45 protein-coding genes (1 of these 45 running past the window's edge) are annotated in these 57,195 nt (G+C 72.9%); 17 read left to right on the plus strand and 28 right to left on the minus strand.

From position 1 onward, the window contains the following. Positions 1-1,699 (minus strand): iron chelate uptake ABC transporter family permease subunit (locus ACFTWP_RS08275; protein WP_380263441.1); only part of this gene is annotated, 1,699 nt, incomplete at its 3' end. 129 nt (positions 1,700-1,828) lie between these two features. Next, on the minus strand, positions 1,829-2,545 hold the full coding sequence (locus tag ACFTWP_RS08280) for a hypothetical protein (RefSeq protein WP_380263442.1): 717 nt from the start codon (positions 2,543-2,545) through the stop codon (positions 1,829-1,831). Between the two features lie 131 nt (positions 2,546-2,676). Between ACFTWP_RS08280 and ACFTWP_RS08285 the strand changes: the two genes are divergently transcribed. From ACFTWP_RS08285 to ACFTWP_RS08295, 3 genes are read left to right on the plus strand one after another with little or no spacing between them, the layout of a single operon-like run. Next, on the plus strand, positions 2,677-2,916 hold the full coding sequence (locus ACFTWP_RS08285; protein ID WP_380263443.1) for a hypothetical protein: 240 nt from the start codon (positions 2,677-2,679) through the stop codon (positions 2,914-2,916). Continuing rightward, positions 2,913-5,141, plus strand: a complete 2,229-nt coding sequence (locus ACFTWP_RS08290; RefSeq protein ID WP_380263444.1) for a heavy metal translocating P-type ATPase — start codon at positions 2,913-2,915, stop codon at positions 5,139-5,141. The genes ACFTWP_RS08285 and ACFTWP_RS08290 overlap by 4 nt, the downstream gene beginning before the upstream one ends. Before the next feature lie 56 nt (positions 5,142-5,197). Then, positions 5,198-5,851, plus strand: a complete 654-nt coding sequence (locus tag ACFTWP_RS08295) for a copper chaperone PCu(A)C (RefSeq protein WP_380263560.1) — start codon at positions 5,198-5,200, stop codon at positions 5,849-5,851. Here the strand turns inward: ACFTWP_RS08295 and ACFTWP_RS08300 are convergent. From ACFTWP_RS08300 to ACFTWP_RS08315, 4 genes are all read right to left on the minus strand, one after another. Continuing rightward, positions 5,769-6,278: a DUF3291 domain-containing protein gene (locus ACFTWP_RS08300; protein ID WP_380263445.1), complete on the minus strand. Its 510-nt coding sequence runs from the start codon at positions 6,276-6,278 to the stop codon at positions 5,769-5,771. The two genes, ACFTWP_RS08295 and ACFTWP_RS08300, sit on opposite strands and share 83 nt — an antisense overlap. Before the next feature lie 32 nt (positions 6,279-6,310). After that, the gene (locus tag ACFTWP_RS08305) at positions 6,311-7,039 is read right to left on the minus strand and encodes a helix-turn-helix transcriptional regulator (protein WP_380263446.1); all 729 of its coding nucleotides are present in this window, start codon (positions 7,037-7,039) and stop codon (positions 6,311-6,313) included. A gap of 117 nt (positions 7,040-7,156) precedes the next feature. Then, on the minus strand, positions 7,157-8,452 hold the full coding sequence (locus ACFTWP_RS08310) for a glycoside hydrolase family 6 protein (RefSeq protein WP_380263447.1): 1,296 nt from the start codon (positions 8,450-8,452) through the stop codon (positions 7,157-7,159). Positions 8,453-8,580: 128 nt separating this feature from the next. Continuing rightward, positions 8,581-9,543, minus strand: a complete 963-nt coding sequence (locus tag ACFTWP_RS08315; RefSeq protein WP_380263448.1) for a glycoside hydrolase family 6 protein — start codon at positions 9,541-9,543, stop codon at positions 8,581-8,583. 399 nt (positions 9,544-9,942) lie between these two features. Between ACFTWP_RS08315 and ACFTWP_RS08320 the strand changes: the two genes are divergently transcribed. Further along, the gene (locus tag ACFTWP_RS08320) at positions 9,943-10,956 is read left to right on the plus strand and encodes a LacI family DNA-binding transcriptional regulator (protein WP_380263449.1); all 1,014 of its coding nucleotides are present in this window, start codon (positions 9,943-9,945) and stop codon (positions 10,954-10,956) included. A gap of 50 nt (positions 10,957-11,006) precedes the next feature. Here ACFTWP_RS08320 and ACFTWP_RS08325 read toward each other — a convergent pair whose 3' ends face one another. Then, positions 11,007-12,125, minus strand: coding sequence for a YbdK family carboxylate-amine ligase (locus ACFTWP_RS08325; protein ID WP_380263450.1), 1,119 nt, complete (start codon positions 12,123-12,125; stop codon positions 11,007-11,009). A gap of 750 nt (positions 12,126-12,875) precedes the next feature. Next, on the minus strand, positions 12,876-13,457 hold the full coding sequence (locus ACFTWP_RS08330; RefSeq protein ID WP_380263451.1) for a CGNR zinc finger domain-containing protein: 582 nt from the start codon (positions 13,455-13,457) through the stop codon (positions 12,876-12,878). 116 nt (positions 13,458-13,573) lie between these two features. Between ACFTWP_RS08330 and ACFTWP_RS08335 the strand changes: the two genes are divergently transcribed. Beyond that, the gene (locus ACFTWP_RS08335; protein ID WP_380263452.1) at positions 13,574-14,437 is read left to right on the plus strand and encodes an SDR family NAD(P)-dependent oxidoreductase; all 864 of its coding nucleotides are present in this window, start codon (positions 13,574-13,576) and stop codon (positions 14,435-14,437) included. 167 nt (positions 14,438-14,604) lie between these two features. Here the strand turns inward: ACFTWP_RS08335 and ACFTWP_RS08340 are convergent, their stop codons facing one another. After that, the gene (locus tag ACFTWP_RS08340) at positions 14,605-15,327 is read right to left on the minus strand and encodes a TetR/AcrR family transcriptional regulator (protein WP_380263453.1); all 723 of its coding nucleotides are present in this window, start codon (positions 15,325-15,327) and stop codon (positions 14,605-14,607) included. A gap of 145 nt (positions 15,328-15,472) precedes the next feature. Between ACFTWP_RS08340 and ACFTWP_RS08345 the strand changes: the two genes are divergently transcribed. Further along, positions 15,473-17,209 carry an amidase gene (locus tag ACFTWP_RS08345; RefSeq protein ID WP_380263454.1) on the plus strand — a complete coding sequence of 579 codons (1,737 nt, stop codon included), beginning with the start codon at positions 15,473-15,475 and terminating at the stop codon, positions 17,207-17,209. Positions 17,210-17,550: 341 nt separating this feature from the next. Beyond that, positions 17,551-17,958: an NUDIX domain-containing protein gene (locus ACFTWP_RS08350; protein ID WP_380263455.1), complete on the plus strand. Its 408-nt coding sequence runs from the start codon at positions 17,551-17,553 to the stop codon at positions 17,956-17,958. A gap of 88 nt (positions 17,959-18,046) precedes the next feature. Here the strand turns inward: ACFTWP_RS08350 and ACFTWP_RS08355 are convergent, their stop codons facing one another. Together ACFTWP_RS08355 and ACFTWP_RS08360 are read right to left on the minus strand one after the other, a co-directional pair. Further along, complete coding sequence (locus tag ACFTWP_RS08355) at positions 18,047-18,487, minus strand: VOC family protein (RefSeq protein ID WP_380263456.1); 441 nt, start codon at positions 18,485-18,487, stop codon at positions 18,047-18,049. A 110-nt stretch (positions 18,488-18,597) separates the two neighbouring features. Then, the gene (locus tag ACFTWP_RS08360; RefSeq protein WP_380263457.1) at positions 18,598-20,001 is read right to left on the minus strand and encodes a short-chain fatty acyl-CoA regulator family protein; all 1,404 of its coding nucleotides are present in this window, start codon (positions 19,999-20,001) and stop codon (positions 18,598-18,600) included. A gap of 339 nt (positions 20,002-20,340) precedes the next feature. Here ACFTWP_RS08360 and aceA point away from each other — a divergent pair, with 339 nt between their 5' ends. The 3 genes from aceA (at position 20,341) to ACFTWP_RS08375 (ending at position 24,305) form a co-directional block, all read left to right on the plus strand. Then, positions 20,341-21,633, plus strand: a complete 1,293-nt coding sequence (gene aceA, locus ACFTWP_RS08365; RefSeq protein ID WP_380263458.1) for an isocitrate lyase — start codon at positions 20,341-20,343, stop codon at positions 21,631-21,633. Positions 21,634-21,773: 140 nt separating this feature from the next. Next, on the plus strand, positions 21,774-23,387 hold the full coding sequence (gene aceB, locus ACFTWP_RS08370) for a malate synthase A (protein WP_380263459.1): 1,614 nt from the start codon (positions 21,774-21,776) through the stop codon (positions 23,385-23,387). A gap of 51 nt (positions 23,388-23,438) precedes the next feature. Then, entirely contained in the window at positions 23,439-24,305 is an 867-nt protein-coding gene (locus ACFTWP_RS08375) for a 3-hydroxybutyryl-CoA dehydrogenase (RefSeq protein ID WP_380263460.1), read from the plus strand. A 110-nt stretch (positions 24,306-24,415) separates the two neighbouring features. Here ACFTWP_RS08375 and ACFTWP_RS08380 read toward each other — a convergent pair whose 3' ends face one another. The 3 genes from ACFTWP_RS08380 to ACFTWP_RS08390 all read right to left on the minus strand — a co-directional run bounded on the left by ACFTWP_RS08380 (position 24,416) and on the right by ACFTWP_RS08390 (position 30,374). After that, complete coding sequence (locus ACFTWP_RS08380) at positions 24,416-27,007, minus strand: family 78 glycoside hydrolase catalytic domain (protein WP_380263461.1); 2,592 nt, start codon at positions 27,005-27,007, stop codon at positions 24,416-24,418. A 29-nt stretch (positions 27,008-27,036) separates the two neighbouring features. Next, positions 27,037-28,830 carry a glycoside hydrolase family 3 N-terminal domain-containing protein gene (locus ACFTWP_RS08385; protein ID WP_380263462.1) on the minus strand — a complete coding sequence of 598 codons (1,794 nt, stop codon included), beginning with the start codon at positions 28,828-28,830 and terminating at the stop codon, positions 27,037-27,039. A gap of 68 nt (positions 28,831-28,898) precedes the next feature. Next, positions 28,899-30,374 (minus strand): MFS transporter, encoded by a 1,476-nt coding sequence (locus tag ACFTWP_RS08390; protein ID WP_380263463.1) that lies wholly within the window; start codon positions 30,372-30,374, stop codon positions 28,899-28,901. Positions 30,375-30,573: 199 nt separating this feature from the next. Between ACFTWP_RS08390 and ACFTWP_RS08395 the strand changes: the two genes are divergently transcribed. Beyond that, entirely contained in the window at positions 30,574-31,263 is a 690-nt protein-coding gene (locus ACFTWP_RS08395) for a TetR/AcrR family transcriptional regulator (RefSeq protein WP_380263464.1), read from the plus strand. A gap of 33 nt (positions 31,264-31,296) precedes the next feature. Here the strand turns inward: ACFTWP_RS08395 and ACFTWP_RS08400 are convergent, their stop codons facing one another. The 7 genes from ACFTWP_RS08400 to rhaI all read right to left on the minus strand — a co-directional run bounded on the left by ACFTWP_RS08400 (position 31,297) and on the right by rhaI (position 41,642). Next, a complete protein-coding gene (locus tag ACFTWP_RS08400) occupies positions 31,297-33,513 on the minus strand; it encodes a SpoIIE family protein phosphatase (protein ID WP_380263465.1) in 2,217 nt (738 codons plus the stop codon). Between the two features lie 140 nt (positions 33,514-33,653). Continuing rightward, a complete protein-coding gene (locus ACFTWP_RS08405; RefSeq protein WP_380263466.1) occupies positions 33,654-34,319 on the minus strand; it encodes a lactate utilization protein C in 666 nt (221 codons plus the stop codon). Next, complete coding sequence (locus ACFTWP_RS08410; RefSeq protein WP_380263467.1) at positions 34,316-35,752, minus strand: lactate utilization protein B; 1,437 nt, start codon at positions 35,750-35,752, stop codon at positions 34,316-34,318. The genes ACFTWP_RS08405 and ACFTWP_RS08410 overlap by 4 nt, the downstream gene beginning before the upstream one ends. Next, entirely contained in the window at positions 35,749-36,504 is a 756-nt protein-coding gene (locus tag ACFTWP_RS08415; RefSeq protein ID WP_380263561.1) for a (Fe-S)-binding protein, read from the minus strand. The genes ACFTWP_RS08410 and ACFTWP_RS08415 overlap by 4 nt, the downstream gene beginning before the upstream one ends. 59 nt (positions 36,505-36,563) lie before the next feature. Beyond that, positions 36,564-38,036 carry a rhamnulokinase family protein gene (locus ACFTWP_RS08420; RefSeq protein ID WP_380263468.1) on the minus strand — a complete coding sequence of 491 codons (1,473 nt, stop codon included), beginning with the start codon at positions 38,034-38,036 and terminating at the stop codon, positions 36,564-36,566. Positions 38,037-38,322: 286 nt separating this feature from the next. Next, entirely contained in the window at positions 38,323-40,362 is a 2,040-nt protein-coding gene (locus ACFTWP_RS08425; RefSeq protein WP_380263469.1) for a bifunctional aldolase/short-chain dehydrogenase, read from the minus strand. Positions 40,363-40,475: 113 nt separating this feature from the next. Further along, the gene (rhaI, locus tag ACFTWP_RS08430; RefSeq protein WP_380263470.1) at positions 40,476-41,642 is read right to left on the minus strand and encodes an L-rhamnose isomerase; all 1,167 of its coding nucleotides are present in this window, start codon (positions 41,640-41,642) and stop codon (positions 40,476-40,478) included. Positions 41,643-41,803: 161 nt separating this feature from the next. On the opposite strand from rhaI, the gene ACFTWP_RS08435 reads away from it, so the two are divergent. After that, positions 41,804-42,823 (plus strand): LacI family DNA-binding transcriptional regulator, encoded by a 1,020-nt coding sequence (locus tag ACFTWP_RS08435; RefSeq protein ID WP_380263471.1) that lies wholly within the window; start codon positions 41,804-41,806, stop codon positions 42,821-42,823. Between the two features lie 94 nt (positions 42,824-42,917). Here the strand turns inward: ACFTWP_RS08435 and ACFTWP_RS08440 are convergent, their stop codons facing one another. Continuing rightward, the gene (locus tag ACFTWP_RS08440) at positions 42,918-43,958 is read right to left on the minus strand and encodes a LacI family DNA-binding transcriptional regulator (RefSeq protein WP_380263472.1); all 1,041 of its coding nucleotides are present in this window, start codon (positions 43,956-43,958) and stop codon (positions 42,918-42,920) included. A 242-nt stretch (positions 43,959-44,200) separates the two neighbouring features. Here ACFTWP_RS08440 and ACFTWP_RS08445 point away from each other — a divergent pair, with 242 nt between their 5' ends. Both ACFTWP_RS08445 and ACFTWP_RS08450 read left to right on the plus strand, forming a co-directional pair. Next, entirely contained in the window at positions 44,201-45,517 is a 1,317-nt protein-coding gene (locus ACFTWP_RS08445) for an ABC transporter substrate-binding protein (protein ID WP_380263473.1), read from the plus strand. A 104-nt stretch (positions 45,518-45,621) separates the two neighbouring features. Continuing rightward, a complete protein-coding gene (locus ACFTWP_RS08450; protein WP_380263474.1) occupies positions 45,622-46,506 on the plus strand; it encodes a carbohydrate ABC transporter permease in 885 nt (294 codons plus the stop codon). Here ACFTWP_RS08450 and ACFTWP_RS08455 read toward each other — a convergent pair. Further along, a complete protein-coding gene (locus ACFTWP_RS08455; protein ID WP_380263475.1) occupies positions 46,493-46,624 on the minus strand; it encodes a hypothetical protein in 132 nt (43 codons plus the stop codon). The two genes, ACFTWP_RS08450 and ACFTWP_RS08455, sit on opposite strands and share 14 nt — an antisense overlap. On the opposite strand from ACFTWP_RS08455, the gene ACFTWP_RS08460 reads away from it, so the two are divergent. From ACFTWP_RS08460 to ACFTWP_RS08470, 3 genes are all read left to right on the plus strand, one after another. Further along, positions 46,611-47,414: a carbohydrate ABC transporter permease gene (locus ACFTWP_RS08460; protein ID WP_286158151.1), complete on the plus strand. Its 804-nt coding sequence runs from the start codon at positions 46,611-46,613 to the stop codon at positions 47,412-47,414. The genes ACFTWP_RS08455 and ACFTWP_RS08460 overlap by 14 nt on opposite strands. Positions 47,415-47,505: 91 nt before the next feature. Beyond that, on the plus strand, positions 47,506-50,079 hold the full coding sequence (locus ACFTWP_RS08465; RefSeq protein WP_380263476.1) for a family 78 glycoside hydrolase catalytic domain: 2,574 nt from the start codon (positions 47,506-47,508) through the stop codon (positions 50,077-50,079). Between the two features lie 140 nt (positions 50,080-50,219). Next, positions 50,220-52,799, plus strand: a complete 2,580-nt coding sequence (locus tag ACFTWP_RS08470) for a glycoside hydrolase family 3 protein (RefSeq protein ID WP_380263477.1) — start codon at positions 50,220-50,222, stop codon at positions 52,797-52,799. Between the two features lie 118 nt (positions 52,800-52,917). On the opposite strand, the gene ACFTWP_RS08475 is transcribed toward ACFTWP_RS08470, so the two are convergent. The 5 genes from ACFTWP_RS08475 to ACFTWP_RS08495 all read right to left on the minus strand — a co-directional run. Beyond that, positions 52,918-53,562, minus strand: coding sequence for a 3-oxoacid CoA-transferase subunit B (locus ACFTWP_RS08475; RefSeq protein WP_380263478.1), 645 nt, complete (start codon positions 53,560-53,562; stop codon positions 52,918-52,920). Further along, positions 53,562-54,347, minus strand: coding sequence for a CoA transferase subunit A (locus ACFTWP_RS08480; RefSeq protein ID WP_380263479.1), 786 nt, complete (start codon positions 54,345-54,347; stop codon positions 53,562-53,564). Before ACFTWP_RS08480 ends, ACFTWP_RS08475 begins: the two co-directional genes overlap by 1 nt. A gap of 101 nt (positions 54,348-54,448) precedes the next feature. Beyond that, positions 54,449-55,192: an SDR family NAD(P)-dependent oxidoreductase gene (locus tag ACFTWP_RS08485; protein ID WP_380263480.1), complete on the minus strand. Its 744-nt coding sequence runs from the start codon at positions 55,190-55,192 to the stop codon at positions 54,449-54,451. Positions 55,193-55,214: 22 nt separating this feature from the next. Beyond that, positions 55,215-56,177, minus strand: a complete 963-nt coding sequence (locus tag ACFTWP_RS08490; protein ID WP_380263481.1) for a fumarylacetoacetate hydrolase family protein — start codon at positions 56,175-56,177, stop codon at positions 55,215-55,217. Between the two features lie 88 nt (positions 56,178-56,265). Next, positions 56,266-57,195, minus strand: partial view of a VOC family protein gene (locus ACFTWP_RS08495; protein ID WP_380263482.1) — the 3' portion only. The gene runs 6 nt beyond the window's last position; the window shows 930 of its 936 coding nt (coding positions 7-936); its start codon lies off the right edge, out of view; the stop codon is at positions 56,266-56,268.

Raw genomic sequence — 57,195 nt, forward strand, 5'->3', positions numbered from 1 at the left:
AGGCCATGGAGGCGAGAACGGCGGCGGCACTCGCGCCGGCGCTGACGCCGATGATGTCGGGGCTGGCCAGGGGGTTGCGCAGCAGCGCCTGGAAGACGGCGCCGGACAGTCCGAAGCAGAGGCCGACCACCAGGGCCAGCAGCGCGCGGGGCAGCCGCAGTTCGTGTACGACAAAGCGGCTGCCCGGGTCGCCGCCGCCGGTGAGGACGGCCCAGACGTCGGCGACCGGCACGTCGATGTCGCCGATGGTCAGGGAGGCGAGGAACGCGGCCAGCGCGACCAGGACGTCGGCCGCGACGAAGGCCAGCAGGGTCACGCCCAGGACGGGCAGGGCCCAACCGACGGCGGCGGTCAGCGGGATGCCGACGGCGAGGGCCGGTACGGGCAACTGCCGCCAGGCACCCCGGGCGGGGGCCTTTCCGACGCGGGCGGTGCGGTCGGCGCGGGTGGGGCGGCGCTGCCACCACATCCGGTAGCCGAGGACGGTGACGAAGCCCAGGCCGACCGCGAGGGCGGCGAGGGCGAACTGGTTGGCCAGGCCGAACAGGTTGCCCATGTGGCCCTGGACGCCGAGCTTGGAGAGCTTGGCCGGCACCGGGTAGTCGGCCCAACGGGTGTGGGCGGTGACGGTGTCGGTGCCGGTGTCGACGGCGACCTGGTCGTAGTGGACCGGCCAGGTGTTGTCCTTCTGGGCGACCGTCCAGGCGGAGCCCGGACCCTCGGCCGGGGTCACCGTCACGGTTCCGCCGAGCCCGGCGGCCCGGGCGGCGGCGAGGGCCGCGTCGAAGGCGGCCGGATCAGCGTCCGCCGTCGACGCCGCGGCGGCCCCGTGGCCGGCGTGTTCGGACTGCCCGCCGGCGGCCGGGTCGGCTGCGGCGGCGCCGGGGAGGCTGGTGTCCAGCTCGGGGGCGTGCCCCTTCACCGTGTCCAGGAGCGCCCCGAACCGGTCACCGGCGTAGTGGGACCAGGTCAGGCCGGTGGCCGAGAGGAAGAACAGGCCGAGGGCCAGCCACGCGCCGGTGGCGGCGTGCCAGCTGCGGGTGCCCCGCACGCCGCGGGCCGACCGGTCGGGCAGCACCACGCCCCGGACGCCGGGAGCCCGGCGACCGCGGGCTCGGCCGAGCCACAGGATCAGGCCGCCGGCCACGACCACCCACAGCCAGCTCGCGGCGACCTCGGAGTACAGGCGCCCGAACTCGCCGAGATGGAGGTTGCGGTGCAGGTCGTCCAGCCAGGTGGTCAGCGGCGTGGAGCCGTACCACGTCGTCAGGTCGCCCTGGACCCGCGCGGTGTAGGGGTCGACGAAGACGGTGCGCTGCTTCTCCCCGAGCTCGGGCAGGGACAGCACCACGCGGGTGGTGTCCTCGGGCCCCGGCGGGGTGATCACGGACGCCAGCGTGCCCTCCGGGTGCACCCGGCGGGCGGCGGCGATCTGCTCCGCCAGCGGGCGTATCGCGCCGCCGGGGTGCTCGACGGTGAGCCAGCTCTCGTACACGAGCCGGTCGAGCTGGGGGGTGAAGGCGTAGGCGAGGCCGGTCAGGGCCGCGACGAGGAGGAAGGGTGCGACGAGGATGCCCGCGTAGAAGTGCAGGCGCACCAGCAGCGCGCGGGCGGCCGACCACGACCGCGCGGGGCGCGGCGGAGCCTGCTCGGTGTCCGGTGGGAGGGCGGGGGGAACGGGTTCCACGAGGGAGGGCATGTCTGCTCCAGGAATGGGCGCGCGGGGATGACCCACGGGCGCGGAGGTGACCGATGGGTGGCGGGCCTCGCCGCCGGGGCGAGGACGGCAGGCCGAAGCGCGCGCCCCGTACGTCGGAGCGCTCCGCTGTCAGGCCCGGGCCGCCACCGGCGGTCCCCTGCGCGGGACGCATCGGACCAGGAGCACACCGTGCGCGGGCGCGACGGGCACGCTGCGGGCGGGCACACCGCCGCGCGTCGGAAGCGGACGGTGCGACAGCGACAGCGACACGACCAGGCGGCGCACCACCAGGGCGGCGAGGCGTCGCAGCAGGCGGTCACCGTGCAGGACGCACAGGGCCGCGCCGAAGGTGGCGAGGGCGTGTGCGACCGTCATCGCCGATCCCATGCCGTGCGCCATGGGCCCGGCCAGGCCGTCCGTGGGAGTTCCCGTGGTCGGAACGGCCGGGATCACCCCGGGGCCCGGCCCCATGTCCATGCCCGCGGGCATCCGCATCGCCGCGTGCGCACCCGACAGGGCTTCGCCGCCGCCCTGGTGGCCGTCGTGCCGGGTCCCCGAGCCGACCGCCACCGTCCCCATCCGCATGGAGAGGTGCTCCAGGGCGAGGTGGAGCGCGAACTGCACGGCTGCGAGGACGGAGACGGTCACGTCGAACCGGCGCCGTCCGCGGCCGTCGAGGAGAATCGTCCCGAGGACCGCGACCGCGGCGAACAGGCCGACCAGCGCACCCGGGCCGGGGAGCGCACCGCCCCCGGCGACGTGCGCCACGACCCCCAGCAGCAGGCAGGCCGAGGCGCAGAGGAGACCTCGCGAGGTCCGCTCCGGCCAGCCGCCCGGTGTCCGCACCGGCACAACCTACCGGTAGCCGACAGGGCCGTCACAGCCGTCACCGGCAAGAACGTGCACGAATCGTGGGAGCGCCGGACGGATCCGAACGCTCCGGGAACTTGTGGCCGCCCGGCTCCGACTGCTGGGGTATGGAAGCAACGCCGCCGGGTGTCCGGCCTCATCTCGCCCTGACGGGCTTCGTGCTGCTGCTCGTCGCCGTCTTCGGCGTCGCGTTCGCGCTGGGCGGCGCCCTGGGGCCGGTCGCACCGGGACTGCGGCCGCCCGCCCTGGGCGGTCCGTCCGGCGACCCGGGTGACGGCGGCTCGGACGGCACGTCCGGCGGCGACGTGCCGGGCATGTCCGGGCATGGGGCGGGAGCGCACCGATGACCACCTCGACGGAGCAGCGGGTGACCGATCTGACGGTGGGCGGCATGACGTGCGCGGCGTGCGTGGGGCGGGTGGAGAAGCGCCTGTCGCGGATCGAGGGGGTGCGGGCGACGGTCAACCTCGCCACCGGCCGCGCCCGGGTGCTGCATCCGGCCGGTGTCACCGCAGCCGACCTGGTGGCCGCCGTGGAGCGCGCCGGCTACACCGCCGGACCGGTGCAGGCCGAGCAGGGCGCCGCCGGGCCGACCGGGAACGGCGACCGGGCGAGGCTCGCGGCGACGGTCGCGCTGTCGCTGCCGGTGCTCGCGCTGTCGATGGTGCCCGCACTGCAGTTCCCCGCCTGGCAGTGGGTGTGCCTCCTGCTGGCACTGCCGGTGGTGACCTGGGGCGCGTACGGCTTCCACCAGGCGGCCTGGCAGCGGCTGCGGCACGCGACGGCCACCATGGACACCCTGGTGAGTCTCGGGGTCCTGGCGTCCTTCGGCTGGTCGGTCTACGCGCTGTCGCTCGGCGGCGCCGGCACGGTGGGCATGCGGATGCCGTTCTCGCTCACCGCGGACGGCGGCGGCGCGGCGCACGTGTACCTGGAGGCGGCGGTGGGCGTACCGCTGTTCGTGCTGTGCGGCCGCCTGCTGGAGGCCAGGGCCCGCCGCCGGGGCGGTTCGGCGCTGCGGGCCCTGGCCGAGCTGGGCGCGAAGGACGTCTGCGTGCGCGTGGACGGAACGGAACGTCGGATCCCGATCGGGCAGTTGACGCCGGGCCGCGAGTTCGTGGTGCGGCCCGGCGAGAAGGTGGCCACGGACGGCGTCGTCGTCGAGGGCGGCTCGGCCCTGGACGCCGGCCTGCTGACCGGCGAGAGCGCGCCGGTGGAGGTCGGCCCCGGGGACGACGTCGCGGGGGCGACGATCAACCTGGGCGGCGTGCTCGTGGTGCGCGCCACGGCGGTCGGCGCGGACACCCAACTGGCCAGGATCACCGCCCTGGTGGCCGATGCGCAGGCCGGCAAGGCACGCGCGCAGCGGGTGGCGGACGCCGTGGCCGGAGTGTTCGTGCCGTGCGTGCTGGTGGTGGCCGTCTGCGTGCTGGGCTTCTGGCTGGGTGCGGGCGCCGACCCGCAGGCAGCCCTGACCGCGGCGGTGGCGGTCCTGGTGGTGGCGTGCCCGTGCGCACTCGGCTTGGCGACGCCCACCGCGCTGCTCGCCGCGACGGGCCGGGGCGCCGAACTCGGTGTCCTGGTGCGCGGGCCGGAGGTGCTGGAGAGTCTGCGACGTGTCGACACCGTGGTGCTCGACAAGACCGGCACCCTGACGACGGGCCGGATGGAGCTCAGGGAGATCACCACCGTCCACGACGTCGGCGAGGAGGAGGTGCTGCGCCTCGCCGGGGCGGTGGAGGACCGGTCCGAGCATCCGATCGGGCGGGCGGTCGCGGCAGCGGCGCGGCGCGGTGACGGGGCGGAACTCCCGGCAGCGGACGGCTTCGTGGCGACTCCGGGTCTCGGCGTGAGCGGCACGGTCGGCGGCCGGCTGGTCCGCGTGGTGCGTCCCGACCAGGTGTCCGGCGTTCCCGACGTACTGCGGGCGGCGTTGGCTCGGGCGAACGCGACCGGGCTGACCGCCGTGCTGGTGGAGCTCGACGGCCTGGTCTCGGCCGTCCTGTCGGTGGGCGATTCGGTACGTCCCGGCAGTTGGCGCACGGTGCGCCGGTTGCGCGCCCTGGGCCTGGACCTGGTCCTGCTGAGCGGCGACGGGCCCGGTGCGGTGCATGCGGTCGCCGCGCAGCTGGGCGTCACCGCGGTGCACGCCTCGGCCTCGCCCGAGCGCAAGGCCGAGGTCGTCGCGCGGTTGCAGGCCGCCGGGCGGCGCGTGGCGATGGTCGGCGACGGCGTCAACGACGCGGTGGCCCTGGCGTCGGCGGATCTGGGGATCGCCCTGGCCGGCGGGACGGACGCGGCGATCGGCGCGGCCGGCCTGACGCTGGTGCGGGGCGACATCGAGTCCCTGGTGGTGGCGGTCGGACTCGCCCGGCGCACCATGGCCACGGTCCGCACGAACCTGCTCTGGGCGTTCGGCTACAACGTCGCGCTCCTGCCGCTCGCCGCGCTCGGCCTGCTCAACCCGATGCTTGCGGCGGTCGCGATGTCGGCGAGTTCCCTGCTGGTGGTCGCCAACAGCCTGCGGCTGCGCAGCTGGCGGCCGGCGCCCTCCTCGCGGGGTGCGCGGTGAGCCGGGCGGCGGTGAGCCGGGCCGCCTTCGCGCCGCTCGCCGCGGCGGCCGGGGCGATGGCGCTCCTCTGTGGCTGGACGTCCTTCGGCGGGGCCGGGCGTGCCGAGCCGATCGAGGTGGGTGAGGGCCGGATCCTGCTCTCGGCCACGGGTGGGGTGACCGCCGCCTTCTTCGTGCTGCGCAATCCGGGCGACGTCGCCGACGAACTGACGGGCGCCACCGTGGGGCCGGGCTCGCGGGCGGTGCTGAAGCGGCACGTGCACCGTGGCGCCGCGGGCAGCTGGGAGCCGGCGGGGCAGCTAAGCGTCCCCGCTCGGGCGGAGGTGCGGATGTCCCCCGAGGGGACGGACCTGCTGGTCGTGCGCCCGCCCGCACTGCGCGCCGGGCAGTGGGTGGAGTTCACGCTGCACTTCCGGCGCGGCCCCGACCGCACGGTGCGGGCCGTGGCCGTCGCACGGTTCCGCGATCCGGCTGACGCCCCTGGGAGCGGCGCACCGACCACGGCGGCGCCGTGGTGGGTCGAACATCCGGCCGCCGGACGGCGGGCCGGTGCGGACGCTCCGGCCGTCGGGTTGCCGCCGGGCGCGCTTTCGCTCCTCGGGGGGCTGCCGTTCGGGGCACCGGCGGTCAGGGCACTGCTGGGCTCCCGGCCGGCGTCGGCCCCACGGTGCGGGCGGCTTCGTCGGCCGTGTAGGAGGAGGCGAAGGTGAACGCCCGGGGTGACGGTCCGTTCGCCCGCAGGTCGGCCAGCCGCTCCAGGGCCTCCTCGACGGTGGGGAGGTGGCCGGCGGGGACCCACCAGAGCACCAGGTGCGACTCGACGTGCCGCTCGAACCACTCGCGGCGCCGCCGCACCACCTCCAGGTGGCCGCTGCGGTAGGCGAAGTCCCACAGCGCCTCCTGGCTCTGCCACACGGACAGGTTGACGATGACGTCCTCGCCCGCCGGGCGCAGTCCGGTGGCGTCGGCCTCCCCCTCCTCCGCGAGCCGCCACACGAAGCCGGGCGCGCCGTCGGCGGCGGCGTTGACCGGATCGAGCAGCTCGACGAACGGCGCGATGCGCGGGTCGTCCAGGGGGTGCCGGAGGGTGGCGACGTTGAGCTGGGCGAGGTGGGCGGCGCGCGCGGGTGCGGTCATGCGCCTATCCCAGCACGACCCGTCTTTCTATGTCAATCATTGTTGTTTTTAGAAGGCGCGACCACCACGCAGCACTCTCCCGGCCGGGCGTCCATCGAGGCGCGGACCGGGCCGTCCGAACCCAGCAGCCCCTCCAGCAGTGCGAGGTTCATGCCGCACACGAGCGGCGGGAAGCGTTCGGCCACGGCGTGGAAGGGGCAGTTGCGCATACGGACGACGGCCCCGCTCGAACCGGGCGCCGCCCCGGGCGCCCCCTCGGGACTCTCAGCACTCTCGGGGCCCTCGGGGCTCTCGAAGCCTTCCAGGTGCGGTTCGTAGCCGCGGGCGGCCAGCACCTCCATCGCCTCCGCCAGGTCGCCGCAGGGCGCAGCCGGCCCGCGCAGCGCCTCGCCCCGGCGGCGCGCGGCCGCGTAGAGCCCGACGTCCAGCCCGGCCTCCTCCGCGGCCTCGGCCAGCAGTTCCGCGACGGTGCGGTAGTCCCGGGCGGGCAGGGACACCGCATGCTCCGTCAACGCCCGCGTGTACACCTTGGCGGGACGCCCCGCCCCCGGCCCCGAACGACCCGTCAGGCGGCGACTGCCGCTCTCCAACAGCCCTACTTCGGTCAGCTTGTCCAGATGGTGCGCGGCGAGCGTACGCGCCACCCCCGCCGCCTCGGCGGCCTCGTTGCGGCCCACCTCACGCCCCTGCGCCACCACGTACTCGTACAGGCGTCGCCGCACCGGATCCTGCAACACCGCGATCGCATCGATATCCCTCACCCGACCATTCTAGGAACAATGCAGGTTGGAGATAGAAGGCCGGGCCGTACGGGCACCCAGACTGTCGGTCGGGGGCCGGCGGCGCGGTGGTGCTGCGCCGCCGGCCCCCGACCCCGCTCAGTGCAGGTTGAGGTTGAACGTGAGGGCCGGAACGGCGTTCTGGACGAGGGACCGGGCCTGCTCGGGCCACCACGCGCTGGCGGCCGGGTCCACAATGCCGTACTCGGGGTCGACGGTGCCGCCGGGGACGCCGCGGTTGCACTGGCCGTCGGACTGGCCGACGGTCTTGATCCAGAGGTAGGCGTCCACCAGGGGGACGCCGGTGTCGGCGGTGGGCCGGGCGCCGATGCCGCGGTCGGGTGCGTTGCACCAGATCTGCGGGTCGCCGGCGTACTTGCCCGGGGGCGGGGTCCAGGCGCCGCGGCCGGCGCGGCTGGTGTCGACCACGAAGTGGGTGAGCCGGTCGGCGGGCGGGGTTCCGACGTTCTGCTGGAACCACTGGTCGGTCCAGTGCCAGGTGCTCGGGTCGTCCGGATCGACCGCGTTGCCGGGCTGTCCGTCGTTCGGGGCGGCCGGGGAGTAGTACTGGCCGGCGCACCAGTCGGCGTGTCCGTTCGCCCAGGCGGGGCCCTCGGTGGCGAACCAGAGGCAGTTCGAGACCCAGGTGCCGTAGTGGGTGTTCAGGTCGGTGGCCAGGTTGTTGGAGACGTCGAGCGAGAATCCCTGGGTACGGGTCACCCCGGCCTGCAGCAGCCGCTGGGCGATGTCGCCGACACCCTTCCAGTGGCTGTTGCCCGCGTCCAGGTACACCGAGGTGCCCGGCTGCCCTTCCAGTGCGTCGACGGCGACGTTGAGGTCGGCGATGCGGCCGGCGCTGAGGGCGCCGGTGGGATCGGACGCGGGGCCGCAGTCGGACGGCAGGTTCGCGAGGCCGTCGGGCTCCAGCACGACGACGGCCTTGCCGTTGCCGATGCCCTGGGCGAAGGCCTTGATCCACGCCTGGTACTCGGCGTCGGACTGCGCGCCGCCGGCGGAGTAGAGCGAGCAGTCGCGCAGCGGGATGTTGTAGGCCACGAGTGTCGGCACGGTACCGGTGCGCCTGGCGTCCCGCATCAGCTTGGCCACCTGGCCCTGCACCTCGGCGGGGGTGCCGCCGGTGAACCAGGTGGCCTCCGGCCAGCTCGCCAGCTTCGCCATGGCCGCGGCGCCGGCCAGGTCGTGGTTCCTCAGGTCGGTGACGGCCTGGTGGGCTGCGTCGCTGCCGGGGTCGACGTAGAAGCGGGTGCCGGCCGGCAGGGTGTGCCCGGCGGCTGTCGCCGGCGGTACGGGTGAGGCGGTCGCGGGGGCGGCGAGGGCGAGCACCAGGGCGACTGCGGCGGCGGGGAGCACGGTTCTGGGCAGGCTGTGAGTCATCGGGTTCCTCGGGTGTGGTCGGAGCTGGTGATGAGGGGGCGCGGGGCACCGGTGCGCGGGGTGCGGGGGTGCGCGGTGCGCCGGGCGGGGGCGTACGTGGTGCTGCGGCCTCCGGCCGTGGGCGGAGCTCAGTAGCCGTAGATCATCTTGTAGGCGACCTCGGGGAGGAACTGGCCGGCCGTCGAGCCGGCTCCGACGCCGCAGTTGCCGTCGGACTCGCCCGGCGCCTTGATCCACAGCAGCATCTCGGCGCCGCCGCCGAGCTGGGTGGGAGTACCGGTCCTGCGCCCGGCGGGGTTGCACCAGGCGCCGTTCGAGCCGTTCCCGTTGCGGCTGGTGTCGACGGTGAAGGGCTTGGTGTAGCCGTAGGAGGACTTGAGGGTCGAGTTGACCGAGCCGGCGTAGGTGGTGTTCTGGGCGGTGGTGTAGAAGTTGGAGACGTTCAGCGCGAAGCCGTGGGTCCGGCTGAGGCCCGCGGCGTCCAGGTGCTGGGCCATCGTGGCCGAGCTGATCCAGCCGGGGTTTCCCGCGTCCAGGTAGACCCAGGTGTTGGGTGCCTTGTTGTTGAACTGGGTGATGGCGTTGTTGAGCAGGGCGTTGCGGCTGGAGATCTGGGCGGACGTCATGCAGCTCTGGTCGCCGAGCGCGTCGGGTTCCAGGATGACGACGGCGGGACGGCTGCCGATGCCGCTCGCGAAGGCCGCGATCCAGGTGTCGTAGGCGGCGGCGGATCCCGCGCCGCCGGCGGACTGGCCGCCGCAGATGTCGCGGTCCGGGATGTTGTAGGCGACCAGGACGGGCAGCTTGCCCGAGGCCTGGGCCGCGCCGACGTAGGCACCGGTGGCGGTGCCGATGGTGCCGCTCCAGTTGCCGAACCAGCGCGCCATGGGGACGGCGGCGATGGAGGCCTTGATCGCGGCGGCTCGTCCGTCGCCCGGGTTGCCGGCCGCCCACGCGGCGGCGCTGGAGTTGGGGTCGACGTAGAAGCCGCTGGTGCTGGAGACGGGATCCGCGTGTGCGGCCGTGGGAGCCGCGAGCGCCAGCGGAAGGGCGAGCAGGATCGCCGCGGTCAGACGGGAGGGGCTACGCATGGTGGAACCTCTTCTCGGGTGGGGGTCGCCGCACGGCCGCGTGAGGACGGCGGTTCGACGAGGAGCGAGGTGCACGACGACGGGGGCGGGGCGGGGCGTCGCGGTAGGCCGGCATCCAGCTCCCGAGCTGACTGCCGAAGCGTTTCCGGTGTCCGTGGGACGGTGAATGGAAGCGCCTTTTTTGGAAGCGCTTCCAGTCACCGTCGCAGCCACCCGTCGCTGCCGGGCAATCGTGGATCCGTTCTCGTTACTGTGTCAAGGCACCTGCCGTAACTCGCCCTTCCCATCGAGGTCGACGCCACTTACAGTTCATACCCGGAAGCGCTTCCAGGTCGGGTACAAGCCACTCCCGTCCGGGAGCGCTACCCTCCTGAGGTACCGAGATCGGGGAGAGACGCCGTGACAGACGAATCGACGCGCCGGCGGCCGACCCTGGACGAGGTGGCCGAGCGCGCGGGTGTCTCCCGCACCGCGGCGTCGCGGGTGCTCAACAACGCACCCCACGTCAGCCGGGACAAGCGCGAGGCCGTGCAGCGCGCCATCAGGGAGCTGGGCTACGTACCCAACCCCACCGCCCGGGCACTGGCGACGCAGCAGGCAGGCGCGGTGGCCCTCATCGTCGCCGGCGACGACCCCGCGGTCTTCGCCGATCCCTTCTTCGGCCAGGTCGTCGCCGGCGCCACCACGGTGCTGGAGGAGACCGACCTCCATCTGATGCTCTGCCTGGCCACCTCCGCCCGCGGACAACTGCGCGTGAGGCAACTGCTGCACACCCGCGCCGTCGACGGCGTCATGCTGATGGCCCTGCGCGAGGACGACCCGCTGACCCGGCTCGCCCTGGAGTCGGACGTGCCCGCCGTCTTCGGCGGCCGACCGCTCGGCCAGGACGTCCCCTCCTTCGTCGACGTCGACAACGTCGGCGGCGCCCGGGCCGCGACCGACCACCTGATCTCACTGGGCCGCACCCGCATCGCCATGATCACCGGCCCGCTGGACACCGACGTCAGCCGCGCCCGCCACCGCGGCTACCGCGAGGCCCTCACCCTCGCCGGGCTCACCCCGCACGGCGAGGAGGCCGGCGACTTCACCGAACTCAGCGGGATCGCCGCCATGGACGCCCTCCTGGCCCGACACCCGGACACGGACGCCGTCTTCGCCGCCAACGACAACATGGCGGCGGGCGCACTCAGGACGCTGCGCCGCGCCGGACGGCCGGTGCCCGGTGACATCGCCGTCATCGGATTCGACGACCTGCCGATAGCCGAGGTGTGCGACCCGCCGCTCACCACGATCCACCAGCCCATCCAGGCCCTCGGCCGCGAGATGACGCGCATGCTCCTCGCCCTCGTCGCGGGCGAGAAGCCGAACCCCCTGCTCCTGCCCACCCGACTGGTCCGGCGCGAATCCGCCTGATCAGGCGGGTGCGCCGCCCAGTCGCGAACTCCAGCTCCTACAGCCGGCCCTCAGCCCGCCACCGTTCGTTGCGCGAGGTCGTCCACGATGTCGCCCAGCGAACCGCGGCGGCGCTGGACGGCCCGCTGGCGCTCGGCCCCCGTCCCCGAGGTCAACAGGCCGCCGAGCATCGTGCTCGCCTGCGCGAGGTCGCCCGTCGCCTCCAGCCCGGGAGCACTGTGCCGCAGCAACTGGTGCAACAGCTGGACCATCGGCCTGGGGACGCCGTCCGGACCGACCCCCGTACCTCGCAGGCCGTGCAGCGCCGCCTGCCGGTGGGCGCCCACCAGCTGCGCGTCGGTCACGACCGGTCCCGGGGATCCCCGGTCCGCCTCGTCGAGCAGCACGACGGCCAGCCCGCGGAGCAGCAGCGCGAGCAGGACGGTGTCGTCCACCTCCGCGTTGACGTCCGCCACCCGGATCTCCAGGGTCGGCAGGTGCTCGGACGGCCGGGCGTACCAGTAGAGCATCCGCCGGTCCAGGATGGTGCCGTCGGCGACCAGCCGGTCGGCCAGCACCTCGTAGCCCGGCTCGTCGAGCACCGGCGCCGGGCCCACGGTGGGCCACCGCTCGTACCGCAGGGCGCGCCAGCTGGCGCAGTTGCGGTCCTTGCCGTCGGCGAAGGGCGAGTTGACCATCAGTGCCTGGAGCACGGGCAGCCACGGCCGCAGCCGACCGCTCAGCGCCAGCGCGTCCGCCTTGTCGAGGCTGCCGAGGTGGACGTGGCAGCCGCCGAACTCGCCCGAACCGGTGGCCAGCGGGCCGACGTGGTCGGCGATCTTCCGGTAGCGGTCGCCCTCGGTGATCCGGGGCGGCCGGCGGCTGAGGATGCCGCTCGCCGAGGCCACCAGCAGGCAGTCGGCACGCAGCGCCGCCGCCGCGGTCAGTCGTCGGCCCTGCACCAGCTGCCGGCGGAGTTCCGCCGCGGTCGCCACCGGTTCCGTGCACACCTCGATCTGGGTCGCGAAGAACTCGTTCTGCACCCGCGGGCCCAGCACCGCCCCCACGTCCGCGAGGACCTGGTCCGCCCGCGAGGCCGTCATCCGGCTGCGGCGATCGGCCAGCAGGAACTCCTCCTCGACGCCGAGCGTGAGGGGTGGACGTCGGGAGGCGAAGGCGCTGCTGGTCATACGGGCTCCCTCGGGATCGTGGTCGGCCCGCCCCGGTGGACGGCGCCCCGGGAGCGCCGACCGGATCCGCGCCACCCGGGAGCAACCGGGGAGCGGTCCGGGCGGGCGGTGCCCGGCGGGGTACGTCCAACCATCTGCCCGGACGGGCGGCTCCCCATGCCGGATCCGCCCCGGCGACCGGGGTACGACGGCCGGCAGCGGGAGGATGTCGTCCACCCACCGCTGCCCGTCGGCCCGGCCCTCGCCCGACCGGATCCCAGCCGCACGTGTAACCGTCCGATCAGCGGGCACGTGCCTCACGAGGCCGGGGCTTCGGGCCGGCGGACGGGAAGGGAGCCCTCAGTGGTGGACGACATCGACTGCCCGGCATGCGGCAGCTCCGACACGGTGAGACTGCCGGCGCCCGAGGGATGGCGCTCGCACCGCTGCGTGCCGTGCGAGCGGTCCTTCGAGCCACGGACGTGCCCGCACTGCGGCTCGCGGCAGGTAGAGGGGTCTGTCGGGGTGGCCGGAGCGTTCTACAAGCAGGCACCCGCCAGCGTGGGGTGCAAGAGCTGCGGGGCACGGCTGCCGCTGCTCACCGAGGCGTACGGCCAGGGCTGAGGTCCCTCCGGGGAACCGCACGCCCCGACCGCACCCGGGGTGCTCGGCGCCGGTGACGGGACGGGGGCGGCGGGGGCGGCCGCGTACCCGTCCTGGCCCGGCCCGGCCCGGCCCGCTCGCCGAGGAGAACGGGGGCGAGCGTCTGCGCTACCCGCCCTCCTCCTTCGCCTTGCGGCTGCGGTAGCTGCGCATGGCGACCTGGGCCCCGCATCGGTTCGGGCTGCAGTAGGCGGCCGAGGAGTTGCGCGTGCGGTCGTAGAACGCGAGGTGGCACGGGGGGTTGCGGCACGCCTTCAGTCGCATCCAGGAGCCGCGCATGGCGACGTCGGATGCTGCGGCGAGCATCGTCGCCAGCGCGCCCGGCACTCCTCCCCGGGTCGGTTCGAGGCGGACGCCGGAAGCGGTGATCACCGGGGCCAGGGGGTACAGCTCCGCGCTGCGGTGCAGGTACTCCTCGGCGGCGGCCCGGCCCGGGAGGTCCCCCTCGCCGGCGTGCGCGAGCAGGACCCGCACGAGGGCGTCGCGCAGTTCGCGGGCGGCCGCGGCGTCGGCATCGGTGACCAGTGCGGCGGTGTCGGTCAGGTTCTGCAGGCGCAGCCACTGCGCGAAGGCGGCGCCGTCGAGGAACTCCTCCCGCGTGCCGTCGATCGCCCGGGTGTTGACGAAGGCCAGCACGGTCTCGGCCGCCGCCGAGGGGGTGAGCGTCGTACGGGTCTGATCCGTGGCCATGGGGCAACTGTACCCGAGCCGCGTCCGAGCCAGGAGAGGTGCTACCGATCCGGTGCATAGACAGGGCGCCACCAGGAGAGTTGTTCGTTATGAGCTAAACACCTATGGTCATAACCATGACGAAGAACAACAAGACCGTGGACGCTGTCCGCACCTGGTTCATCACCGGCTCCTCCCAGGGCCTCGGCCGCGCCATCGCGGTCGCCGCCCTCGACCGCGGCGACCACGTCGCCCTCACCGCCCGACGGACGGAGTCGGTCGCCGACCTCGTCGCCCGCTACCCGGACCGGGCCACCGCCGTCCAACTCGACGTCCGCGACGAGGAGTCCGCACGGAAGGCCGCCGACCAGGCCCTCGCCGCCTTCGGACGCATCGACGTGGTCGCCAACATCGCCGGATACGGACTGTTCGGCGCCGTCGAGGAGGCCACCGACGCACAGGCTCGGGCCGTCTTCGACACCAATGTCTTCGGCCCGCTCAACGTCCTGCGCGCGACGCTGCCCGTGCTGCGGAAGCAACGCGCGGGCCACATCCTCCAGGGCTCCTCGCTGTACGGACAGACCGCACACCCCGGCGTCGGGCTGCTCGCCGCCGGCAAGTACGCACTTGAAGGACTCTCGGAGGCCCTCGCGGCCGAACTCGCTCCACTCGGGATCGGACTCACCGTGCTCCAGCCGGGCTACCTGGCCACGGAATTCCTCTCCCACCTCGCCTTCGCGGAGCCCGACCCCGACTACGACGGGACGGTGCGCGCCGTCCAGGCCTCGCTCGGCGAGTTGCCCCCCGCAGCGTTCGCCGACCCCGCCCGCGCCGCCGCGGCCGTCCTGCTCGCCGTCGACGCCGAGCAGCCGCCCCTGCACCTCGCCCTCGGCCGTGCGGCGCAGGACGGCCTCCGGAGTGCGCTCACGGCGCGCCTGCGTGAACTCGACGCCTGGAGCGAGCTGACCCGCGCCGTGGACGACAGTCCCGAGGTCTCCTGACCGGCTGCGCCGAAACCCGCACCCCCGCGCCGTCCGTGAACCGACGGCCGGCGGGCCCGCCCCGAGCCCTCCGCATGCCCATCGCCGTTCCTCCCGCCGTGTCGGCGACGGCGGGAGGAACGGCGCACCCGGGTCAGGCCGACTCCAGGTGGGCCGCCCTGCGTCAGTCAGGCCCGACCGGTCGGCCGCAGTTCGCGTTCGAGGGCGGACAGGGCGAACGAGTGCGCGGACGCGTTCTGCCAGCGCGCCCGCCCGAACATCACGTCTCCGGAGAGCCCGTTGAGCATGGCCACCGCCCTGATGACGAACTCGGAGGGGTCCACCTCGGCGAACTCCCCCAGGGCCAGCCCCTCGAGGACGATGGATTCCAGCCGCTCCTCCCAGACGTCGGACAGCGCGGTGAGGAGTTGCCGGCCGGCGTCGTCGTGATGCTGGGCCAGCACCTGCGTCCACAGCGCGTAGCGCTCGTCGCCCCGGTGGCGGGGCAGGTAGCAGCGGACGAACAGCGCCAGCTTCTCGGCCGGGGACGCGGCCTCGTCCGCGGCCCGCTGGAACCGGGCTCCGAGGTCCGCTTCACTCCAGGCGAGGACTTCGAGCAGGAGGCGGTCCTTCTTGCCGAAGTGGTAGAGGATGTGGCCGGTGCTCATGCCGGCCCGTGCGGCGATGTCCGACATCCGCACGGCTGCGGCCCCCTTCTCGGCGATGGCGCTGATGGCGGCCCGCATCGCCCTCCCCCGCGCCTCGTCGCCGCTGGGCTGACGCTTTCTGCCGGCCGGGGCCCGGGCGGGCCGGGGAGCGGCACCCGACTCGGCGTACGCCGCGGGCCCGATCGCGCCGTCCGACGAGAGGAGGCCCTGCGGCCGCGCGGGCTCGGACTCTGGCGTCGACATGGCGGCCTCATCTCGATTCTTGGGATCTAGATCCGTAGTCTAGACTGAAAATCTAGTCAGTGCACTGGAAGCGCGGCAGCCACGCGCGTCCGTTTCGACGACCAGCGGTTCACCCGTCCGACCCGACCACCCAGGAGACACCCGTATGACGCGCCGATTCGACGTTGTGGAGACCGGTATCGCCGACCTGCGCGCGGCGCTGGAGAAGGGCGAGACCACCGCGGTCGCCCTGCTCGACGCCTACCTCGCGCGCATCGACGCGTACGACCGGCCCGGGACCACCACCGCGCTCAACGCGATGGTCGTGATGAACCCGGACGCCCGCGCCGAGGCGGAGGCCTCCGACGCACGCCGCGCGCGCGGCGAGACGCTCGGCCCGCTGGACGGCATCCCGTACACCGCGAAGGACAGCTACCTCGCGAAGGGGCTGACGGCCGCGGCCGGCTCGCCCGCGTTCGAGCACCTCGTCGCCCAGCGCGACGCCTTCGCCGTCGAGCGGCTGCGCGCGGGCGGGGCCGTCCTCATCGGCCTCACCAACATGCCCCCGATGGCGAACGGCGGCATGCAGCGGGGCGTGTACGGCCGCGCGGAGAGCCCGTACAGCGCCGACTGGCTCACCAGCGCCTACGGCTCCGGCTCCTCCAACGGCTCCGGCACCGCGACGGCGGCCTCGTTCGGCGCGTTCGGCCTCGGCGAGGAGACCTGGTCGTCGGGCCGGGCGCCCGCGTCGAACAACGCGCTGTGCGCCTACACGCCCAGCCGCGGCGTGATCTCGGTCCGCGGCAACTGGCCGCTCGTGCCGACCATGGACGTCGTCGTCCCGCACACCCGCACCATGGCCGACCTGTTCGAACTGCTCGACGTCATCGTCGCCGACGATCCGGAGACGCGCGGCGACCTGTGGCGCGCACAGCCGTGGGTGCCCCTGCCCCCGGCGTCGCAGGTACGCCCCGCCTCGTACCCGGCGCTCGCCCCCGCCGACGCCCGGACGGCGCACGCCGCACTCGCCGGCAAGCGCGTCGGCGTACCCAGGATGTACATCAACGCCGACCCCGGCGCCGGCACCAACCCCGACGGCGGCATCGGCGGCCAGACCGGCCGGCGGATCGACACGCGCCCCTCGGTGCTGGCCCTCTGGGAAGCCGCACGCCGCGACCTGGAGGCCGCCGGCGCCGAGGTGGTCGAGGTCGACTTCCCCGTGGTTTCGAACTACGAGTCCGACCGCCCCGACGCACCCTCGCTGCTCACCCGCGGCCTGGTCGGCCGCGACTTCCTCGCCGTCGAGATCGAGGACCTGTCCGCCTGGGCGTGGGACGACTTCCTGCGCGCCAACGGCGACCCGGCGCTCGCCACCCTGGCCGAGGTCGACGGTGACCGCATCTGGCCCAAGCAGCAGGGCGAACTCCCCGACCGCTACACCGGCTTCGACGACACGATCGGCGACTACCCGCGTCTGGTGCGCGAGCGCCCGTACGCGTCCTTCACCGACATGCCGCACCTCGAAGAGGGGCTGCGCGGGCTTGAGGAGACCCGCCGGGTCGACCTGGAGCTGTGGATGGACGAACTGGGTCTGGACGCGGTGGTCTTCCCCGCGGTCGCCGACGTGGGGCCCGCGGACATGGACGTCTCCGAGGCGTCCGCCGACCTCGGCTGGCGCAACGGCGTCTGGGTCGCGAACGGCAACCTGGTGCCCCGTCACCTCGGCATCCCGACGGTGACCGTGCCCATGGGCGCCATGGCGGACACCGGGATGCCCGTCGGGCTGACCTTCGCGGGCCGTGCCTACGACGACAACGCGCTTCTCACCCTCGGTGCGGCCTTCGAGGCGACGGGCAGCCGGCGCACCGTGCCGGCGCGCACACCGCGACTGTCGACGGACTGACGGGACGGCGCGGTGATGTGACGGCTGCACCGTTGTGACGGCTGATCCGATGTGCCGGTGCCGCGACGGTCGGGCGCAGACGCACAGGCCGTCCGGCGGCGCGACGCGCGGGGTCACGAGGTGGCGGGGCAGGGCTCTTCCTGCCCCGCTGCCGGCCCCGCCGGGACGGCGGGCGGACGCCGCCGCGGGACACCGCTTCGGCCGGCGACCGGGACGCTCCGGTGGTGCGGGCGCCGAGGATCCGATCCGGCTCGTCCGGCCCGGTGAACGATGCCCGTGGTTCGGCGCCGGAACCGTGCGCTCCTGCTGTTATGTCACGGTGCGGTGGGTAGGGTCCGAGCATGGCGACGGTCGAGATCGTTCCGGAGAAGGTGGCCTGGGTCCTGGTGCGCGACGGGCGGGTGCTGGTGGCGCGCAACCGTGGCCGGGATGTCTTCTACTTCCCGGGCGGGAAGAGGGAGCCGGGTGAATCCGATGCCGAGACCCTGGCGCGCGAGATCACCGAGGAACTCCGGTCCCGGGTCGACACGACCACGATGGTGCACGTCGGCACCTTCGAGACGCGGAGGAGTTCCGACGGACGCACCGAGTTCCGAATGATCTGCTACACCGCCGAGCACACCGGTCCGCTGGTGGCCTCGGGGGAGATCGCAGAGACGGACTGGTTCGGCTACGACGATCGCGCGCGGGTCTCGCCCGTGGACCAGATGGTGTTCGACATGCTTCATTCCACTGGCCGACTGCCCTGAGGAGCAGGCTCACGGTGCGAGGCGACGAGGTCCCGCCTCGCCGTCCGACGGATGGTCAGATCATCGGGCCCGGGCGGACCCCCGGCTCTCAGCTCAGCTGCTCGGCCAGCGCGAGGATGATTCCGCTCGGCCCGCGGAGATAGCAGAGCAGGTAGCTGTCCTCGTAGCGCGTCACCTCGCCGACGAGCTCGGCGCCGTGCGGCCGGAGACGGGCGAGGGTGTCCTCGACGTCGTCCACGGCGAACATGACGCGGTGCAGGCCCAGCGTGTTCGCCGGGGTGATCTCCGGCTGGGGGGTGATCGCCTTCGGGCTGTGGTACTTCGCCAGTTCGAGCCGGCCCGGGGCGTCCGGGATCCGCATCATCGCGATCTCGCTGCGCATGTCGTCGAGCCCCACGACCCCGCCCGCCCAGCTTCCTTCGATCGGCATCCTGCCTTCCAGCTCCATGCCGAGTTCGGTGAAGAAGGCGACGGCGGCGTCGAGGTCGTCGACGACGATGCCGACGTTGTCCATCCGCTGAATCGTCATGCCCCCGAGGATAGGGGCCGCCTCCGACACCGCCGGTTCGACCGGCCGTCGCGCCGGTCACCACTCCCTCGCGCGGTTGAACGGATGGATCGGCCGCGGGGCGGGTGGCCCTACCCTTCCGGATCGGCGCGGACGGAGTACGGGACGAAGGTGCTGGTGTGCTCGTCGACGGCCAGCGTCCGGCCGATCGCCGGGGCGGAGCGCTGCGGGCAGGCGGGACGTTCGCAGACCTTGCAGCCGAGGCCGATCGGTGTGGCGGCGGCCTCGTCGCCCAGGTCCAGGCCGGCCGCGTACACCAGTCGGCCGGCGTGGCGGATCTCGCAGCCGAGACCGAGCGCGAAGGTCTTGCCGGGGCGCCCCCAGCCGCCGGGTGAGCGGGTGACGGCGCGGGCGGTCCACAGGTAGCGGCGACCGTCCGGCATGGCGGCGACCTGGACGTGGACCCGGCCGGGTGCGGCGAAGGCGTCGTAGACGTTCCACAGGGGGCAGGTGCCGCCCGTGCGGGAGAAGTGGAAGGCGGTGGCGGACTGCCGCTTCGAGACGTTCCCCGCGCGGTCGACGCGCACGAAGGAGAACGGCACTCCGCGTCGGCCGGCGCGCTGGAGGGTGCTGAGCCGGTGGCAGACGGTCTCGTAGCCGACGCCGAAGTGGTCGGCGAGGTGCTCGATGTCGTAGCGGGCCGACTCCGCCGCGTCGTGGAAGACCCGGTAGGGCAGGACGAGGGCGGCGGCGAAGTAGTTCGCGAGGCCGATCCGGGTGAGCGAGAAGGCGGCGGATCCCTCGGGGGCGTCCTGGGAGGCGAGTTCGGACAGCAGGGCGTCGTGTTCCAGGTAGGCCAGCTGGGTGGCCATCCGGAACGCCTGCTGGCCGGGTCGCAATCGGTCGGACAGGTGCAGGATCCGCGTCCGGCCGTCGTACCGGTGCAGGTCCCCGCCGCCGGCGACGATCTGGACCCGGTGCCCGGCGGCCAGCCGTTCGGCCAGGGCCTCCCGCACGCCGCCGCGCCGCAGTTTGACGGCCGCGGCCAACTCCTCTGCCGCGATGTCGAGTTCGTGGACGTAGTTCTGACGGCGGTAGAAGAACTCCCGGACCTGCTCGTGCGGGGTGCGGGCGCCGGCCTCGGGGCCGCGGTCACCGGCGAGGACGGCGAGTTGCTCGGCCGCGTCCCGACGGCCGCGGGCCAGGTCGGTGAGCAGCCGGGCCACCGCGGGAGTGCGGGTGGCGACCTCGTCGAGGTCGCCCGGGGTGATCCGGCCGGCCGCGAGCTCCTCGCCGAGGGAGTCGCGCAGCTCGGCGGTGAGCCGGGCACTGTCGGACGGCGCGAAGTACCCGGCCTCGACACCGAACGCCTCGGTGAGCCGCAGCAGGACCGGCACGGTGAGCGGGCGGGCGTCGTGTTCCATCTGGTTGAGGTAACTGGGCGAGAGTTCGAGCAGCCGTGCCAGGGCGGCCTGGCTGAGTCCGCGATCCTCGCGGAGGCGGCGCAGCCGGGCGCCTGCGAATGCCTTGGCCATGGTGTCTCTCCCCGGTCCGTTCGAGCCCGTCCGGTGGAGCAGCCTAGCCCGGCGACCGCCGGCCCGCCCTTCGCAGTCTTCGCAGAACCGGTGACGATGCTTCACAGAACGTGGCACGGATCCATCGGTGACGGCGGGGATCGCCGGTGGCAGAGTCGGCGGTGCGGCCGGAAGGCGCCCTCGGAAGCCGAGAGATACCAGGTCAGTCCCCCTGGTTCGGCTGCCTGGGCGACCACGTCCCGCGGTCTCGTACCGCCGCCCGGCGCCGACCGGCCGCCCACGCACCCCCACGGTGAGGTGCGTCACACCCTTCGCAACGGCACTCTCGGGAGCAGACCCATGACGCAGTCGGTTCGGCAGCAGCAGGAGCAGCAGGCGGCGGAGCTGGCCGCCCGGTGGGCATCCGACCCGCGCTGGGCGGGCATCGAGCGCAGCTACACCGCCGCCGACGTGGTGCGCCTGTCCGGCACCGTGCGCGAGGAGCACACGCTGGCCCGGCGCGGCGCCGAGCGGCTCTGGTCGCAGCTGCACGAGCGGGACTACATCCACGCTCTGGGCGCACTCACCGGCGGCCAGGCGGTGCAGATGGTGAAGGCCGGCCTGCAGGCGATCTACCTCTCGGGCTGGCAGGTCGCCGCCGACGCCAACCAGGCCGGGCAGACCTACCCGGACCAGAGCCTGTACCCGGCCAACTCGGTTCCGCAGGTGGTGCGTCGGATCAACAACGCGCTGCTGCGCGCCGACGGGATCGACGCGGCCGAGGGCACCGCGGGGCCGGACTGGCTGGTGCCGATCGTCGCCGACGCGGAGGCCGGGTTCGGCGGCCCGCTGAACGCCTTCGAGTTGACCAAGGGCATGATCGCGGCCGGCGCGGCGGGCATCCACTACGAGGACCAGCTCGCCTCCGAGAAGAAGTGCGGCCACCTCGGCGGCAAGGTGCTGGTGCCCACCGCCCAGCACATCCGCACCCTCAACGCGGCCCGCCTGGCGGCGGACATCGCCGACGTGCCCACCGTCGTCGTCGCCCGTACCGACGCCCTGGCCGCCAACCTCCTGACCACGGACGTGGACGAGCGCGACGCCCGCTTCTGCACCGGGGAACGCACCGCCGAGGGCTTCTACCGCGTCGAGCCGGGCATGGCCCCGGTGATCTCCCGCGGCCTGGCCTTCGCCCCGTACGCGGACCTGCTCTGGGTCGAGACCGGCACCCCGGACCTCGCGCAGGCCCGGGAGTTCGCGGAGGCCGTCAAGGCCCGGTACCCGGACAAGATGCTGGCCTACAACTGCTCGCCCTCGTTCAACTGGAAGGCGGCCCTGGACGACGACCAGATCGCCAAGTTCCAGCGGGAGTTGGGGGCGATGGGGTACCGATTCCAGTTCATCACGCTGGCGGGCTTCCACGCACTGAACCACTCGATGTTCCAGCTCGCCAGGGGCTACGCCGAGAGCGGCATGACGGCCTACGTCGACCTCCAGGAGGCCGAGTTCGCGGCCGTCCCGGACGGCTACACGGCCGTCAAGCACCAACGCGAGGTCGGCACCGGCTACTTCGACCAGGTCTCCACCGCGCTGAACCCGAACGCCGAGACCCTCGCCCTGACCGGCTCCACCGAGGCCGAGCAGTTCCACTGACCGGGCCCGGCCGGCTCCACCGAGGCCGGCCGACTCCGATCCACGCCGCGGGACCCGTTGAGGGACGGGCCCCGCTGGCCTCCCACGCCCGGGGCCGCGCCCGACAACGCGGCCTCGGGCCCACCTTCCTGGAGAGCCGGATGACCCTGACCAGCCGTATCGAGATCCTCGGCGAGCCCGAGGAGCGCTTCGAGGAGATCCTCACCGCCGAAGCCCTGCAGTTCGTGGCGAGCCTGCACGACGCCTTCGCCGGCCGCCGCACCGAGCTGCTCGCCGAGCGCGGCCGGCGCGCCGCCGTCCTGGCCCGGACCGGTACCCTCGACTTCCTCCCGGAGACCCGCGCCGTCCGGGAGGACCGCAGCTGGCGGGTGGCCGGGGCCGGACCCGGACTCGCCGACCGCCGGGTGGAGATCACCGGCCCGCCGGAGCGCCGGATGGCCGTCAACGCCCTCAACTCCGGCGCCAGGGTCTGGCTCGCCGACTTCGAGGACGCGACCGCCCCCACCTGGCACAACCTGATCTCCGGCCAGCTCAACCTGCTGGACGCGGTCGAACGCCGGATCGACGACACCACCCCCGAGGGCAGGCGCTACCGGGTCGGCGACTCCCCCGCCACCATCGTGGTCCGCCCGCGCGGCTGGCACCTGGACGAGGCCCACCTGCTGATCGACGGCCACCCGGCCGTCGGCGCGCTGGTCGACTTCGGCCTCTACCTCTTCCACTGCGCGCGGCCGCAGATCGCGAACGGCAGCGGCCCGTACTTCTACCTCCCCAAGCTGGAGAACCACCTCGAAGCCCGCCTGTGGAACGAGGTCTTCACCTTCGCGCAGGTCCACCTGGGCATCCCGCACGGCACGATCCGCGCCACCGTGCTGATCGAGACCATCACCGCCGCGTTCGAGATGGACGAGATCCTCTACGAGTTGCGCGAGCACGCCGCGGGCCTCAACGCCGGGCGCTGGGACTACCTGTTCAGCCTGATCAAGAACTTCGCGGGCCACGGCCCCCGCTTCGTGCTGCCCGACCGCTCCTCGCTGACGATGACGCAGCCGTTCCTGCGCGCCTACACCGACCTGCTGGTGCGCACCTGCCACCGGCGCGGCGCCCACGCCATCGGCGGGATGGCCGCCGCCGTCCCCAGCAGGGACCCGGCCGCCAACGAGGCCGCCCTCGCCAAGGTCGGGCTCGACAAGGAACGCGAGGCCGGCGACGGCTTCGACGGCTCCTGGGTCGCCCACCCCGGCCTGGTGGACACCTGCCGCGCCGCCTTCGACGCCGTCCTCGGCGACCGGCCGAACCAGCTCGACCGGACCAGGGAGGACGTCGAGGTCACCGCCGCCGACCTGCTCGCCGTGCACCGGCTCACCGTCGGCCTGCCGACCGAGCAGGGCCTGCGCTCCAACGTCGCCGTCGCCCTGCGCTACCTCACCGCCTGGCTCGGCGGCACGGGGGCCGTCGCCGTCTTCGGACTGATGGAGGACGTCGCCACCGCCGAGATCTCCCGCTGCCAGATCTGGCAGTGGCAGCACCACTGCACCCGGCTCGGCGGCGGCACGCTGGCCACCCCCGGCACCGTGCGGCGGCTGATCGACACCGAGCGGGGCGTCCTGCTCGCCGAGGGCGCCGACCCGGCCCTGGTCGACGACGCGGTGCGGATCCTGGAGGAGACCGCGCTCGGCGCCGACCTGCCCGCCTTCCTCACCACCGAGGCGTACGCCCGCCACCTCGTGCGCACCACGGCACCGGCCGCCTGAGTGTCCCCGTCCAGCCCCCATCGACCCGCATCGAATCCAGGAGGCAACCGCATGAACGACCTTCGCCGTGTCGCCGTCGTCGGCGCCGGGCAGATGGGCTCCGGCATCGCCGAGGTCTTCGCCCGTGCCGGCCTCGACACCATCGTCTGCGAGAAGGATCCGGTCGCACTACGGGCCGCCCGCGCCCGGATCGACCGCTCCCTGCACCACGCCGCCGACCGCGGACGGCTCAGCGAGCAGCAACGCACCGACGCCTGGGCCCACTTGCTCTTCGCCGACGACCTGGAGGCACTCGCCGACCGTCAGCTCGTCGTCGAGGCCGTCGTCGAGGACGAGACCGTCAAGACCGAGATCCTCACCGCCCTGGACAAGGTGCTGACCGACGAGCAGGCCGTCCTCGCCACCAACACCTCCGCCATCCCGGTCACCCGGCTCGGCATCGCCACCACCCGTGCCTCGCACGTGCTCGGCCTGCACTTCTTCAACCCCGCGCCGGTGATGCCGCTGGTCGAGCTGGTCGCCTCGCTGCACACCGACCCGACCGTGCTCGACCGGGTCGAGGGCTTCGCCGAGGACATCCTCGGCAAGCACGTCATCCGCTCCCGCGACCGGGCCGGATTCGTGGTCAACGCCCTGCTCGTCCCCTACCTGCTCTCCGCGATCAGGATGGCCGAGGCCGGCCACGCCACCGCCGCCGACATCGACGCCGGCATGGTGCACGGCTGCGCCCACCCCATGGGGCCGCTCCAACTCGCCGACCTGATCGGCCTGGACACCGTGCAGGCGATCGCCGAGTCGCTGTACGACGAGTACAGGGAACCGCTGTACGCCCCGCCGCCCCTGCTCGCCCGGATGGTCGAGGCCGGACTCCTCGGCCGCAAGAGCGGAAGGGGATTCCACCCCCACCGGGCGGTGTGACCGAGCGTGCCCCGCCGGCGCCCCGGCCTCCGTCGCGGAGGGCCGGACCCCGGCGGGGCACGGTCACGGCCGGCCGCACCGCCGATCGGGCCGACAGCACCACGTGGGTGTCAGGTGCGGTGGACGTGGTGGCCGGGGCCCAGGTGGAGGGTTTCGGCACCCGGGAGGTCGAGGATCGCGGTCGTCGCCGGCGGGATCCGCACCTCCACCACGAGGTGCCCGTCGTCCTCCTGACGCCAGTGGACCTCGACTCGGCCGTACGGGGTGCGGTGGGCGGCGCGTGCCCAGGTGATGCCACCGCCGGGGCGGGGCCTGATCACGAGGGCGCGGTAGCCGGGCTCGGCGGGGGCGATTCCTCCGACGGTGCGGTGGATCCAGTCGGCGACGGCGCCGAGCGCGTAGTGGTTGAAGGACGTCATCTCGCCCGGGTTGACGCTGCCGTCGGGAAGCAGGCTGTCCCAGCGCTCCCAGGTGGTCGTGGCTCCCATCTCGACCTGGTACAGCCAGGAGGGCGGCCGACGCTGGAGGAGCAGCTGGTAGGCAGTGTCGAGGTGGCCGTTGGCGGAGAGGGCGTCGCAGACGAGGGGGGTGCCGAGGAACCCCGTGGAGATGACGTGTCCGGCGTCGGCGACGAGGCGGGCGAGTCGGTCGGCGCTCGCGGCGCGGTGCTGCCCGTCGGGGAGGAGGTCGAACTGCAGGGCGAGCGCGTGGGCGGTCTGGGTGTCCGCGGTGAGCTGCCCGGGAGCGGTGACGAACGCCTGGACGAACGCCTTGCGGATGTCGTCGGCCAGGGACCGGAAGTACGCACTGTCCTCGGTGCGGCCGAGCAGCTCGGCGGTCTCGGCGACGAGGGTGGTGCTGTGGGCGAAGTAGGCGGTGGCCACCAGTGCGTCGGGGGTGCTGCTCTGCCACGCGGCGTCCGGCGGGGCGGTGGGGTCGAGCCAGTCCCCGAACTGGAACTCGCCCGTCCAGAGGTGCTCGGGGCCGGCTGCCTCGTGGACGGTCTCGACCCAGTTCCGCATGTCGTCGTACTGCCGGCGGAGGATGTCGAGGTCTCCGTAGCGTTGGAAGAGGGTCCAGGGGACGATGACGGCGGCGTCGCCCCAGCCTGCCATCGGTTGGTTCCCCTCGGGCACCGGGAACGGCACGATGACGGGGATCTGCGGGCTGAAGATGGGCGTGACCCTGCCGGCGTCCCGTGCGGTGTCGGCGGAGAGGTCGCACAGCCAGGAGGAGAGCATGCCGGCGCAGTCGTGGAGGTACGCGGCGGTGGGGGCGAACACCTGGATGTCGCCGGTCCAGCCGAGCCGTTCGTCACGCTGGGGGCAGTCGGTGGGGATGTCCAGGAAGTTGCCGCGCATGCTCCACACGACGTTCTCGTGCAGACGGTTGAGCGCGGAGTCGGAGCACTCGAACCAGCCGGTGCGCTCCAGGTCGGTGTGCAGAACGACGGCGGTGACGTCGGTGGGGTCGAACTCACCCGGCCAGCCGGAGAGTTCGGCGTAGCGGAAGCCGTGGTAGGTGAAGCGGGGCTCCCACTGTTCGCCGTCGGTGGCACCGCGCAGGGTGTAGTGGTCGGTGGCGGTGGCGCCGCGCAGCGGGCGGGTGCAGAGTTCGCCGTTCTCCAGGATCTCGGCGTGGCGCAGGGTCACGGTGTGCCCGGCCTCGCCGCGGACGCGGATGCGCAGTCGCCCGACGAGGTTCTGGCCGAAGTCGAGCAGGACGGTGCCGTCCGGCCGGCGCCGTGAGTCGACGGGGGCGCGTTCCTCGATGCGGCGCACCGGGGGCCCGGTCGGGGCCGTCAGCACCCCGGCGTCGAGGGCGATCTCGCGCACACCGTGCCAGTCGGCGTCGTCGAAGCCCGGCTCGGACCACCCGGCGCGCTCCAGCCGGGCGTCGTGGGTCTCTCCGACGAGCAGGCAGGTGGCCGTGACCGGCCCGGAGGCCGAACGCCAATTCGGGCCGGTGCCGAAGGTGGCGGTGGTGCCGTCGGCGTAGCGGACCTCCAGCTGGGCCAGCAGGGCGGTGCGGTCGCCGTAGATGTCGCGGATGCCGCCGTTGAAGGCGAGGCGTCCGCGGTACCAGCCGTCGGCGAGGTGGGCGCCGATCGCGTTGGTGCCCGGGTGCACGAGGTGGGTGACGTCGTGGGTGCGGTAGCGCAGCCGGTCGCGGTAGCTCGTCCAGCCGGGGGCGAGGACGTCGTCGTCGGTGCGGCTGCCGTTGATCTCGATCTCGTGGACGCCGAGTGCGGTGCTGTACAGGCGGGCCGATGCGACGGGGCCGGTGAGTTCGAACTCGGTGCGCAGGAGGTGCGCGGGCCGGGGGTCGTCGGCCGCCGGGTCGTCGCTGCCGGGTGAGACGGCGGTACCGGTCCAGTCCTCGGGGGTCAGGAGGCCGGCTTCGACGGGGTGGAAGTCGCTCCAGGGGCCCGGTTGTGCGTTGCCGTCGGTCCAGAGCCGCACCCTCACCTCGCGGCGTTCGCGTGCGGACAGGGGTGCTCCGGGCCAGGGGACGAGGACGCTCTCGGTGGAGTGGACGAGGTGGGTGCGGCCGGCTCCGTGCCGGTCGCGGATCTCGATCTCGTAGGCGTCCTGGTGCCGGTGCGTCCCGGTGCCGGTCCAGGACAGGCGCGGTTCGGACTCCCCGATACCGAGGGCGTCACTGGCACCGTGGTGCTCGAAGCGGAGGCGGGTGACCTTCATGGGTGCGGCTCTCTCGTGCTCGGTGGGGCTCAGGCGCCGTAGGTCAGGCCGTGGCCGAAGGGGTGGACCGGGTCGGTGCTCTCCTGCGGGACGTCGGGGTGGCCGTTCCCGACCTCCTCCATCGACCGCGGCAGCTGGAACGGGAGCCTGCCCTCCGGCGCGGCCCGGCCGAACAGCACGTCCAGGAGTGCTTCGTCGCTCGCACCGTAGACGGCGAGCAGGGCATGGGCGCGCTCGGCGATCTCGGGGATGACGGCCGGGCGGTCCAGCTGGATCGCGACCACGGTGGGGACCAGGTCCATCAGGTGGAGGATCTCCGCGAGACGGCCGGGTTCGACGTCGAGGCGGCCGGCACGGAAGAACGACTCGAAGAGCCCGGGGCGCGGCTCGAACGGGGTGTCCAGCCGGAGGACGGCCAGGTCGGCGTCCTCCGGCCGGTCGACGGGGCTGCCGTAGGCGGCGGCCGTCCGCGGGTCGACGCCCTGGAGATGGAGGCGCAGTCGCTCGGGCAGCGGCAGGAGGCCGTCGGTGTTCTTGAGCAGGGTGACCGACCTGCGCTGTGCAACCGCGCCGCGGGCCCGGAACTCGGCGTGCCCGACCACGGCCTCGGCCTGGTCCGGGTCGACGTAGCGGCGGTCGTCGAACAGGCCGAGACGGAACTTCTCGGTGAGCAGACGGCCCACGGAGACGTCGATCCGGGACTCGGGCAGCCTGCCGTCGCGGACGAGGTCGACGACGAGTTCGGGGCACGTCTCCCCGCCGAACTGGTCGACCCCGGCGTCCAGGGCCCTGAGGATCCGCTCGTGCCGCGAGAGGTGCTCGACCCCCCAGGCGCGGGCGGCGTGGGGCTCGCCCATGATGTCGCTGTCGCTGATGATCCCCCAGTCGCTGAGGACGATGCCGTCGAAGCCGAGTTCCTCACGGAGCAGGCCGGTGACGATGCCGCGGTTGAAACCGAACGCGACCTCCTCGTAGGGGGTGCCGACGGGCTTGCCGTAGTACGGCATCATCTGGGTGGCCCCCGCGGCCAGCGCCGCCCGGAAGGGGGCGAGGTGGTAGTCGAAGCGGCCGCCCGGGTAGACCTGCTCCGTGCCGTAGGGGAAGTGCGGGTCCTCGCCGTCCTTCTGCGGTCCCCCGCCGGGGAAGTGCTTGACGACGGCGGACACGCTGTCCGGTCCGAGTTCCTCCCCGGGGCCGCGCAGGCCGTGCAGGTACGGGACGACGAGCCGGGCAGTGAGGTCGGCGTCCTCGCCGAAGGTGTTGCAGATGCGGGACCAGCGCGGTTCCGTCGCCAGGTCGATCTGCGGGTGGAGGGCGAGGCGCAGGCCGACGGCGAGGTACTCCTGGCGGACGGTGTCGGCGTACTGCCGCACCAGGTCCGGGTCGCCGATCGCGGCGAGCCCGAGGGACTCGGGCCACTCGGAGAACGGACCTGCCGCCATGCCGGTGCCGGGGTTGTCGGTGAAGGCGTGCCGGGGGTCGGTGGAGAGGGTGACCGGGATGCCGAGTCGGGTCGCGGCCGCGAGTTCCTGGACGCGGTTGTGCCACTCGGCCATCTCCCGGGCCGTGGCGGCGCCGATCAGGTTGAAGTGCGTCATGCCCTTCCCGGTCACCAGCTGCCGGACGGTGTGCCCGCCGAACGCCCGCTGCGGGTCGTCGGCGAGCGCTCCCCCGTCCCCGAGCGTGGTCATGGCGTGGAAGAGCTGGCCGGCCTTCTCCTCCAGGGTCATCCGCCCCAGCAGGTCGCGCACGCGCTCGTCGACGGGCCTGGCGGGGTCCTGGTACGGGTGGATGGCCGGGCTGGCCGACGTGATGACCGTCATGCGGGATGTCCTTCGATGGTGCGGGAGGGGTGCGCCGCGGATAGGTGCGGCGCACCCCGCAGGGCGGGTCAGACGGGGAGGGTCACGGTGCCGGACTCGATCTGGTCCGACCGCAGGACCTTGGGAATGAACGCCGAGAGGAGCAGCGCGAAGGCCATACAGGCCGCGAGTGCGAAGTAGGCGCTGCGCAGGGCCCCGTCGAGGTAGAAGCTGGTGCCGTTGAGCACTCGGCTGTCACCGTTGAGCGCGGAGAACATGATCTGGGCCGCCAGCGTGCTCATGAGGTTCGTGAGCATGACGGACATGCCGCTGGCGACGCCCTGCTCCCTTGGCGAGACGACGCCGAGCAGGAGGATGCCCGCGCAGGCCAGGACGAGGCCGGCACCGAGGTTCGTCAGGCAGCCGAAGAGGATGACCTGGGTCTCGTCGTGGTGGTAGAGCCCTTGCCCCACGAGACCGACCGTGGTGATCGCCAGTCCGATGCGCCAGGGGATGCGGGGGTCGATCCTGCGGGTGAGCACCCCTGCGGCGAGGCCCACGAGGATGATCAGGACGCCGGAGGGCATGCCGACCAGGGCATTGTGGGTCCCGCTCCAGCCGAGGCCGTCGGAGACTCCGGGGATGTGCGGGAAGAGCGCGACGAAGACGATCATGCCGCCGGCGGCGAAGAAGGTGCCTTGGCCGATGGCCGTGCCCACCAGGACGCTGCAAACCTCGCGGCGGGCCAGCATCCGGACGTCGAGGAGCGGTTCGGCCGCACGGAGCTCGGCGAGAACGAAGAGGGTCGCGAGAACGACCGACAGGCCGAGGAGGCCCAACAGACGGAGGTCGGTCCAGCCCCAGGCGCCGCCCTGCCCGATGGCGTAGATCATCGCCGTGGCGCTGGCGCCCAGCAGGAGCCCGCCCCACCAGTCGAAGGACACGTTGGTCTCGGTCGGCGGGATCTTCGGGACGAAGCACAGCACCAGGACGAACCCGAGGGCAACGCCGACGACCAACGCCCAGAGGGCGCCCCGGAAGCCGTAGTGGTCCAGCAGCCAGCCTCCGAGGAGCGGGCAGGTGACCAGGACGATGCCGGCCGAGCTGCCGATGGCGCCGGTCGCGAGACCTACGTGGCGGGGCGGGAAGACGTCGCGGGCGGAGGCGTACACGAGGGCGGCCATCGGGCCGTAGAGACCTGCGAGCCCGCGGCCCAGCAGCATCACCTCGTAGTTCGGGGCCATGGCCACCAGGAGGTCGCCGACGAGACCGGCCGCGAGGATGACGAGCATGATCCTTCGACGTCCGAAGAGGTCTCCGGCGCGGGCGACGAAGGGCGTCACGCAGGTCACGACCAGCGAGTACACCAGGGTGAACCAGGCGATCTGGGTGGTGTGGAAGTGCTGGGCGACGGATGCCTGGGTGAGCGCGGTGAAGACGCCTGCGACGGTGAGCATCTGGGCGGGCCAGAGCATGGCGAGCAGTACCAGCGCGAGCCGTCCGCCGAGGTGTCGGTCGGCGTCGGCGGCGGGGGCCGCGGGCGTGGGGGGCGCGGAGGTGGACATCGGTGTCCCTTCGGGCATCGGCGACACGAAAGCGGTCGGCCGCCGGACCGCGGAAGCGGCGGGGGTGGGGTGGGGTGGTGCCACCGTAGAGTAAAAACCAGTAGGTACATAGGTTTTTAGTAATGTAACCTGGATCACATTCGGCCGTAACCCCTGCATGACGGGTTCCGCCCGCCCCCACCGCTCTAAGCTGCTGACCATGCCCGATGCCGAACCGACCACTCCCACCGCGAGCGACCGGGAGAAGCCGGCCCGCACCCGCCGGCGATCCGGCACCTACGCCGCGGCCGACGAGCGCCGCCGACGGATCGTCGAGACGGCCATGGGCCACTTCGCCGAGCGCGGCTACCTCAACGCCTCGATGCAGAAGATCGCGGCCGACGTGGGCATCTCGTACGCGGGGCTGCTGCACCACTTCGGGAACAAGCGCGAGCTGTTGCGGACCGTCCTGGAGGTCCGGGAGTCGCAGGCCGTCGAGCTGTTCTACCGTCGGCTCGACCTGGATCAACCGGACCTGGTGCAGCTCTTCGGCCTGATCGCCGAGCACACCCGCTTCAACCTGACCCAGCCCGGCCTCATGCAGATGTACACCCTGCTGTCGGCCGAGGCGACGGCCGAGGAGCACCCGGCCCACGCCTACTTCGCCGAGCGCTACGCGCGGATCAGGGCCCTCGTCGGACAGGCCGTCGCACTCGGCGTCGACTCGGGGAAGCTGCGCACGGACACCGACGGCGACACCGTCGCCCGGGAGCTGCTCGCCGTCGCCGACGGCTTCCAGATCCAGTGGGGACTCAGCGACGGGGCCTGGGACATGTCCGGCGCGTACCGCGACTACCTCGACCGGCTGTGCCGTCGGCTCACCGTGGACGGGAGCGGCCTCGACGGGTAGCCGGGATCCGGACGGCACGGCCACGGGACGACCTCACGACGTGGAGCCGTCGAGACTCTGCACGGTCCAGATCGTCTTTCCCGAGGCCGTGTACCTGCTCCCCCACTGCTCGGTCAGCTGGTGCACCAGGAACAGCCCGCGCCCGCCCTCGTCCGTCAGGCGGGCGTGACGCAGGTGGGGCTGGGTCTGACTCGGGTCGGACACCTCACAGATCAGGGAGCGGTCCCTGATCAGGCGCAGCCCGACCGGGCCACCGGCGTAGCGGACGGCGTTGGTCACCAGCTCGCTCACGACGAGCTCGGTGACGAAGGCCAGGTGCTGGAGCCCCCACTCCAGCAGGGTGTCCGCCACGGCCTTGCGGGCCTGCGCGACGACGGACGGGTCCGCCGGGAACTGCCAGTCCGCGGTGGCTCCGGGGGAAAGCCTCCTCACCCGGACGGCCAAGGCCACTCCCCTCGCCCACCCGTCGTCGAGGGCCCCGCGCAACAGGTCGGCCGTTCCCGGATCACCGGTGATCCGCCCGACGGACGAGTCCGCGCCCTCCGATCGGATCCGGGAGGCCGCGCCCTCCGATCGGATCGGGCCGCCGGCCGAGAGAACGAGGACACTGCCCGGCGCGAGAGCCGACTCCACCGTCTCGAACGGCATGCTCCCCTGGCCGAGGGGCGGTCCCGGTTTCAGGGCGATCGGGGCCGGTTCGCCTCCCTCGGGTGCGATCAGCCGAGCGGCGTCGTGGCCCGCCGTCGCCGTGGCACAGAGGCCGGCGACCGGGTCGTACACGGCGTACAGGCAGGTCGCACCCACCTCACCCGCGCCTTCCGGCATCGCATCGGATTCCCCACCGGACTCCTGGGCGGGCGGCAGACGTCGTACCAGTTCGTCGACGTGGGTCAGTAGTTCCTCGGGAGCGAGATCGAGGTCGGACAGCGTCCGGATCGCCGTCCGCAGCCGTCCGGCGGCGGCCGCGGCGGCGATGCCGCGTCCGGTGGCCCGGCCGGCGACGAAGGCCACCCTGGCCGACGAGAGCGGGACGACGTCCACCCAGGCCCCGGAGTCGGCGCCGCCCGCACCGACCTCTGCATGGAGCAGCGCGATGTCCGCCGCGGTGATCTCCTGCGGCTCGGACGGCAGGAGACTCCGGCGGAGCAGCTCGGCGCTGCGCCGCTCGCGGACGAAACGTCGGGCGTTGTCGATGCTCAGCGCCGTACGGGAGGCGATCTCCTCCGCCGTGCCCTCGTCGAAGGAATCGAACGCCCAGCGGTCCGGCGACCGGCCCAGCAGGAGCCGGCCGAGCAGCTGGCCACGGGCCCGTAGCTCGACCTGCGTCGTCGCCCGGTCGTGGCCCCCGGTCGCCGGGAGCAGCCGGCGCTCGCCGCCGCTGCGGGCCGTACGCCGGATCGGCGACTCCCCGGGCTCCTCGCCCAGCAGGACGGCCTCGGCCAGATCGACGGCAGCCGCGTCCGCGAAGGCCGGCACCAGGACGTCGACGAGTTCCTGCGAACACCGGACGGGGTCCAGATCGGTGCCGATCCGGCGGGCCGCGTCACCGACAAGTAGTCGCCTCCCCTTCTCCCGGTGTTCCGCGGTGACGTCCGTGAAGGTCGCCACCACTCCGCAGGGACGGCCCTCGGCACCTGTCAGCGGGATCGCCGACAGCGAGACGAAGCGGTCGGTCAGCGGCTGGTCGGAGCGCCGCGCCCGCCGTGTCAGCTCCACCAGCGTCTCGCCGGTCTCCATGACCCCGCGCAGCAGCCCCTCGATCACGGCGGCGTCCTGTGCCACCAGCGTCTCCGTGAGCGGGCGCCCTCCGGAGGGCTCGACCATCGACCCGTCACGGGGAGCCCGGAACTCGGCGTCGAGACTCACCCGGGTCACGTTCAGGTCCCTGTCGTGCACCGCCAGGCCGAACTTCGCCTGCGAGAACAACGCCCGCAACAGGGCTTCGTCCTGTTCCAGGTGTTCGGCCTTCCGCTCCGGCACCAGCTGGAGGACGGCCTTGGCGGGCTCGGACTCGTCGAGAGCCGCCATGCGACAGCGCACTTCCTCGGACGTCGACAGGACACGGGCCCGCCACGTGCGGCCCTCGCCCTCCGTCGGCGGGCCCGGCCACGGATCCAGGAGTTCCGGCATTCCGGCTGCCCGGACACGCCGCGCGGACCCGCCGAGCAACCGCGCGGCCTCCCCGGTCAGGCCGAGCACCTCGTCGCCCTCCAGCAGAAGCAGCGCCTCGTGTCCGAGGGGATCTCTCACGCCTCTCACCACCCGCTCTCGGAGACGGACGGACCAACAGCAGTGTGGGCCCGCCCGCCTTCCCAGTCTCGCGCGCGGCGCACCTCCCCGCACACGACGGCAGCGCTCCCCCGCCCGGGGCCGCGTCGCGGGAGGCGCCCTCAGTCGAGGATGCAGACCTCCAGGGTGCGGGGGCCGTGCACGCCCTCGACACGGTCGAGTTCGATGTCGCTGGTGGCGGAGGGACCGGAGATCCAGGTCTGCGGGCGGGCCGGGTCGAGCAGCGGGAGGGCCTGCGGCACGGAGGCGAGGACCTGGTCGGCGCGGACGACGCAGATGTGGTGGTCCGGGACGAGGGTGAGCAGCCGGCGGCCCTGGCCGGGGCCGGTGTCGAGGACGATCGTGCCGGTCTCGGCGATGGCGAGGGCGCAGCCGGTGATCACGCTGTCGACGCTCTCCAGGGCGTGCGCGGTGAGGCTGCCGTCGTCGGGCAGCTGCTGGACGGTCGCCAGGGCGAGCCAGTCGGCCGGAAGGTCGGGCGGGGTGACGAGGACGCGGGTGCCCCGGTCGTCGAGCAGGCGGGCGAGCAGGGCCGGCAGGGCGCCGGCGGTGGTGCGGTGGACGTGCGCCCGGTAGTCGGCGAGGTTCTCGGCCAGGAGGTCCCGCAGGGCCGCCGGGTCGTCGGGCACGTGCGCCGGCAGGTAGTCGCGCGCGGCGGTGCCGGTCCCGGTGTGGGCGGTCCCGGCGGGGCCGGACGCGGCGTGGGCGGGGACGTCGGTGAGCGCCGCACGGATGCGGGCCAGGACGGTGTCGCGGGCGGTGGTCATCGGCTTCCGTCCTTGCGGTTCTTCTTCCACCAGTCGCGGAAGGATTCGGCGGGCAGGGCGGGCAGGTCGCGGGTGTCGGACCAGGCCTTCGCCGGCCCCGGCAGGGGAAGCCGCCTCGGGTGCAGAGCACGGGTCCTGGTGGCGGCGCGTTCGGCGGCGGTCAGCGCGGCGGGGTGGTCCAGCAGCCAGGTCGCGGCCTTCATCGCGGCCCGCTCGACGCGGTGGCCCGCCCCCTGCTCGGCGACCTGCTCGCGCAGGTGGACGAGCACCTCCGGGATGTCGATCGCAACCGGGCAGACCTCGTAGCAGGCCCCGCAGAGCGTGGACGCGTACGGCAGCGAGGCGTCCACCTCGCTCTGCAGGCCGCGCAGCTGCGGGGTGAGGATCGCGCCGATCGGGCCGGGGTAGGGCGAGCCGTAGGCGTGGCCGCCGGCCCGCTCGTAGACCGGGCACACGTTCAGGCAGGCGGAGCAGCGGATGCAGCGCAGCGCCTGGCGGCCGACCTCGTCCGCCAGCGTCGCGGTGCGGCCGTTGTCGAGCAGGACCAGGTGGAACTCCTGCGGGCCGTCACGGTCGGTGGTGCCGGTCCAGGTGGAGGTGTACGGGTTCATCCGCTCGGCGGTGGAGGAGCGGGGCAGCAGCTGGAGGAAGACCTCCAGGTCGCGCCAGGTCGGGATGACCTTCTCGATGCCGACCACGGAGATCAGGGTCTCGGGCAGGGTCAGGCACATCCGGCCGTTGCCCTCCGACTCGACGACGACCAGGGTGCCCGTCTCGGCGATGAGGAAGTTCGCGCCGGAGACCGCGACCTTGGCGCGCAGGAACTTCTCCCGCAGGTGCAGCCGGGCGGCCTCGGCGAGATCGGCCGGGTTGTCGGTCAGGCCGTCGGGGGCGGGGCGGCCCCAGCGGCCCATCGCCTCCGTGAAGATGTCCCGGATCTCGCCGCGGCCCCGGTGGATCGCGGGCACCAGGATGTGCGAGGGCAGGTCGTCGCCCAGCTGCACGATCAGCTCGGCGAGGTCGGTCTCGTAGGCGGTGATGCCCTCGGCGGCCAGCGCCTCGTTCAGCCCGATCTCCTGCGTCGCCATCGACTTGACCTTCACCACCTCGCGCTCGCCCTTCGCGTGGACCAGGTCGGCGACGATCCGGTTCGCCTCGGCCGCGTCCACCGCCCAGTGCACGGTGCCGCCGGCCGCCTGCACCGCGGCCTCCGCCTGCAGTAGGTAGTGGTCCAGCCGGGCGAGGGTGTTGTCCTTGATCTCCTTGCCCGCCTGTCGCAGCTGGGCCCAGTCGTCGAGCTCGCCCACCGCGGCGGCCCGCTTGTCGCGGATGGTGTGCGTGGCGCGGGTCAGGTTCGCGCGCAGCCTCTCGTTCTTCGTGGAGGCCTTGGCGGCCTTCGGGAAGGCGGGCATGCCCAGGTAGGTGCCGCTCATGCGAAGGCCTCCGTCTCGGTCGAGGCCAGGATCTCGGCCAGGTGCACCGTCCGCATCGCGGCGCCGCGGCGGCGCAGGGTGCCGTCCAGGTGCAGCAGGCACGAGTTGTCCGCCCCGCACAGCACCCCCGCACCGGTGGACAGGGCGCCCCGGACCTTGTCGGCCCCCATCGCCGCCGACACGTCCGGGTTCTTCACCGCGAAGGTGCCACCGAAGCCGCAGCACTCCTCGGCCCCCGGCAGCTCCCGCAGTTCCAGCCCCTTCACCGCTTCCAGCAGCCTGCGCGGCCGCTCCCCCAGACCCAGCATCCGCAGCCCGTGACAGGACGGGTGGTAGGTCACCGTGTGCGGGAAGTACGCCCCCACGTCCGTCACCCCCAGTACGTCCACCAGGAACTCGGTGAGTTCGAACGTCCGGGCGGCGAGCGAGGCGGCGGCGTCCGCCAACTCGCTGCCGCGCCCCTCCGCCAGCGCCTTGGCGCCGATCCGCGGGTAGTTGTCCCGGATCATCGCCGCGCACGAACCCGACGGCGTGACGACGTGGTCGTAGCCCTCGAACGCGCGGGCACTGCGCAGCACCAGCGGCTCGGTCTCGCGCCGGTAGCCGGTGTTGTACTGCGGTTGCCCGCAGCAGGTCTGCGCGGCCGGGAAGTCGACCTCCACGCCGAGCCGGTCGAGCAGGGTGACCACGGCACGGCCGGTGCCGGGGTAGAGCGCGTCGTTGACGCAGGTGACGAACAGCGCGACTCGCATCGGGCCGTCCGCGCGGGCGGAGCGGTGGGGCGGGTGGTTCATCGGTCCTCGCTCTCGGGTCAGGACAGGCCGATGCGCGCGGCAGCGGAGTCCCAGGCTCTCGTATCGCCGCCCGGTGTGTAACGGCGCAGCTGCTGGGTGCGGGCGATCAGGCGGCGCATGGCCGCGCGGTCGTCGACCAGGCCGTGGGCGCGGGCCTGGACGAGGACGTTGCCCAGGGCGGTGGCCTCGGTGGGGCCCGCGACGACGGGCAGGCCGGTGGCGTCGGCGGTGAACTGGCAGAGCAGTTCGTTGCGGCTGCCGCCGCCGACCAGATGGACGACGCGGATGTCGCGCCCCGTCAGGGCCGCGGCCTGGCGCAGGGTGTGCCGGTGGGCGAGGGCGAGGCTCTCCAGGATGCAGCGCACGGTGGCCCCCTGGTCCGCGGGCGGGTTCTGGCCGGTACGGGCACAGTGTTCCGCGATGCGGGCCGGGATGTCGCCCGGGGCGAGGAACTCGGGGGCGTCGGGGTTGACGAGGGCGGCGAAGGGGCGGGATCCGGCGGCCTGGTCGAGGAGGTGGGGCAGCCGGTGCGGCAGCCCTCGGGCCTGCCAGGCGCGCTGACTCTCGCTGAGCAGCCACAGGCCCATGATGTTGCGCAGGTAGCGGGTGGTGTTGTCGATGCCGAGTTCGTTGGTGAAGTTGGCGGCCCGGGAGGCGTCGGTGAGGACGGGGCGTTCCAGTTCGAGGCCGGCCAGCGACCAGGTGCCGCACGAGATGTAGGCGAAGGCGGCGGTGGTGGCGGGGACGGCGGCCACCGCGGACGCGGTGTCGTGGGAGGCGACGGCGGTGACCGGTGTGCCCTCGGGCAGGCCGGTGGCGGCCGCGACGTGCGGCAGGAGGGTGCCGGAATGGTCACCGGGCCGCCGCAGCGGGGGCAGCAGTGCGGCGTCGAGGCCGAGGGCGCTCAGGACCGGCTTCGACCAGGTGCCGGTCCGGGCGTCGTAGAGGCCGGTGGTGGAGGCGTTGGTGGCCTCCGTCCCGGTGCTGCCGGTGAGCCAGTGGGTGATGAGGTCGGGGATGAGCAGGATGTTCCGGGCGCGGTCGAGCTGCTTCTCGGCCGCGAGCTGGAAGATCGTGTTGAAGGGGAGGTGCTGCAGGCCGGTGATGCGGTAGAGGTCCCTGGCCTGGATGCGGTTCCAGACCTCTGCGACGGCGGGGCCGGTGCGCGTGTCGCGGTAGTGGAAGGGCGTGGCGACGAGGGCGCCGTCGCCGTCGAGCAGGCCGTAGTCGACGGCCCAGCCGTCGATGCCGACGGAGGCGACGTCGACCGTCCGGGCGGCTTCGCGCAGTCCGTCGAGAATCCCCTGGTAGAGGCCGAGGACGTTCCAGTGGAGGCCGTCGGGCAGCTGCGCCGGGGTGTTGTCGAACCGGTGGACCTCGGTGAGGTCGAGGGTGTCACGGCCGACCCGGCCGATGACGACCCTGCCGCTGGTTGCGCCGAGGTCCGCCGCCGCGAAGGCCGTGGGCGGGGTGGAGGAGATGGGTTTCACGACAGGGTGGTCCTCGGTGGTGCGGTGGGGGTGAAGGGGTCGGTCGGCGTGGCCGCGACTGCGTCGGCGCGGCCACGCCTTGGAGCGACCGCCGGTCGCTCCAGGCTCCGGGGCCCAGGGCCGGTCCGGCGGATCTTGCGCCCGGACGGGCGCCCGACCTCGCGCGTCGATCCGCCGAGATCCGTCGGCCCGGCCCTGGACGGCCGGTGGTGCGCACCGGCCGCCACCCTCGTCCCGCCTGACGGAGCGTTCGCGGCGGGGGCCCCGGAGCGGCTCGGGGGAGTGATCAGCGCAGGAAGGCTGCGGCGACGCCGGCGTCCACGGGGACGTGCAGACCCGTGGTGTGGGTGAGGTCGCCGCCGGTGAGGGCGAAGACGGCGCCTGCGACGTGCTCGGGAAGGACCTCGCGCTTGAGGAGGGTGCGCTGGGCGTAGAACTCGCCGAGCTCGTTCTCCTCGATGCCGTAGGTGGCGGCGCGCTGGGCTCCCCAGCCGGCGGCGAAGATGCCGGAGCCGCGGACGACGCCGTCGGGGTTGACGCCGTTGACGCGGATGCCGTGCTCGCCGAGTTCGGCGGCGAGCAGGCGGACCTGGTGGGCCTGGTCGGCCTTGGTCGCCGAGTAGGCGATGTTGTTGGGGCCGGCGAAGACGGCGTTCTTGGAGGCGATGTAGACGATGTCGCCGTCCAGGTTCTGCTCGATCATGGTGCGGGCGGCCTCGCGGGAGACGAGGAAGGAGCCCCGCGCCATGATGTCGTGCTGGAGGTCCCAGTCCTTGGCGGTGGTCTCCAGCAGCGGCTTGGAGATGGAGATGCCGGCGTTGTTGACGACCAGGTCGACACCGCCGAAGGCCAGGGCCGCGGCCTTGAACGCCGCCGCGATCTGCTCCTCGTCGGTGACGTTCGCGGTGACGGCGACGGCCCGGTCGGGGCCGCCGAGCTCCCGGGCGACGGCGGCGGCGTTGTCGCCGTTCAGATCGGCGATCACGACGCAGGCGCCCTCGGCGGCCAGCCGGTGGGCGATGGCCTTGCCGATGCCGGAGCCGGCGCCGGTGACCAGGGCAACGCGGGCCGCGAGCGGCTTGGGCCCGGGCATCCGCCGGAGCTTGGCCTCCTCCAGCGACCAGTACTCGATGCGGAACTTCTCGCTCTCCTCGATGGGGGCGTAGGAGGAGACGGACTCGGCACCGCGCATGACGTTGATCGCGTTGAGGTAGAACTCGCCGGCGACGCGGGCGGTCTGCTTGTCCTTGCCGAAGGAGAACATGCCCACGCCCGGGACGAGGACGATCGCCGGGTCCGCGCCGCGGATGGCGGGCGAGTCGGCGGTGGCGTGCCGGTCGTAGTAGGCCCGGTAGTCCCGGCGGTACTCGGCGTGGAGTTCCTTCAGGCGGGCCACGGCCTCGTCCAGGGGCGCGGCGGCGGGCAGGTCGAGGACCAGCGGGCGGACCTTGGTGCGCAGGAAGTGGTCCGGGCAGGAGGTGCCGAGGGCGGCCAGGCGGGGGTGCTCGGCGTGGGCGAGGAAGTCCAGCACCGGGGCGGTGTCGGTGAAGTGGCCGACCTGGCGGGCGTCGGTGGAGGCCAGGCCGCGGACGACCGGGGCGAGGGCCGCGGCCCGCTCGCGCCGCTCGGCCTCGGGCAACGGCCCGTAGCCGTCCAGCGCGGGGCCGAACGGCTGGGCCTTGCCCCGCTCGGCGAGGAAGGCCTCGGCGGTGCGGATGATGTGCAGCGCGTTGGCCTCGCACTCCTCGCTGGTGGCGCCCCAGGCGGTGATGCCGTGGCCGCCGAGGACGCAGCCGACGGCCTGCGGGTTGGCCGCCTTGACGGCGGCGATGTCCAGCCCGAGCTGGAAGCCGGGGCGGCGCCAGGGCACCCACAGCACGGTGTCGCCGAAGCACTCGGCGGTCAGCTTCTCGCCGTCGGCGGCGGTGGCCAGCGCGATGCCGGAGTCCGGGTGCAGGTGGTCGACGTGGGCGGCGTCCACCAGGCCGTGCATGGCGGTGTCGATGGACGGCGCCGCGCCGCCGCGTCCGTGCAGGCAGTAGTCGAACGCGGCGACCATCTCGTCCTCGCGCTCGACGCCGGGGTAGACGTCGACGAGGGAGCGCAGCCGGTCCAGGCGCAGCGCGGCCAGGCCGCTCTCGGTCAGGGTGCCCAGGTCGCCGCCGGAGCCCTTCACCCAGAGCAGTTCGACGGGCCGGCCGGTGGCGGGGTCGGTGTCCGTGCCCTGGGCGGAGGTGTTGCCGCCGGCGTAGTTGGTGTTGCGCGGGTCGGAGCCGAGTCGGTTGGAGCGCGCCAGCAGGGCGGCGACTTCGGGGTGCAGAGCCATGGTGGGAGGTCTTCCTGGTCGATCCGTGGGGTGGCGCCGGCGGGGTACGCGGGCCGGCCGGTGGTGTGCGCCGGAGTCCGGCCGGCCCGCGGGACGATGGGCCGGGGAGCGGGTCAGGCTCCCCAGCCGGCCTGTTCGCCGCCGACCCGTTCGGCGGCGGTCCGCTCGGCCCAGCCGGTGGCCCGGTAGGCGGCGAGCGGGTCGGCGTTCAGGCCCTGCTCCTCGCGGACCTCGCGCAGGAGGGGGCGGACGTCGGTGGCGAAGGCGTCCATCAGGACGGCGTTCGCCGCCAGCACGTCGCCGCCGCGCTGGGCGGCGCCGAGCGCGTCCGCGTCGACCAACAGGGCCTTGGCGGTGGCCTCCTGGACGTTCATCACCGAGCGGATGACGGCCGGGATCTTCGCCTCGATGTTGTGGCACTGGTCGAGCATGAACGCGACGCCGGCCTGCTCGTCCAGGCCGCCGTTCCTGACGACCTCGTGCATGATCCGGAACAGCTGGAACGGATCGGCCGCACCGGCCATCAGGTCGTCGTCGGCGTAGAAGCGGGAGTTGAAGTCGAAGCCGCCGAGCTTCCCCTCGCGGAGCAGGAAGGCGACGATGAACTCGATGTTGGTGCCCGGCGCGTGGTGCCCGGTGTCGACGACGACCTGGGCCTTCGGCCCGAGCCGCAGACAGTGGGCGAAGGCGGTGCCCCAGTCGGGGACGTCCATCGTGTAGAAGGCGGGCTCGAAGAGCTTGTACTCCAGCAGGATCCGCTGGTCGTCGCCGAGCCGTGCGTACACCTCGCCGAGGGCCTGGGCCAGGCGGTCCTGGCGGGCGGCGACGTCGTCCTGGCCGGGGTAGTTGGTGCCGTCGGAGAACCACAGCTTGAGGTCGCGCGAGCCGGTGGCGTCCATGATGTCGACGCACTCCAGCAGGTGGTCGACGGCCTTGCGCCGCACCCGCGGGTCCGGGTTGGTGACCGAGCCGAGCTTGTAGTCGTCGTCCTGGAAGACGTTGGCGTTGATCGCGCCGAGCTCCAGCCCGAGGCTCCCGGCGTGGGCGGCGAGCCTGCCGTAGTCCTCGACGCGGTCCCAGGGGATGTGCAGGGAGACCTTGGGGGCCACGCCGGTGGCGGCGTGCACCCGGGCGGCGTCCGCGAGCTTCTCGTACGGGTCGCGGGGCACGCCCGGCTGGGCGAACACCTTGAACCGCGTTCCCGAGTTTCCGTAGCCCCACGAGGGGGTCTCGATGCGCTGGTTCCTCAGCGCATCCTTCACTGCCGACGGCTCGGACACGGGCACCCCTTGAAGCAGTTGAATCGTTTCAAGAGGACGGTAAGCCGGATCCCGTTCCTCGTCAAGGCGGAACTGGTGTGACGAAACGAGCTGGCGTAACTTGGGTTCCACACCGCCCCAGGGGCCGGTGAATCTTTTCAACGGCCCGTACGGGGGAGCACATGGGTGGTACGGCTGGCATCAAGGACGTGGCGCGGCTCGCCGGGGTGTCCGTCGGCACGGTGTCGAACGTGATCAACCGCCCGGACATGGTCGGGGAGGACACCCGCCGCCGCGTCCAGGGCGCCATCGACCAGCTCGGCTACGTCCGCAGCGAATCCGCCCGCCAGCTCAGGGCCGGCCACAGCCGGATCATGGGGCTGCTGGTCCTCGACCTGGGCAACCCCTTCTTCGTCTCGGTGGCCAGGGGGGCCGAGCAGGCCGCCCGCGCGGCAGGCCTGGGCGTGATGGTCTGCAACAGCGCCCAGAGCCCCGCCGACGAGGCCGACTACCTGTCGCTCTTCGCCGAACAGCGGGTGCGCGGCGTGCTCCTCACACCGACGGACGCCACGGCGGCGGCGACAGCGGTGCTGCGCCGCAACAACGTCCCGTTCGTCCTCGTGGACCGCGTGCTGCCGGGCACCGAGGCCTGCTCGGTGGCGGTGGACGACGTCGCGGGTGGCGCGATGGCCGTCCGGCACCTGCTGGAGGGCGGGCACCGCCTGATCGCCTACGTGGGAGGCGGCCATCCGCTGCAGCAGGTGCGCGACCGGCGCGAGGGAGCCCTGGGAGCGGCGGCCCTGGCGGGGCACGGGCGGGAGTCCCTGGTCGACGTCCGGGTCGACCGCCTCGACGTCGAGGCGGGCCGGGACGCCGGTGCGCGCCTCCTCGGGCTGACGCCCAGGCCGACCGCCGTGTTCTGCGCCAACGACCTGCTGGCCCTGGGCGTCCTGCAGACGGCCTACGCCGCCGGCCTGCGGGTACCCGAGGACCTCGCGATCGTCGGGTACGACGACATCGAGTTCGCGGCGGCGGCCGCGGTGCCGCTGACCTCGGTGCGCCAGCCCGCGGAGACGATGGGCCGGACCGCGGCCGAGCTCCTGCTGGAGGAGACCGGTGACGGCGCGTCGGAGCACCGGCACCAGCAGGTCCTGTTCCAACCCGAGATCGTGGTCCGGCGCTCCAGCCTCCGGGGTGCGTGACGCCCTGCCCGTCCGGAGGCTTTGAAACCGTTCAACCGACGGGCGGGGCGCGGCACGGCCGACCGTGCCGCGCGCGTACCGGACGTGCTTCCCTTCAGTCGGCCTTCGGCGCTCCGGTGCTGCGGCGGACGACGAGACGGGGGGTCATGGAAGTCTGCATGGCCCGGGTCCGGTGCCCTTCGACGCGTTCCAGCAGCATCCGCGCCGCGGTGGACCCCATGGTGTGCCCGGCCTGGTCGACGCTGGTCAGCTGGACGGGGGCGAGGGCGGCGACGGCGGTGTTGTTGTACCCGACCAGCGACACGTCGCCGGGGATGTCCAGCCCCAGCTCGTGGGCGGCCCGGTAGACACCGAGCGCGGCCACGTCGGCACCGGCCATGACGGCCGTCGGGGGACGGGGGCCGCCCAGCAGCTGGAGTCCTGCGCGGTAGCCACCCTCGTCGGAGTAGTCCGTGGGGACCACCTCGGCGCGGTCCGCCAGTCCGTGACGCTCCATCGCCTCCCAGTAGCCGCCGGTCAGGACGATCTCCGGAGTGCGCTTCCACCGGCTCGCCCGGGTGCCGGGGGCCGCCAGCAAGGCGATCCTGCGGTGCCCGAGCGACACGAGGTGGTCCACCACCAGGCCGGCCCCCAGGTCGTCGGCGTCCACCACGGAATCGTGGACGGCGGAGGCGTCATGGTGGCCGATGATCACGGTCGGCGTCGTCTCGGCGGTGGCCAGGACCTCGGTGCGCGACGTCCCGGGGGCGATCAGGATCAGCCCGTCCATCTGGCGGTCCACCATCGCCCGCACGGTGCGGCCCTGGGCCTCGGCGCCGAAACCCGCGGCCCCGATCATCAGGGTGTAGTCGCCGTCGCGCAGTTGCTCCTGGATGCCGTCGATGATGTCGGCGAAGAAGGTGTTGCGCAGGTTGTCCAGCAGGACTCCTATCGTGTAGGTCCGGCCTCGCATCCCCCGCGCCGCCGCGTGCGGACGGTAGTCCAGCTCGGCCATCGCGGCGCGGACCCGCTCCTGCATGGCGGCGCTCACCCCGTAGGCGTTGCGCAGGACCTTGGACACGGCTGCCGTGGACACGCCGGCGTGCTGGGCCACGTCCGTGATGGTCACGCGCTTCGAGCGGTTTGCCGGCTCCATGCGGGGCACTCCTCCAGTCTCATTGGATGAATAACGTTCTACACGATTCTTCCAGGCCAGAGGCTCCTTCTGGAAGAGATGACCGCGACGTTACATCCTCGTGTCTTGACGCGAAAGGCCCACACAGGCACTGTAGTGGCACTTCCAGCGGAGAACGTTCTACACAACCGGGACCCCATCTGAGCGCGTCCCGCCGTTCTCGCCGCGATGCCTCCTCCTCAATGACGCCAGGGAGCACAGCCGTGACCATCTCCTCCACCCGCCCCGGTAGAGCGCGCCTCGTCGGCCTCACCGCCAGTGCCGCCACCGTGGTCCTCCTCGCCTCCGCCTGCGGCAGCACCGGCTCGGGCACCGCCGCCGCGCCCAAGGACTTCAGCTACCTCTCGGTCGTGGAGAACACCGCCGTCAAGACGTCCCTCACCACCCTCTCCCAGGGCGCCTGCACCACGCAGAACACCGCACTGCCCCTCAAGGTCGACACCGTTCCGCAGACCGGCCTCGACCAGAAGCTGCAGCTGCTGGCCGGCCAGGGTGCCCTCCCCGTGCAGTTCGCCGCCGGCAACGCCCCGGCCCTGACCAACCAGCTCTTCAAGTCCGGCAAGGTCGCCGACCTGGAGGACGAGCTCACCAAGCTCGGTGTGTACGACCAGCTCCAGCCGGCAGCCGTCTCCACCATCGAGGCGCTGTACGAGGGCAAGCTCGCCGTCCTGCCGTACGAGTACAACATCGAGGGCATCTTCTTCAACAAGAAGCTGTTCGCCGAGCACGGCCTCGCGACCCCCAGGACCTGGGACGAGCTGGTCACCACCGCCGGCAAGCTGCAGGACGCGGGCGTGCAGCCCTTCGCCGCCTCCGGTCAGCAGGGCTGGCCGCTCACCCGGCTCGTCAGCGGCTACCTCTACCGCAGCCTCGGCCCGAACGCGATGGAGCACATCGCCAACGGCACGGCCAAGTTGACCGACCCGGAGTACGTGGCCGCCGCCGCCAAGGTCGCCGACCTCGGCAAGAAGGGCTACTTCGGCCAGGGCGTCGGATCGATCGACTACGACACCGCGATGAACCAGTTCCTCAGCGGCAAGGCCGGCATGTTCTACATGGGCAGCTGGGCGCTGTCGAACATCGCCGACGCCAAGCAGAACACGGTGGGCGCGGAGAACGTCGGCTTCATGCCCTTCCCCGCGGTGGCCGGTGGCAAGGGCTCGATCGACCAGTACCCCTCCAACGTCGGGCTCCCGATCGCCCTGAACTCCAAGAGCTTCGACAAGAAGACCGGCGAGTGGGTGAAGTGCATCGCCCAGAACTACGGCAGCACCGCCCTGAAGGACCAGGGCACGATCTCCGGGTTCAAGGTCAACACCCCCGTCCCCGACAAGAACGCCGTCACCAAGCAGATCCGGGAGACGATCGACGGCTCCAAGCAGAACGTCCTCTGGTTCGAGGCCCTGTTCAGCACGAAGGCCACGACCGTCAGCCAGTCCAACGCGGCCTCCCTGGTCACCGGCAGCACCAGCCCGGAGAAGTTCATGCAGCTGGTGCAGGAAGCCCAGTCCGGCCAGTGAGCCCGCGCCGACGGCCCGGGAGCGGACCGTGGCAGGTTGCGCCACCGCTCCCGGGCCGACGGCCGCCCGGCCACTCGATCTCCTACACAACGAAGGACACGACCATGCACCGCGTACTCGGTGACCGCAGGGCCATCATGATTCTGGTGGGGCCAGCCCTGCTCGTGTACTCCCTCATCATGCTCGTCCCGATGGTGTGGTCACTGGGCTACGCGTTCACCACGGGCAACGCCATCGACGGCTTCACCTGGAGCGGGCTGGAGAACTTCCGGCACCTGCTCTCGGACTCGACCGTCCACTCCTCCCTGTGGTTCACCGTCAAGTACGCGGTCGTCGTCACCATCGGCCAGGTCCTGGCCGGCTACGCGCTCGCCCTGCTCTACACCTTCTACCTGAAGCGGGCCTCGGCGTTCATCCGCACCCTGGTCTTCTTCCCCGTGGTGCTGCCGACCGTGGCCGTCGGCCTGCTCTTCCAGAAGTTCTTCCAGGTCGCCCCGCAGACCGGGCCGGTCAACTCGCTGCTGAACATGGTCGGCATCGAGTCGATCGACTGGTTCGGCAGCGCCGGCAGCGCCTTCTGGGTGCTCGTCGTCATGGACGTCTGGCGCTCGATGGGCTTCTACGCCGTCCTGCTCTTCGCCGGCCTGGTGGACATCCCGGAGGAGGTCCTCGAATCGGCCCGCCTGGACGGCGCCTCCGGGCTGCGGCTGATCCGGCACATCATCCTGCCGCTCTCCTTCCCGGTCCTCATGTCGTCCGTGATCTTCAGCATCAACGGCACCCTGAAGGTCTTCGACTCCGTCGTGGCCCTCACCGGCGGCGGCCCCGGCAACGCGACCACACCGCTGACCCTCTACATGTTCCAGACGTCCTTCACCTACAGCGAGTACGGCTACGGCAGCGCGATCGCCCTGCTGCTGACCGTGCTGTGCCTGCTGGTGACCCTGGTCGTCTTCCGCGTCTCGCGGCGCGACCTCACGAAGGGCTGACCCCGATGTCCACCGACGCGCCGCCGCAGATCCGGGTCTCCCGCCCCTCCCACGGAAGCCGCCGCTCCCGCCCGCCGAGGCGCTCCCGCCTCGGGAGGCTCTGGGTGAAGGCAGTCATCGGGATCCTCCTCGTCATCGAGGTCTACCCGCTGGTCTGGATGTTCCTCACCTCGCTGAAGTCCAACAGCGACTACCTCAACAACTCCACCTGGAGCCTGCCCACCACCTGGGAGTGGGGCAACTACACCGAGGCCTGGACCACCGGCCACATCGGCCTGTACGTCCGCAACAGCCTCCTGGCGGTCGTCCCCTCGCTCGCCCTGATCCTCCTCATGGGCGCGGCCGCGGGCTTCGCCCTGCAGATCATGGTCTGGAAGGGCCGGAGCCTGACGCTCCTGATCTTCCTGGCCGGTGTCATGGTGCCCGCCCAGATGATCCTGCTCCCGCTGTTCTCCGTCTACTTCCGCACCGGCATCTCCGGCACGCTGTGGCCGCTGATCCTCACCTACACCGGCACGGGCCTGCCGCTGACGGTGTTCATGATGGCGACCTACTACAAGTCCGTTCCCCGCGAGGTGTTCGAGGCCTCGACCCTCGACGGCGCGAGCATCCTGCGGTCGTTCTGGACGATCAGCCTGCCCATGGTCCGCAACGCCATCCTGACCGTCGGCCTGGTCCAGTTCTTCTTCATCTGGAACGACCTGCTCGTCGCGCTGACCTTCACCAACAGCCAGGACCTGCGCACCGTCCAGGTAGGCCTGCTGAACTTCACCGGCGACTTCGGCTCCACCCAGTACGGCCCGCTGTTCGCCGCGATCTGCATCAACGTGCTCGGCACGCTGCTGATCTACCTCTTCCTCAACCAGAAGGTCATGAAGGGCCTCACGGGAGGCGCCGTCAAGGGCTGACACCCGCACCGCTCCCCCACCCCCGCACACACGGGGGCCGCACCACCCACGTCACGGAAGGTCCCCTGTGTTGCACCTCCAGCCTGCCCCGGTGTCGTTCGAACAACTGCCGGACGGCCTCGGCATCGGCGTCCCCGCGCCCCGCCTCTCCTGGGTGCTACCCGCCGGCGCCCCGGTGCAGGACGCGTACGAGATCGAGACCGTCCGCGCCGGCCGCGTCCACCGCACCGGCCGCACCTCCGGGGCCGACCAGGTCCTGGTGCCCTGGCCGGGCGAGCCGCTGGCCTCGCGGGAACGGGCCGCCGTCCGGGTCCGGACCTGGGCTCCGAACGGGGAGCGGCCCTCCCCGTGGAGCGAGCCGAGCACCGTCGAGGCCGGCCTGCTGCACGCCGCCGACTGGGTCGCGGTGCCCGTCGGCGGCGCGTGGGCGGAGGCCCCGGACTCCGACCGGCGCCCCTCCCGCGTCCGCAAGGACTTCGCCGTCACCGCGCCCGTCGAGCGGGCCCGCCTGCACGTCACCGCGCACGGCCTGTACGAGGCCGAGATCAACGGCCGGCGCGTCGGTGACGACATCCTCGCCCCCGGCTGGACCGTCTACCCGCACCGGCTGCGCTACCGCACCTACGACGTCACCGACCACCTCGGGCCGGGCGCCAACACCATCGGCGCGTGGCTCGGCGACGGCTGGTACCGCGGCCGCTTCGGCTTCGACGGCGGCACCCGCGACATCTACGGGGGCGACCTCTCGCTCGTCGCCCAGCTGGAGATCACCCACACCGACGGCAGCACCACCGTCGTCGCCACCGACGGCACGTGGAGCGCCGCCCCCGGCCCGATCCTCACCAGCGGCCTGTACGAGGGCGAGACCTTCGACGCCCGCCTCGACGACCCGCACTGGTCGACCCCCGACCGCACCGACCCCGAGCCCTGGACGGCCGTCTCCGTCGGCACTCGCGACCCGCACACCCTCGTCGCACCGCAGGGCCCGGCGGTGCGCTGCACCCAGGAGATCGCCCCGGTCACCGTCACCCGCACGGCGGACGGCCGGCATCTCCTGGACTTCGGCCAGAACCTCGTCGGCCGGCTGCGCGTCACCGTCGACGGGCCGCCCGGCACCCGGATCACCCTGCGCCACGCCGAGGTCCTGCAAGGCGGCGAGCTGGCCACCGGCCCCCTGCGCGAGGCCCACGCCACCGACGTGCTCGTGCTGGCCGGCGACGGCCCCCGCACCTGGGAGCCCCGCTTCACGCTGCACGGCTTCCGCCACGCCGAGATCACCGGCTGGCCCGGCGAGCTGACCGACGGCGCCGTGACCGCCCGGGTGTACCACACGGACATGCGCCGCACCGGCTGGTTCGAGTGCAGCGACCCGCTGGTCAACCGCCTGCACGAGAACGTGGTGTGGAGCATGCGCGGCAACTTCGTCGACATACCCACCGACTGCCCGCAACGCGACGAACGCCTCGGCTGGACCGGAGACATCCAGGTCTTCGCCCCCACCGCGAGCTACCTCTACGACTGCGCCGGCATGCTCGACTCCTGGCTCACCGACGTCGGCATCGAACAGCTCCCCGACGGCACCGTACCCTGGTACGTCCCCGTCATCCCCGGCAACGACGTCTGGACCCCGATCCGGCCCGGCGCCGCCTGGGGCGACGTCGCCGCCCTCACCCCCTGGGTGCTGTACCGGCGCTTCGGCGACCTCGACCTGCTCCGCCGTCACTACCCCACCGGTCGGGCCTGGGTCGACCTCGTGGAGCGCCTCGCCGGCCCGACCCGGCTGTGGGACACCGGGTTCCAGCTCGGCGACTGGCTCGACCCCGTCGCACCGCCCGAGGACCCGGCGGCCGGCCGCACCGACCGCCACCTCGTCGCCACCGCCCACTTCGCGCGCTCCGCCCGGCACCTGTCCTGGTCCGCGCGGGACCTGGGCGAGGACGACGACGCCCGACGCTACGCCGCGCTCGCGGACGAGGTCGCCGCCGCGTTCCGCGACCGGTACGTCCTGCCCTCCGGCCGGATGACCAGCGACAGCCCCACCGCCTACTGCCTCGCCATCGCCTTCGACCTGCTCGACGACCCCGCCGCGCGCACCCGCGCCGGCGATCGGCTCGCCGCCCTCGTCCTGCGCGACGACGCCCGCATCGCCACCGGCTTCGTCGGCACCCCGCTGATCTGCGACGCACTCGCCGAGACCGGCCACCTCGACGTCGCGTACCGGCTGCTCACCCAGACCGAGTGCCCCTCCTGGCTCTACACCGTCACGCAGGGGGCCACCACCGTCTGGGAGCGCTGGGACAGCCTGCGTCCCGACGGCACCCTCAACCCCGGCGGCATGACCTCCTTCAACCACTACGCCCTCGGCGCCGTCGCGGACTGGCTGCACCGCACCGTCGGCGGCATCGCCCCCGCCGCACCGGGCTACCGCGCCCTCACCTACCGGCCCCGCCCCGGCGGCGGCATCACCTGGGCGAACACCCGCCACGAAACCCCCTACGGCACGGCAGCGCTGTCCTGGGAACTGACCCCGGACGGCATGACCACCCACGTCACCGTGCCCGCCGGATGCCTCGGCACGGTGGACCTCCCCGGACTCGACCCGATCACCGTCGGGCCGGGCGAGCACACCGTCACCACGGCAGCACCCGCGCACCGCGCCGCATAGCGACGGCGCGTTCCCGGCTCCCGACCCCACCGGGCGGGAGCCGGCGCACCGGTCCGAGGCCGGTACGGGGCACTGCCGGACCAGCACACCAGGCACCACCCCTGATCAGTACCTCTCCCCCACCTGAGGAGTACGGAAGAATGAATCGTTCCAGAGGTATGTCCCGGCGTCAGATCATGACCGCCGCCGTGCTGGGCGGCGCGGGCGCGCTGGCCACGAGCGTGCCCGCCACCGCCGCCACCCGGGCCGCCGCACCCGCGCCGACCGGCCCGACCGCCACGGCCACCCCGCCCGCGCAGCCGTGGCGCAACCCCGCCACGCCCGCGTCCTGGCGGGCCGACACCCTGCTGAACGCGATGACGCACGAGGAGCGGGTCACCCTCATCACCGCCGTCGATCCCGCGGACTACAAGCCCCTGGAGCACCTCGGCATCCCCGCGATGACCCGCGTCGACGCCTCCGACGGCCTGCGCGGCGACAAGGGCGTCACCGCCTTCCCCGCCCCCAACGCCCTGGCCGCCACCTTCGACGGCGATCTCGCCGAGAGGTACGGCCGGGCCGTCGGCGCCGAGGCCCGGGCCAAGGGCTGGAACGTCCTGCTCGGCCCGACCGTCGACATCGACCGCAACCCGCGCAACGGCCGCGAGGCCGAGTCCTACGGCGAGGACCCGCTCGTCAACGGCCTGATCGGCGCGGCCGTCACCCGCGGCTTCCAGCAGAACGGCGTCATCGCGCAGGTCAAGCACTTCACCGTCTACAACCAGGAGGAGGGCCGCAACTCGCTCGACGTGCGGGTCTCCGAGCGGGCCCTGCGCGAGCTGTACTACCCGGCCTTCGAGCACGCCGTCCGCGACGGCGGAGCCCTGTCGGTCATGGGCTCCTACCCGAAGGTCAACGGCGTCCACGCCTGCCAGAACGCGCACCTCATCACCGCCCTCAAGCAGGACCTCGGCCTCCAGGGCTACCTGGGCACCGACTTCCAGCCCTCCGCCGACCCGGTGGAGATGATCAAGGCCGGTGTCGACTCCGGCGCGCTGGAGCCCGACGTCCCCAAGGCCGCGTTCTCCGACGGGCGCATCCCGCCGGAGCGCACCCTCGACGCGGCCCGCCGCACCCTGTTCGCACTCTTCGCCTCCGGCGCCTTCGACAACCCGCTGCCCGCCCCCGCGGACACCGTCACCACACCCGCGCACCAGGAGCTGGCCCGGGTGACGGGCGAGCAGGCCACCGTCCTGCTCAAGAACACCGCCGGACTGCTGCCGCTCCGGAAGAACAAGACGATCGCCGTCATCGGCCCGGCCGGCAAGGACGCCGTCACCGGCGTCGAGGGCTCCTCCTACGTCGACCCGGGCGCCTTCACCACAGCCGCCGAGGCGATCGCGGCGAAGGCCGGCGCCTCCCGCGTCATCCTCGCGCAGGGCTCGTACGGCGACGTCGCCCTGCCGGTCGTCCCCGCGGGCACCTTCAGCACCCCGGACGGGCAGCCCGGCCTGCGCGCCGAGTTCTTCGGCAACGAGACCCTGGGCGGCGCCCCGGTCGTCACCGCGACCACCGCCAACGTCGACTTCCGCTGGGGCGACCCGGTCGGCGGCCTGCCCGCCAAGTGGTCGGCCCGCTGGACCGGTACCCTCACCCCCACCACCACGGGCTGGGTGCGGTTCTCCACCCTGCTCTCCGGCGCGGCCAAACTCGTCGTCGACGGGCAGACCGTCCTCGACGACTCCCGCTTCGTGTGGGACTTCTTCTTCGCCCCGCAGGAGTACACCCTCGGCGGCGTCACCTGGCTCACCGCCGGGAAGACCGTCCAGGTCACGGTCGAGTACTCCACCAGGGACGTCGGCTTCAACGGCCCGAGCATGAAGCTCTGCTGGCAGCCCGACTCCCTCATCCCGGAGGCCGTCGAGGCGGCGAAGAAGGCCGACGTGGCCGTCGTCTTCGTCAACAACTTCGTCGGCGAGGCGATCGACCGCGACAACCTGAGCCTGCCCGGCGACCAGGACCAGCTCGTCCGGGCCGTCGCCGCGGCCAACCCCAACACCGTGGTCGTCCTCAACACCTCCGGCCCGATGCTGATGCCGTGGCTCCCCGACGTGAAGGGCGTCCTCCAGGCCTGGTACCAGGGCGCCGCCACCGGCACCAGCATCGCCAACGTGCTCTACGGCGACGCCGAGCCCGGCGGCCGGCTCCCCGTCACCTTCCCCGCCCGCGAGGACCAGGGCCCGGCGACCTACACCGGTGGCAAGAACGACGGCTCGAACGGCACCGTCGTCTACGACGAAGGCATCTACGTCGGCTACAAGTGGTACGACAGGAACCGGCAGAAGCCGCTCTTCCCGTTCGGCCACGGCCTGTCGTACACCACCTTCGCCTACGACCGGCTGAACCTGCGCGACCTCGACCTCCACAGCCCGCGCGACACCGCCTCCGTGCGGGTCGAGGTCCGCAACACCGGCCGGCGCACCGGCTCCGACGTCGTACAGGTCTACATCGGCCACCTGCCCACGAGGACCGACACCCCGGCGAAGACGCTCGTCGGCTTCGCCCGGGTCCCGCTCCAGCCCGGTCAGCGCGAGATGGTCACCATCGAGATCGACCGCCGCAAACTCTCCTACTGGAACGAGGACAAGGGCCGCTGGGAGACCCCCACCGGCAAGGTCCCCGTCCACGTCGGCCGCTCCGTCGACGACATCCGCCTCACCGGCACCATCACCGTCAGGTAGGCCGGGCCCGGGCCGCGCAGTTCCACGGGTGCCCGCCGGAGACCCTCTCCGGCGGGCACCCGTGTCCGTGTCCGGCTCCACCCCGATTCGGGGCGCTGCGGAGCCGGTACCGACGGGGTCAGCCGGTCGGCACGCGAACGTGCAGGGGTGCGGCGGTGGCGGCCACGACGTCCTCGGTGGTGACGCCGGGAGCGGTCTCGACCAGGACGAGGCCGTCGGGGGTGACGTCGAGGACGGCGAGGTCGGTGATGATGCGGTGGACACAGGCCCGGCCGGTCAGGGGCAGGGTGCACGCGTCGAGGATCTTGGAGGTGCCGTCCTTGGCGGTGTGCTCGGTGAGCACGATGACGCGGCGGGCGCCGTGGACGAGGTCCATCGCGCCGCCCATGCCCTTGACCATCTTCCCGGGGATCATCCAGTTGGCGAGGTCGCCGGTGGCGGAGACCTGCATGGCGCCGAGGACGGCGGTGTCGATGTGGCCGCCGCGGATCATGCCGAAGGACAGCGCGGAGTCGAAGAACGCGGCGCCGGGCAGGACGGTGACGGTCTCCTTGCCGGCGTTGATCAGGTCGGCGTCGACCGCCTCCGCGGCCGGGTAGGGGCCGGTGCCGAGGATGCCGTTCTCGGAGTGGAGGACGACGTGGACGCCGTCGGGCAGGTGGTTGGGGATCAGGGTCGGCAGGCCGATGCCCAGGTTGACGTAGCTGCCGGGGGTGAGTTCGCGGGCGGCACGGGCCGCCATCCGGTCGCGGGTCCAGGCCATCAGGCGTGCACCGTCCTTCGTGCCGGGGGCGCGGAGACGGTGCGCCGTTCGATGTTCTTGTCGGTGGCCTGGGCCGGGGTGAGTTCGACGACGCGTTGGACGAACACGCCGGGCAGGTGGATCTCGTCGGGGTCGAGCACTCCGGGCTCGACGAGTTCCTCGACCTCGGCGATGGTGATCCGGCCGGCCATCGCGGCGAGCGGGTTGAAACTACGGGCCGCCTTGCGGAACACGAGGTTGCCGTGCCGGTCGCCGCGTGCCGCGCGCACCAGGGCGTAGTCACAGGTGATGCCGTGCTCCAGCACGTACGAGCGGCCGTCGAAGGTACGGACCTCCTTGGCGGGCGAGGCGAGGGCCACGCCGCCTCCGCCGGCGATGTAGCGCCAGGGCAGGCCCCCGTCCGCGACCTGGGTGCCGACCCCGGCCGGGGTGAAGAACGCGGGGATGCCGCAGCCTCCGGCGCGCAGCCGCTCCGCCAGGGTGCCCTGCGGGGTGAGTTCGACCTCCAGCTCGCCGCCGAGGTACTGGCGGGCGAACTCCTTGTTCTCGCCAACGTAGGAGGCGGTGACCCTGACGATCCGTCCGGCGGCGAGCAGGATTCCGAGCCCCGCGCCGTCGACACCGCAGTTGTTCGACACCACGCGCAGGCCGCTCGCGCCGCTCGCGAAGAGCGACTCGATGAGTGTGGTGGGGATGCCGCTGAGGCCGAAGCCGCCGACGGCCAGGGAGGCGCCGTCGGGGATGTCGGCGACGGCGTCGGCCGCACTCGTACTCACTTTGTCCATGGGATGTGCTTCCTCTCAGGAGGCGAGGCCGGGCAATGCCGTGGGGCGGTGGCCGGCGGGGGCGGGACGAGGACGGCAGGCCGTGACGCCGGAGCAGCGGCTCACGGCCTGCCGTCCTGTCCGCGCAGCGCGTCGGAGATCGATTTCGCACCGCCGTGTGCGGTGTAGCCCCCGTCGACGGGGATCTCCGCGCCGGTGATGAAGGAGGCGTCGTCGGAGAGGAGGAAGACCACCAGCGGGCTGATCTCGTCCACGGTGCCGGTGCGGCCGAGCGGGGTCTCGCTCAGGTTGGCCTCCCGGAAGGCCGGGGGCGCGGAGGCGGTCATCTCGGTCTCGATGAAGCCGGGGTGGATGGTGTTGACGCGGATGCCGCGCGGTCCGAGTTCCAGGCAGGCGGTCTTGGCGAGGCCGCGCAGCGCCCACTTGCTCGCCGTGTACGCCACCGGGTAGTGCCCGGTCAGGGCGGCCGAGGAGCCCACGTTGACGACGGAGGAGCCCGGCGGCATCAGCGGGGTCAGGTGCTGGATGCCGAGCAGGGGGCCGGTGACGTTGACGGCGTGGACGCGGGCGAAGTCCTCGGCGGTGACCTCGCCGAGGCGGGCCCGCCAGGTGATGCCGGCGTTGTTGACCAGACCGTGGACGGCGCCGTGCGTCTCACGCAGGTCGGCCGCGAGCGCCGCCCAGGCGTCGGGGTCGGTGACGTCGAGCGGGCGGCAGCCGGCGGCGGCCTGTACGTCGGTGGCGACGACGGTCGCGCCTTCCGCCGCCAGGGCGGCCGCCTCCGCCGCGCCCTGGCCGCGGGCCGCCCCGGTGACGACGACGACCTTGCCTCGCAGGCGGTTCATGGGTGTGCCTTTCGCCGTGGAGTCAGGGACGGGTGCGCGGGCGCGCCCGCGCGGGCCGGATCGGGGCCGGATCGGCGCCGGCGACGACGGTGTTGGAGACGGAGCCGATGCCCTCGACGGTGAGGGTGACGGTGTCGCCGGGCCCCAGCGGGGCCGGCTCGCGGCGGCCGGTGCGGCCCCAGAGTTCGGCGAGGCAGCCGCCGTTGCCGCAGGTTCCGGAGCCGAGGACGTCACCGGGTCGCACGGTGGTGCCGCGTGAGGCGTAGGCGACGAGGTCCTCGAAGGGCCAGCCCATGTTGGAGAGCAGGTCTCGGCCGACAACCTCGCCGTTGACCTCGGCGATCAGGGCCAGGCGCAGGAATCCGTCGCCGTCGCGGTGGGGCTCCAGCTCGTCGGCCGTGACGAGGTACGGGCCGAGGGTGGTGGCGGTGTCCTTGCCCTTGCAGGGCCCCAGACCGACCTGCATCTCACGGGACTGCAGATCGCGCGCCGACCAGTCGTTGAAGATCGTGTACCCGATGATGTGGTCGCGGGCCTGCTCCGGGGTCAGGTCGCCGCCCTGGAGCCCGATGACGGCCGCCACCTCCAGCTCGAAGTCCAGCACGGAGGAACCCGGCGGCATCGGGACGTCGTCGTGGGCACCGATGACGGCGTACGGGTTGCCGAAGTAGAAGGTCGGCGCCTCGTACCAGACCTCCGGCACGCCCTCGGCCCCGCTGACGCTCCGGCGTACCCCCTCGACGTGCTCCTCGAAGGCGACGAAGTCACGGACGGTGGGCGGCTGGAGGGGCGGCAGGAGTCGCACCTCGGCCACCTGCGGGCCGGGCTCGGCGGCCAGTGCCCTCCGGCCGGCGGCGTGCAGGGCCTCCCTGCCGGCCCGGACGAGGTCGAGCAGGTCGGTGCCGACGGGCAACGGGTGCAGCCGGGTGCCGGACACGACGGCGCAGCGGCGGTGCCCGTGATGCTCGTAGGTGGCGAAGCGCATGGTTCTCCTCCGATGGCCGGGGGTGTCGGCGGGCGGTGTCAGGGCGGGACTCGCCCGCCGCACCCCCGGGGTCCTTGGGCGGACTGGATCAGACGGGCGGGGCGGTGAAGCAGCCGCGGTCCACGTCGTTGAACGACTCCTTGGCGACGATCTCGCTCATCGCGTTGGCGGTGCCCCACTGGTCCGTGACCTCGGGCTGCGAGAAGTCGTAGACGTGCGGGTGCCAGCTGTCCTCGTCGAGCCGCTCCAGCTCGGTGGTGTACTCCACCGTGTTGCCGTGCGGGTCGAGGAAGTAGGAGAAGGTGTTGTTGCCGGCGAGGTGGCGGCCGGGGCCCCAGATCTTCCGCACACCGGCGCGCAGCACCCGGCCGGTGCCGTACATGTACTCGTCCACACCGCGCAGTTCGAAGGAGATGTGGTGCAGCGAGGTGTGCGGGCCCTTGGCGATGGCCATGGAGTGGTGCTGGTTGCTGATCCGCATGAAGTGCATGACCTCGCCCATGTGCGGGGAGGCGAGGCTGTCGGAGAGCGCGAAGCCGAGGTGCTGCTCGTACCAGGTGCGGGTGCGGTCCAGGTCGGGTGAGTTGACGACGACGTGGGAGAGCCGGACGGGGATGGACTCCTTCTCCTCGACGCGACGGTGGGTGCGGGTGGCGACGTCGGCGCTGACCTCGATGGTGCGGCCGTCGATGTCGAAGAAGCGGAAGCCGTGGCCGCCGCCGGGGGTGTCGACGGTGCCGGGGCGGGTGATCAGCTCGACGCCGCCCGCGAGCAGCCGCTCGGCGAGGGTGTCGACGTCGGCGGGTGTGGCGGCGCCGTAGGAGATGAGGTCGAGGCGCTTCTCCTCGGCGCGGCGCAGGCGCACGACGTACTGCTCGGGCGAGCCTTCGGCGGCGAGGAAGGAGATGCCGCTGTCCTCGGCGACCTGGGTGAGGCCCCAGACGCCGGCGTAGAAGTCGAGCTGCTTCTCGTAGTCGGGCACGGCGAGGTCGACGTGCCGCAGGTGGGTGAGCAGGCG

Source organism: Kitasatospora sp. NPDC057015 (genome assembly GCF_042673745.1).
Lineage (GTDB): Bacteria > Actinomycetota > Actinomycetes > Streptomycetales > Streptomycetaceae > Kitasatospora.

What these genes read in the sequence shown, in the direction of transcription:
- ACFTWP_RS08415 (WP_380263561.1), bottom strand. Translation starts at nt 36,504, where the DNA reads ATGCGAGTCGCGCTGTTCGTCACCTGCGTCAACGACGCGCTCTACCCC.
- ACFTWP_RS08330 (WP_380263451.1), bottom strand. Translation starts at nt 13,457, where the DNA reads ATGGCCACGGATCAGACCCGTACGACGCTCACCCCCTCGGCGGCGGCC.
- aceB (WP_380263459.1), top strand. Translation starts at nt 21,774, where the DNA reads ATGACCCTGACCAGCCGTATCGAGATCCTCGGCGAGCCCGAGGAGCGC.
- ACFTWP_RS08440 (WP_380263472.1), bottom strand. Translation starts at nt 43,958, where the DNA reads ATGGAGCCGGCAAACCGCTCGAAGCGCGTGACCATCACGGACGTGGCC.
- ACFTWP_RS08290 (WP_380263444.1), top strand. Translation starts at nt 2,913, where the DNA reads ATGACCACCTCGACGGAGCAGCGGGTGACCGATCTGACGGTGGGCGGC.
- ACFTWP_RS08345 (WP_380263454.1), top strand. Translation starts at nt 15,473, where the DNA reads ATGACGCGCCGATTCGACGTTGTGGAGACCGGTATCGCCGACCTGCGC.
- ACFTWP_RS08355 (WP_380263456.1), bottom strand. Translation starts at nt 18,487, where the DNA reads ATGACGATTCAGCGGATGGACAACGTCGGCATCGTCGTCGACGACCTC.
- ACFTWP_RS08300 (WP_380263445.1), bottom strand. Translation starts at nt 6,278, where the DNA reads ATGACCGCACCCGCGCGCGCCGCCCACCTCGCCCAGCTCAACGTCGCC.
- ACFTWP_RS08455 (WP_380263475.1), bottom strand. Translation starts at nt 46,624, where the DNA reads ATGACTGCCTTCACCCAGAGCCTCCCGAGGCGGGAGCGCCTCGGCGGG.
- ACFTWP_RS08385 (WP_380263462.1), bottom strand. Translation starts at nt 28,830, where the DNA reads ATGACGGTCATCACGTCGGCCAGCCCGGCCATCCACCCGTACCAGGAC.
- ACFTWP_RS08435 (WP_380263471.1), top strand. Translation starts at nt 41,804, where the DNA reads ATGGGTGGTACGGCTGGCATCAAGGACGTGGCGCGGCTCGCCGGGGTG.
- ACFTWP_RS08470 (WP_380263477.1), top strand. Translation starts at nt 50,220, where the DNA reads ATGAATCGTTCCAGAGGTATGTCCCGGCGTCAGATCATGACCGCCGCC.
- ACFTWP_RS08395 (WP_380263464.1), top strand. Translation starts at nt 30,574, where the DNA reads ATGCCCGATGCCGAACCGACCACTCCCACCGCGAGCGACCGGGAGAAG.
- ACFTWP_RS08285 (WP_380263443.1), top strand. Translation starts at nt 2,677, where the DNA reads ATGGAAGCAACGCCGCCGGGTGTCCGGCCTCATCTCGCCCTGACGGGC.
- ACFTWP_RS08310 (WP_380263447.1), bottom strand. Translation starts at nt 8,452, where the DNA reads ATGACTCACAGCCTGCCCAGAACCGTGCTCCCCGCCGCCGCAGTCGCC.
- ACFTWP_RS08480 (WP_380263479.1), bottom strand. Translation starts at nt 54,347, where the DNA reads ATGGACAAAGTGAGTACGAGTGCGGCCGACGCCGTCGCCGACATCCCC.
- ACFTWP_RS08410 (WP_380263467.1), bottom strand. Translation starts at nt 35,752, where the DNA reads ATGAGCGGCACCTACCTGGGCATGCCCGCCTTCCCGAAGGCCGCCAAG.
- ACFTWP_RS08390 (WP_380263463.1), bottom strand. Translation starts at nt 30,374, where the DNA reads ATGTCCACCTCCGCGCCCCCCACGCCCGCGGCCCCCGCCGCCGACGCC.
- ACFTWP_RS08325 (WP_380263450.1), bottom strand. Translation starts at nt 12,125, where the DNA reads ATGACCAGCAGCGCCTTCGCCTCCCGACGTCCACCCCTCACGCTCGGC.
- ACFTWP_RS08375 (WP_380263460.1), top strand. Translation starts at nt 23,439, where the DNA reads ATGAACGACCTTCGCCGTGTCGCCGTCGTCGGCGCCGGGCAGATGGGC.
- ACFTWP_RS08360 (WP_380263457.1), bottom strand. Translation starts at nt 20,001, where the DNA reads ATGGCCAAGGCATTCGCAGGCGCCCGGCTGCGCCGCCTCCGCGAGGAT.
- ACFTWP_RS08475 (WP_380263478.1), bottom strand. Translation starts at nt 53,562, where the DNA reads ATGGCCTGGACCCGCGACCGGATGGCGGCCCGTGCCGCCCGCGAACTC.
- ACFTWP_RS08485 (WP_380263480.1), bottom strand. Translation starts at nt 55,192, where the DNA reads ATGAACCGCCTGCGAGGCAAGGTCGTCGTCGTCACCGGGGCGGCCCGC.
- ACFTWP_RS08350 (WP_380263455.1), top strand. Translation starts at nt 17,551, where the DNA reads ATGGCGACGGTCGAGATCGTTCCGGAGAAGGTGGCCTGGGTCCTGGTG.
- ACFTWP_RS08425 (WP_380263469.1), bottom strand. Translation starts at nt 40,362, where the DNA reads ATGGCTCTGCACCCCGAAGTCGCCGCCCTGCTGGCGCGCTCCAACCGA.
- aceA (WP_380263458.1), top strand. Translation starts at nt 20,341, where the DNA reads ATGACGCAGTCGGTTCGGCAGCAGCAGGAGCAGCAGGCGGCGGAGCTG.
- ACFTWP_RS08340 (WP_380263453.1), bottom strand. Translation starts at nt 15,327, where the DNA reads ATGTCGACGCCAGAGTCCGAGCCCGCGCGGCCGCAGGGCCTCCTCTCG.
- ACFTWP_RS08450 (WP_380263474.1), top strand. Translation starts at nt 45,622, where the DNA reads ATGCACCGCGTACTCGGTGACCGCAGGGCCATCATGATTCTGGTGGGG.
- ACFTWP_RS08405 (WP_380263466.1), bottom strand. Translation starts at nt 34,319, where the DNA reads ATGACCACCGCCCGCGACACCGTCCTGGCCCGCATCCGTGCGGCGCTC.
- ACFTWP_RS08335 (WP_380263452.1), top strand. Translation starts at nt 13,574, where the DNA reads ATGACGAAGAACAACAAGACCGTGGACGCTGTCCGCACCTGGTTCATC.
- ACFTWP_RS08315 (WP_380263448.1), bottom strand. Translation starts at nt 9,543, where the DNA reads ATGCGTAGCCCCTCCCGTCTGACCGCGGCGATCCTGCTCGCCCTTCCG.
- ACFTWP_RS08490 (WP_380263481.1), bottom strand. Translation starts at nt 56,177, where the DNA reads ATGCGCTTCGCCACCTACGAGCATCACGGGCACCGCCGCTGCGCCGTC.
- ACFTWP_RS08380 (WP_380263461.1), bottom strand. Translation starts at nt 27,007, where the DNA reads ATGAAGGTCACCCGCCTCCGCTTCGAGCACCACGGTGCCAGTGACGCC.
- ACFTWP_RS08295 (WP_380263560.1), top strand. Translation starts at nt 5,198, where the DNA reads ATGGCGCTCCTCTGTGGCTGGACGTCCTTCGGCGGGGCCGGGCGTGCC.